Annotated in this window: 51 protein-coding genes, 1 pseudogene and 1 riboswitch (1 of these 53 cut by a window edge); of the genes and pseudogenes, 34 read left to right on the top strand and 18 right to left on the bottom strand. The window is 37.7% G+C overall.

Annotated features, from left to right (window positions below):
- Both ACFQZ1_RS18355 and ACFQZ1_RS18350 read right to left on the bottom strand, forming a co-directional pair.
- Positions 1–245, bottom strand: a pseudogene (locus tag ACFQZ1_RS18355) (RNA-guided endonuclease InsQ/TnpB family protein); the annotation flags it as partial.
- 173 nt (positions 246–418) lie between these two features.
- Positions 419–2,359, bottom strand: a complete 1,941-nt coding sequence (locus ACFQZ1_RS18350; protein ID WP_377883632.1) for an LTA synthase family protein — start codon at positions 2,357–2,359, stop codon at positions 419–421.
- A gap of 586 nt (positions 2,360–2,945) precedes the next feature.
- On the opposite strand from ACFQZ1_RS18350, the gene ACFQZ1_RS18345 reads away from it, so the two are divergent.
- The 3 genes from ACFQZ1_RS18345 to ACFQZ1_RS18335 all read left to right on the top strand — a co-directional run bounded on the left by ACFQZ1_RS18345 (position 2,946) and on the right by ACFQZ1_RS18335 (position 5,468).
- A complete protein-coding gene (locus ACFQZ1_RS18345; RefSeq protein ID WP_377883658.1) occupies positions 2,946–3,308 on the top strand; it encodes a YkvA family protein in 363 nt (120 codons plus the stop codon).
- A gap of 77 nt (positions 3,309–3,385) precedes the next feature.
- On the top strand, positions 3,386–3,877 hold the full coding sequence (locus tag ACFQZ1_RS18340; RefSeq protein ID WP_377883631.1) for a metal-binding protein: 492 nt from the start codon (positions 3,386–3,388) through the stop codon (positions 3,875–3,877).
- Between the two features lie 346 nt (positions 3,878–4,223).
- Positions 4,224–5,468 (top strand): serine hydrolase domain-containing protein, encoded by a 1,245-nt coding sequence (locus ACFQZ1_RS18335; protein ID WP_377883630.1) that lies wholly within the window; start codon positions 4,224–4,226, stop codon positions 5,466–5,468.
- A gap of 830 nt (positions 5,469–6,298) precedes the next feature.
- Here ACFQZ1_RS18335 and ACFQZ1_RS18330 read toward each other — a convergent pair.
- Both ACFQZ1_RS18330 and ACFQZ1_RS18325 read right to left on the bottom strand, forming a co-directional pair.
- Positions 6,299–6,472 (bottom strand): hypothetical protein, encoded by a 174-nt coding sequence (locus ACFQZ1_RS18330; protein WP_377883629.1) that lies wholly within the window; start codon positions 6,470–6,472, stop codon positions 6,299–6,301.
- 445 nt (positions 6,473–6,917) lie between these two features.
- Complete coding sequence (locus tag ACFQZ1_RS18325; RefSeq protein ID WP_377883628.1) at positions 6,918–8,489, bottom strand: alpha-amylase family glycosyl hydrolase; 1,572 nt, start codon at positions 8,487–8,489, stop codon at positions 6,918–6,920.
- 688 nt (positions 8,490–9,177) lie between these two features.
- Between ACFQZ1_RS18325 and ACFQZ1_RS18320 the strand changes: the two genes are divergently transcribed.
- The 8 genes from ACFQZ1_RS18320 (at position 9,178) to ACFQZ1_RS18285 (ending at position 16,305) form a co-directional block, all read left to right on the top strand.
- Complete coding sequence (locus tag ACFQZ1_RS18320) at positions 9,178–9,399, top strand: hypothetical protein (protein ID WP_377883627.1); 222 nt, start codon at positions 9,178–9,180, stop codon at positions 9,397–9,399.
- Positions 9,400–9,624: 225 nt separating this feature from the next.
- Positions 9,625–10,197 carry a stage II sporulation protein M gene (locus ACFQZ1_RS18315; protein ID WP_377883626.1) on the top strand — a complete coding sequence of 191 codons (573 nt, stop codon included), beginning with the start codon at positions 9,625–9,627 and terminating at the stop codon, positions 10,195–10,197.
- Between the two features lie 12 nt (positions 10,198–10,209).
- Entirely contained in the window at positions 10,210–10,707 is a 498-nt protein-coding gene (locus ACFQZ1_RS18310; protein ID WP_377883625.1) for a hypothetical protein, read from the top strand.
- A gap of 245 nt (positions 10,708–10,952) precedes the next feature.
- Positions 10,953–11,693, top strand: a complete 741-nt coding sequence (locus ACFQZ1_RS18305) for an ABC transporter ATP-binding protein (RefSeq protein ID WP_377883624.1) — start codon at positions 10,953–10,955, stop codon at positions 11,691–11,693.
- Positions 11,694–12,567: 874 nt separating this feature from the next.
- The gene (locus ACFQZ1_RS18300) at positions 12,568–13,152 is read left to right on the top strand and encodes a hypothetical protein (RefSeq protein ID WP_377883623.1); all 585 of its coding nucleotides are present in this window, start codon (positions 12,568–12,570) and stop codon (positions 13,150–13,152) included.
- 4 nt (positions 13,153–13,156) lie between these two features.
- Positions 13,157–13,543, top strand: a complete 387-nt coding sequence (locus ACFQZ1_RS18295) for a PH domain-containing protein (protein ID WP_377883622.1) — start codon at positions 13,157–13,159, stop codon at positions 13,541–13,543.
- Positions 13,544–13,688: 145 nt separating this feature from the next.
- Positions 13,689–14,282, top strand: coding sequence for a YIP1 family protein (locus ACFQZ1_RS18290; RefSeq protein WP_377883621.1), 594 nt, complete (start codon positions 13,689–13,691; stop codon positions 14,280–14,282).
- 361 nt (positions 14,283–14,643) lie between these two features.
- Positions 14,644–16,305 (top strand): lactate permease LctP family transporter, encoded by a 1,662-nt coding sequence (locus ACFQZ1_RS18285; RefSeq protein ID WP_377883620.1) that lies wholly within the window; start codon positions 14,644–14,646, stop codon positions 16,303–16,305.
- Positions 16,306–16,358: 53 nt separating this feature from the next.
- On the opposite strand, the gene ACFQZ1_RS18280 is transcribed toward ACFQZ1_RS18285, so the two are convergent.
- Together ACFQZ1_RS18280 and ACFQZ1_RS18275 are read right to left on the bottom strand one after the other, a co-directional pair.
- Entirely contained in the window at positions 16,359–17,045 is a 687-nt protein-coding gene (locus tag ACFQZ1_RS18280) for a DUF2642 domain-containing protein (RefSeq protein ID WP_377883619.1), read from the bottom strand.
- A 65-nt stretch (positions 17,046–17,110) separates the two neighbouring features.
- A complete protein-coding gene (locus ACFQZ1_RS18275) occupies positions 17,111–18,469 on the bottom strand; it encodes an arsenic transporter (protein ID WP_377883657.1) in 1,359 nt (452 codons plus the stop codon).
- A 204-nt stretch (positions 18,470–18,673) separates the two neighbouring features.
- Positions 18,674–18,789: riboswitch (TPP riboswitch) on the top strand.
- A gap of 142 nt (positions 18,790–18,931) precedes the next feature.
- Here ACFQZ1_RS18275 and thiC point away from each other — a divergent pair.
- Both thiC and ACFQZ1_RS18265 read left to right on the top strand, forming a co-directional pair.
- Positions 18,932–20,692 (top strand): phosphomethylpyrimidine synthase ThiC, encoded by a 1,761-nt coding sequence (thiC, locus tag ACFQZ1_RS18270; RefSeq protein ID WP_377883618.1) that lies wholly within the window; start codon positions 18,932–18,934, stop codon positions 20,690–20,692.
- 155 nt (positions 20,693–20,847) lie between these two features.
- Complete coding sequence (locus ACFQZ1_RS18265) at positions 20,848–21,030, top strand: hypothetical protein (RefSeq protein WP_377883617.1); 183 nt, start codon at positions 20,848–20,850, stop codon at positions 21,028–21,030.
- A 174-nt stretch (positions 21,031–21,204) separates the two neighbouring features.
- Here the strand turns inward: ACFQZ1_RS18265 and ACFQZ1_RS18260 are convergent, their stop codons facing one another.
- The 3 genes from ACFQZ1_RS18260 to ACFQZ1_RS18250 all read right to left on the bottom strand — a co-directional run bounded on the left by ACFQZ1_RS18260 (position 21,205) and on the right by ACFQZ1_RS18250 (position 25,351).
- Positions 21,205–22,563, bottom strand: coding sequence for an arsenic transporter (locus ACFQZ1_RS18260; protein ID WP_377883616.1), 1,359 nt, complete (start codon positions 22,561–22,563; stop codon positions 21,205–21,207).
- A gap of 420 nt (positions 22,564–22,983) precedes the next feature.
- Positions 22,984–24,003 carry a cytochrome d ubiquinol oxidase subunit II gene (locus ACFQZ1_RS18255; protein WP_377883615.1) on the bottom strand — a complete coding sequence of 340 codons (1,020 nt, stop codon included), beginning with the start codon at positions 24,001–24,003 and terminating at the stop codon, positions 22,984–22,986.
- Positions 23,996–25,351 carry a cytochrome ubiquinol oxidase subunit I gene (locus tag ACFQZ1_RS18250; RefSeq protein WP_377883614.1) on the bottom strand — a complete coding sequence of 452 codons (1,356 nt, stop codon included), beginning with the start codon at positions 25,349–25,351 and terminating at the stop codon, positions 23,996–23,998. The genes ACFQZ1_RS18255 and ACFQZ1_RS18250 overlap by 8 nt, the downstream gene beginning before the upstream one ends.
- Positions 25,352–25,640: 289 nt before the next feature.
- On the opposite strand from ACFQZ1_RS18250, the gene ACFQZ1_RS18245 reads away from it, so the two are divergent.
- Both ACFQZ1_RS18245 and ACFQZ1_RS18240 read left to right on the top strand, forming a co-directional pair.
- Positions 25,641–25,784, top strand: coding sequence for a hypothetical protein (locus ACFQZ1_RS18245; RefSeq protein ID WP_098310977.1), 144 nt, complete (start codon positions 25,641–25,643; stop codon positions 25,782–25,784).
- Positions 25,785–26,062: 278 nt separating this feature from the next.
- Positions 26,063–27,145 carry a glycosyl hydrolase family 8 gene (locus tag ACFQZ1_RS18240; protein ID WP_377883613.1) on the top strand — a complete coding sequence of 361 codons (1,083 nt, stop codon included), beginning with the start codon at positions 26,063–26,065 and terminating at the stop codon, positions 27,143–27,145.
- Between the two features lie 15 nt (positions 27,146–27,160).
- Here the strand turns inward: ACFQZ1_RS18240 and ACFQZ1_RS18235 are convergent, their stop codons facing one another.
- Positions 27,161–28,303: an acyltransferase gene (locus tag ACFQZ1_RS18235; RefSeq protein ID WP_377883612.1), complete on the bottom strand. Its 1,143-nt coding sequence runs from the start codon at positions 28,301–28,303 to the stop codon at positions 27,161–27,163.
- A 467-nt stretch (positions 28,304–28,770) separates the two neighbouring features.
- Here ACFQZ1_RS18235 and ACFQZ1_RS18230 point away from each other — a divergent pair, with 467 nt between their 5' ends.
- The 5 genes from ACFQZ1_RS18230 (at position 28,771) to ACFQZ1_RS18210 (ending at position 31,711) form a co-directional block, all read left to right on the top strand.
- Complete coding sequence (locus ACFQZ1_RS18230; protein ID WP_377883611.1) at positions 28,771–29,073, top strand: PTS sugar transporter subunit IIB; 303 nt, start codon at positions 28,771–28,773, stop codon at positions 29,071–29,073.
- Between the two features lie 14 nt (positions 29,074–29,087).
- Complete coding sequence (gene celB, locus ACFQZ1_RS18225) at positions 29,088–30,392, top strand: PTS cellobiose transporter subunit IIC (protein ID WP_377883610.1); 1,305 nt, start codon at positions 29,088–29,090, stop codon at positions 30,390–30,392.
- Positions 30,393–30,398: 6 nt separating this feature from the next.
- The gene (locus ACFQZ1_RS18220; RefSeq protein WP_377883609.1) at positions 30,399–30,716 is read left to right on the top strand and encodes a PTS sugar transporter subunit IIA; all 318 of its coding nucleotides are present in this window, start codon (positions 30,399–30,401) and stop codon (positions 30,714–30,716) included.
- Positions 30,717–30,846: 130 nt separating this feature from the next.
- Entirely contained in the window at positions 30,847–31,293 is a 447-nt protein-coding gene (locus ACFQZ1_RS18215) for a LytTR family DNA-binding domain-containing protein (protein WP_377883608.1), read from the top strand.
- 4 nt (positions 31,294–31,297) lie between these two features.
- The gene (locus tag ACFQZ1_RS18210) at positions 31,298–31,711 is read left to right on the top strand and encodes a DUF3021 domain-containing protein (protein WP_377883607.1); all 414 of its coding nucleotides are present in this window, start codon (positions 31,298–31,300) and stop codon (positions 31,709–31,711) included.
- 64 nt (positions 31,712–31,775) lie between these two features.
- On the opposite strand, the gene speD is transcribed toward ACFQZ1_RS18210, so the two are convergent.
- Entirely contained in the window at positions 31,776–32,147 is a 372-nt protein-coding gene (speD, locus tag ACFQZ1_RS18205) for an adenosylmethionine decarboxylase (RefSeq protein ID WP_377883606.1), read from the bottom strand.
- Between the two features lie 24 nt (positions 32,148–32,171).
- Positions 32,172–33,173 (bottom strand): spermine/spermidine synthase domain-containing protein, encoded by a 1,002-nt coding sequence (locus ACFQZ1_RS18200; RefSeq protein WP_377883605.1) that lies wholly within the window; start codon positions 33,171–33,173, stop codon positions 32,172–32,174.
- Between the two features lie 398 nt (positions 33,174–33,571).
- On the opposite strand from ACFQZ1_RS18200, the gene ACFQZ1_RS18195 reads away from it, so the two are divergent.
- The 5 genes from ACFQZ1_RS18195 to chbG are packed head-to-tail and all read left to right on the top strand — an operon-like array spanning position 33,572 to position 37,663.
- Positions 33,572–33,874 carry a PTS sugar transporter subunit IIB gene (locus tag ACFQZ1_RS18195; RefSeq protein ID WP_377883604.1) on the top strand — a complete coding sequence of 101 codons (303 nt, stop codon included), beginning with the start codon at positions 33,572–33,574 and terminating at the stop codon, positions 33,872–33,874.
- 15 nt (positions 33,875–33,889) lie between these two features.
- Positions 33,890–35,197, top strand: coding sequence for a PTS cellobiose transporter subunit IIC (gene celB, locus ACFQZ1_RS18190; protein ID WP_377883603.1), 1,308 nt, complete (start codon positions 33,890–33,892; stop codon positions 35,195–35,197).
- Positions 35,198–35,252: 55 nt separating this feature from the next.
- On the top strand, positions 35,253–35,591 hold the full coding sequence (locus ACFQZ1_RS18185; protein ID WP_377883602.1) for a PTS lactose/cellobiose transporter subunit IIA: 339 nt from the start codon (positions 35,253–35,255) through the stop codon (positions 35,589–35,591).
- Complete coding sequence (locus ACFQZ1_RS18180) at positions 35,579–36,904, top strand: 6-phospho-beta-glucosidase (protein ID WP_377883601.1); 1,326 nt, start codon at positions 35,579–35,581, stop codon at positions 36,902–36,904. The genes ACFQZ1_RS18185 and ACFQZ1_RS18180 overlap by 13 nt, the downstream gene beginning before the upstream one ends.
- 54 nt (positions 36,905–36,958) lie before the next feature.
- Positions 36,959–37,663: a chitin disaccharide deacetylase gene (gene chbG, locus ACFQZ1_RS18175; RefSeq protein WP_377883600.1), complete on the top strand. Its 705-nt coding sequence runs from the start codon at positions 36,959–36,961 to the stop codon at positions 37,661–37,663.
- Positions 37,664–37,704: 41 nt separating this feature from the next.
- Here the strand turns inward: chbG and ACFQZ1_RS18170 are convergent, their stop codons facing one another.
- Positions 37,705–38,895: a chromate transporter gene (locus tag ACFQZ1_RS18170; RefSeq protein WP_377883599.1), complete on the bottom strand. Its 1,191-nt coding sequence runs from the start codon at positions 38,893–38,895 to the stop codon at positions 37,705–37,707.
- Positions 38,896–39,358: 463 nt separating this feature from the next.
- Between ACFQZ1_RS18170 and ACFQZ1_RS18165 the strand changes: the two genes are divergently transcribed.
- The gene (locus tag ACFQZ1_RS18165) at positions 39,359–39,769 is read left to right on the top strand and encodes a CHRD domain-containing protein (protein WP_377883598.1); all 411 of its coding nucleotides are present in this window, start codon (positions 39,359–39,361) and stop codon (positions 39,767–39,769) included.
- Positions 39,770–39,906: 137 nt separating this feature from the next.
- Here ACFQZ1_RS18165 and ACFQZ1_RS18160 read toward each other — a convergent pair whose 3' ends face one another.
- The 3 genes from ACFQZ1_RS18160 to ACFQZ1_RS18150 all read right to left on the bottom strand — a co-directional run bounded on the left by ACFQZ1_RS18160 (position 39,907) and on the right by ACFQZ1_RS18150 (position 44,910).
- Positions 39,907–42,582 (bottom strand): sigma-54-dependent transcriptional regulator, encoded by a 2,676-nt coding sequence (locus tag ACFQZ1_RS18160; protein ID WP_377883597.1) that lies wholly within the window; start codon positions 42,580–42,582, stop codon positions 39,907–39,909.
- A 340-nt stretch (positions 42,583–42,922) separates the two neighbouring features.
- Complete coding sequence (locus ACFQZ1_RS18155) at positions 42,923–43,687, bottom strand: polysaccharide deacetylase family protein (protein ID WP_377883596.1); 765 nt, start codon at positions 43,685–43,687, stop codon at positions 42,923–42,925.
- A gap of 152 nt (positions 43,688–43,839) precedes the next feature.
- Entirely contained in the window at positions 43,840–44,910 is a 1,071-nt protein-coding gene (locus ACFQZ1_RS18150) for a glycosyltransferase family 4 protein (RefSeq protein WP_377883595.1), read from the bottom strand.
- Between the two features lie 486 nt (positions 44,911–45,396).
- Here ACFQZ1_RS18150 and galE point away from each other — a divergent pair, with 486 nt between their 5' ends.
- From galE to wecB, 3 genes are all read left to right on the top strand, one after another.
- Positions 45,397–46,383 (top strand): UDP-glucose 4-epimerase GalE, encoded by a 987-nt coding sequence (gene galE / locus ACFQZ1_RS18145; protein WP_377883594.1) that lies wholly within the window; start codon positions 45,397–45,399, stop codon positions 46,381–46,383.
- A 260-nt stretch (positions 46,384–46,643) separates the two neighbouring features.
- Positions 46,644–47,969, top strand: coding sequence for a UDP-glucose dehydrogenase family protein (locus tag ACFQZ1_RS18140; protein ID WP_377883593.1), 1,326 nt, complete (start codon positions 46,644–46,646; stop codon positions 47,967–47,969).
- A 96-nt stretch (positions 47,970–48,065) separates the two neighbouring features.
- Positions 48,066–49,181 carry a non-hydrolyzing UDP-N-acetylglucosamine 2-epimerase gene (wecB, locus tag ACFQZ1_RS18135; RefSeq protein ID WP_377883592.1) on the top strand — a complete coding sequence of 372 codons (1,116 nt, stop codon included), beginning with the start codon at positions 48,066–48,068 and terminating at the stop codon, positions 49,179–49,181.
- Positions 49,182–49,341: 160 nt separating this feature from the next.
- Here wecB and ACFQZ1_RS18130 read toward each other — a convergent pair whose 3' ends face one another.
- Complete coding sequence (locus ACFQZ1_RS18130) at positions 49,342–50,580, bottom strand: LCP family glycopolymer transferase (RefSeq protein WP_377883591.1); 1,239 nt, start codon at positions 50,578–50,580, stop codon at positions 49,342–49,344.
- A gap of 23 nt (positions 50,581–50,603) precedes the next feature.
- Positions 50,604–51,245 (bottom strand): YigZ family protein, encoded by a 642-nt coding sequence (locus ACFQZ1_RS18125; RefSeq protein ID WP_377883590.1) that lies wholly within the window; start codon positions 51,243–51,245, stop codon positions 50,604–50,606.
- A gap of 491 nt (positions 51,246–51,736) precedes the next feature.
- On the opposite strand from ACFQZ1_RS18125, the gene ACFQZ1_RS18120 reads away from it, so the two are divergent.
- From ACFQZ1_RS18120 to ACFQZ1_RS18100, 5 genes are all read left to right on the top strand, one after another.
- Complete coding sequence (locus ACFQZ1_RS18120; protein WP_377883589.1) at positions 51,737–52,579, top strand: DegV family protein; 843 nt, start codon at positions 51,737–51,739, stop codon at positions 52,577–52,579.
- Between the two features lie 116 nt (positions 52,580–52,695).
- On the top strand, positions 52,696–53,010 hold the full coding sequence (locus tag ACFQZ1_RS18115; protein WP_098308329.1) for a winged helix-turn-helix transcriptional regulator: 315 nt from the start codon (positions 52,696–52,698) through the stop codon (positions 53,008–53,010).
- Between the two features lie 221 nt (positions 53,011–53,231).
- Entirely contained in the window at positions 53,232–54,272 is a 1,041-nt protein-coding gene (locus ACFQZ1_RS18110) for a cell wall-binding repeat-containing protein (RefSeq protein WP_377883588.1), read from the top strand.
- Between the two features lie 307 nt (positions 54,273–54,579).
- Positions 54,580–55,767 carry a C40 family peptidase gene (locus ACFQZ1_RS18105; protein ID WP_377883587.1) on the top strand — a complete coding sequence of 396 codons (1,188 nt, stop codon included), beginning with the start codon at positions 54,580–54,582 and terminating at the stop codon, positions 55,765–55,767.
- Between the two features lie 128 nt (positions 55,768–55,895).
- Positions 55,896–56,739, top strand: the 5' portion of a protein-coding gene (locus tag ACFQZ1_RS18100) for an ATP-dependent helicase ComFA (RefSeq protein WP_377883586.1). The gene runs 503 nt beyond the window's last position; the window shows 844 of its 1,347 coding nt (coding positions 1–844); its start codon is at positions 55,896–55,898; its stop codon lies off the right edge, out of view.

Raw genomic sequence — 56,739 nt, 5'->3', positions numbered from 1 at the left:
CAAAGAAGTTGCGTATCATTCATCTTCCCTATGTTTTTAGAAATCGTATCCAAAACTTCTTTTTGTAAAGGTTGCAACTCCTTATCTTGTGTCAAACCTGTATACACTTGTCGTATATAAAAGTTTGTCGTGTTGTACATATTCTTAGCATTTTGGCAAGATTCTTGAAAATAAGAATACATACGATGCCCTTTTTTAATCCAAATCTGAAGAGTTTTATAATTTGTTTGATTTTTCATTGTCATTTTTCACCTCCTTGTTAAGGATATTACACCAAAACAAGAACGTATGTTTCTGTTATTTTTTGAACATAAAATATTTTTTTCGATTCACCTCACCACCTTCACGTACGTTTAGAGGTGGGAGTCCTCTCGAAAGGTATGATAGAAAAAGACGCTGAGTACTCAGCGTCTTTTTTCTATTTGTTTTCTTTATTAGTTTCTTTGTTGTTTTCTTTAATGGTTGTTTTAATTGTACCTGTTTTTACTTTGTTACCTTCATAGAAACGAAGTAAGTCACCTTGAATGATTTGATCTGACATGCGCAGCTCATTTTGTGCGCGTTCAACCATTGCTTGTGCTTCAGCTTTTGGTACTTCTGCAACTGCACCTGTCTTATTGTCATAGAATGTATTATTTGTATAAGTGTATTGATCTGTAACGAAGCTTCCATCACGTAATGCGACAAATGGTTTGCGCTCTGGTGCGAATAAATCATGACCAAAGTGAATGTCGTTCGTTGTATCAACGCCTAGTAAATGAAGGATTGTTGGTTTCACATCAATTTCTCCAGCAGGTGCTGTAATTGTTTTTCCTTCTTTTTGACCAGGAACGTGAACGAAGAATGGTGTACGTTGTAAGTTCATACGATCAAATTCTGTAATTTGGTCTTTTCCTAAGAATTGTGCCATTGCACGGTTATGGTTGTCAGAAATACCGTAGTGGTCACCATAGAATACAATAACAGAGTTATCGTAAAGTCCCGCTGCTTTTAAATCTTCAACAAAGTGTTTTAACGCTTCATCTAAATAACGAGCTGTTACGACGTAACGGTCAAATACACCGTCACCAGAGTTATATGGCTCAATTAATTTTGTTGATTCATCATAGTCAAATGGATAGTGGTTTGTTAACGTAAGGAAACGCGTATAGAACGGTTGCTTAATATCTTTTAACATATCCACTGATTGATTAAAGTACTCAATATCTTTTAAACCCCAACCTAGTTTTGTTTCAGGGGTGATCTTGTAATCTAATTCATTAAAGTAACGATCGTAGCCAAGTGCTGGGTATACCATGTTACGGTTCCAGAATGTTGCGTTGTTTGCATGGAATACAGCTGTGTAATAGCCTTGTTCATGCAAGATTTCTGGTGTTGCAACAAATTCATTGTTACCATGCGTAAAGAATACGGCACCGCGATCTAATGGATATAAAGAGTTATCTACAAGAAACTCTGCATCAGATGTTTTACCTTGACCTGTTTGGTGATAGAAGTTTTCAAAGTAATAGCTTTCTTTCGCAAACTGATTTAAGAATGGTGTCACTTCTTGTCCGTTTACTTTCGCACCAATTAAGAATTGCTGCATGGACTCAAGAGATACAACAATTACGTTTTTCCCTTTTGCTGCGCCGAACATATTTGGATCCGGCTTTTCTTGCATTGTTTTTACATAGTTCTCTGCTTCTTGCAGTTTACTGCCATCTGCAAATGCTTTTTGTGAACTGGATTTTGCTTGTAAGCCAAGGTCGTACACTTGGTGTGCGTATATACCTAGGTTTTTGACAAGCATTACGCGGTCAAATGAGCGTGTTAATAATTCAGGACGCTCTGCTTCTGCAAGTCCTAAGTTTGCAAAGAAAATAGCAATTGTTGATACGAAATATAGTGATCGCATTGGACGTGAAATACGCTCTGTTTTTGCATATTCTTTCTTTTTCTTTAAAAGGATTGCAAAGAAGATAATATCGGCAAAAGCGACAACAATTTTGTAATTAAGGAGCTCTTTCACACTAGATCCAAGACTACCAAAGTTTGATGTTTGTCCAAGTACGGGTAATGTTACGAAGTCGTTGTAGAAGCCGTAGAACATTACGTTACCAACAAGAACAATGGTAAGAATAAAATCAATTCCAAGTGCAATATAGTTTCGTTTCTTTCCTTTTGCAAATAATGCAAGACCCACTAGAAATAATGATGATGCTAATGGGCTAATAAATAAAATGAATTCTTGCATAAAAGATTCTAGTTTTAAGTCAAAGCTAGTACGTGTGATAATGTACGTTTTTAGCCACACGCTAATGGCAATAAATAACGTAAATCTCACGTTTTGAAATTGTAATTTCAAAGATTCCTTCATCCATTTTCACCCTTTCTCTATCAGGCTTGGTCGATTTTTGAGAGGAACATGCTAAAATAAAAAATACATAGTTTTCTTTGCCATGGATAGAGTTTTTATTTATACATCTATATATGACTTGAACTATGCATACCCTTTTGTTTTCCTGCCATTTTGTATTGTTCCATAAGAACAAAGCCATTTTGTATTATACAACAAAATTTGGTTATTAGGAACACACTAGCAACTTACATATTTTGTATTTTTTCTTCATAGCTGACAGTGAAAACTTTAACATTGGTTTATATGCTCGTCAACCAAAAAATATAACAAACATGTGAAAGGGTACGTAGAAACGAGAGCTTTTTATAGTAAGAAAAATTTAAAAAACGATACCGAACAATTGTTCTTTTTTAGCTTGTTTGTTATAATGAGAGTGCATGATAAGTAACGTTGCCAAGCCAGAACCTACATTATATTGTATGTATGTGAAGTTTGCTTATGTTGTAAATAAATTCGGCATAATAGAAATAAAGTGAAACTTCTATTAGGGGGTCTTACTGCCCGCGAATAGCGGGATAAAAGAATAACGAGGGGAGCTTTCATGATGAAGGAGAAATTTTCAGTCGAAGCGTTTTGGAATAAAGTAAAACATGCAGCGATTAAAGCGGGACATTCAGTCATTTATGCCAGTTTGTTATTGTTTTATGTGTTGCAGAAACCAGATGTTCCAAAACGAGTGAAGCTTACGATTATTGGTGCCCTTGCGTATTTTATTGCACCGATTGATGCAATTCCGGATTTTGTACCTGGGCTCGGTTATACAGATGACTTAGGCGCATTAACAGCTGCGCTCATACAAACTGCTATGTATGTAGATGAAGAAGTGAAAGAACAAGCGCGTACAAAGCTGGGAGAATGGTTTGGTTCTGATGTGGATACGTCACTTATTGATCAAAAATTAGATTAATGTAGTGAGACGTCTATTGGTGTTTTTTCCATTAATGGGCAGTCGAACGAGTTAGGATTGAACGGAAGGAATTACATATGCCATCAGGAAAAACACACACGAAGATAAACTTAGTTTCTCTTCCCATTGTATTATTTATGCTCGGTTCTTACGGGTTAACGAATTTTGATTTTCTTCTTACGTTTACGATTGGATTTATTGTTGGGACGTACTTTTTAACACCGGATCTGGATATCCATAGTTCTGCTTACCGAAAATGGGGGTTATTTCGCATCTTTTGGTATCCATATCAAGTTGTAATGCCGCATCGGTCACCGCTTACGCACACAATTATTATTGGTGATTTAATTCGTCTTCTCTATATGTTGCTCGTTTTCTCACCGTTTTTATATGTTTTAAATAAAACAGTGCTAGAGGGAAAACTCATAGAGATCGCAAAGGCGCATAAAGTGGCAATTATTATGTTTGTAATGGGCGTGATTGCTGCTAGTGCATTACACATTATCGCGGATGTCGTGAATACAAGGCGTAAAAAAATGATGCGTCGCAAACGAAGAAAAAGAAGATGAAAAAAGTACTCGCAGCGTGCGAGTACTTTTTTTGTAGGAGTACTGTCAGCAAAATGCGGATTTACAACGCTAAGCCCATTTCCAAGACGATTCCCCAAATTTTAATAACGCTAAGGTCCTACAAGAAGCTTCAGGTCCTAAGAGGAGTAGATTTCGAGTGTTTTAAAATTTTAAATCTTATTCATCGAACAGTCGTACCTTTATGTATAAAATTCAATGAATAGTTATATTTATATCCAAAAGGATATAGATTAGATAGAGTGACAAAGGGCTTTCAAGCATGAATAGCAAAAGAGAATTTGTAGAACAAATAGAGTTGATAAAAAAGTAAAGGGAGGGAAACCAAATGAAAAAGATTACAACGGGACAAAGCAACAGCGGCTTCTCCGAAACAGGGCTGCACAAAATGCGCGACGTGCTGGCACGACATGTCGATTCCGGGAAGATTCCTGGGGTCGTCGCTTTAGTCAGCCGGAACGGTGAGACGCATGTCGAAGCGATGGGCACGATGCGCCATGATGGTGGAGCGCCGATGCGCCGAAACACGATCTTTCGGATGGCCTCGACGTCCAAGCCGCTTGCGATTGCGGCGGCAATGATCCTGCTCGACGAGTGTAGGCTGCGGCTGGATGACCTGGTAGAGACGTGGTTACCGGAACTCGCCGATCGGCGGGTGCTGAAGCGGATCGACGGCCCGCTGGACGATACCGTGCCAGCGCGGCGTCCGATCACCGTACGGGATCTGCTGACTTCCACGTTCGGGCTTGGCATGGATATTACGTCGCTGGGCACTCCGATCATGAACGCGATCTTCGAGAAGGGGCTCACGCCCGATCTACCGGTGCCGATGCCCGAGCCGGATGAGTGGATGCGCCGCCTTGGCGAGCTTCCACTGATGCACCAGCCCGGAGAGCGATGGCAATACCACATTAGCAACGATTTACTCGGCGTGCTCGTCTCCAGGGTCACGGGCCAGTCGTTTGAGACGTTCCTGCGCGAACGCATCTTCGCCCCCCTAGGCATGAAGGACACCGGTTTCCACGTGCCCGCCAACAAGATCGACCGGTTGCCGACCCTCTACGCCCCCGACTCGCAGACCGGAGAGTTCATTGTGTGGGACGAGGCCAAGGGGGGACGGTGGAGCCAGCCTCCAGCGTTCCAGGGCGGCGGTGGTGGGCTGGTCTCCACCGTCGACGACTACAACGCGTATTTACGGATGCTGCTGAATCACGGGATGCACGAAAGCGAACGGATCCTGTCCCGGCACGCCGTCCAGCTAATGACCACCAACCGCCTCACACCCGAGCAACAAGCAGCCCGAGACGCCTTGGCCAAAAACAACGTCCATGTGTCGTTCGGCCAAGGGCAGCACGGCGGCTGGGGCTTCGGGATGGCGGTGCGCACCTACCGCGGCGACTATGCGTCCATCGGCCAGTTCGGCTGGGACGGTGGAAGCGGCACCACGGCGTACGCCGACCCGGACAACCAACTCACCGGAATCCTACTTACCCAGGTCGGGCTTTCAGTCCCAAATTCGGCACGGCTTATCCACGACTTCTGGACCATGGTCTACCAGGCAATCGAAGACTGACACCGAGCACGCGGTTCGTCGTTCGTTTAAAAAAGGGCCGGTGAATTTCATCGACCTTATTGGGGTAGAACCAGGACGTGACGCGGAGTTGGTTGGACGGAGTGGAAGCGGGCAGGGGCATGGCCGCAAGTCCTTGGAGAGTCTATTCAAAGCTTGCAATCACGGATGCCCAGCAGGGATATAACGAGGTCATCAATAAATAATTCCACATTTAATTACATCTACATTGCGAGTAGTGTCAACTTCGCTGATATTACCCCATGTAGTATGATTTTTGATCGTATTCAATGTAAATAACGATATAAAAACAACCTATATTCTAACTTTGTTTACTTATTGTATTTAGTAAATAATTATAGTTTTCAACGTAAACAACGATAGGACTTAACTTGGAGGGGTGGGTATGATAGGGTGGTTTGCCTACAGAAACAACTGCTTCAGCCTTTTAAGACAATCATGCCCACAGAGGTTCCAAGTCAAATCCTTAAACGCTTATCTATGGTTACATGTAAACATAGATAAAGGATGCACCATATCGGTGTTTTGAAACGGATACTACATATAAGAGCATGTTAGCTTAATAAGCCAAATTAAAAAATCGGTTCCTAAACATAAAAGGAATCGATTTTTTTCTATGCTGTAATTTGCTTAAAGTTGTAAATCCGCATTTTCCTGACGCTACCCTTTATATAAAAGATAGAGATTTTCCTATATCCCGTCAAAACAGTCGGTAAGAAGTTAGGCAAGGAAGAGGGACAAACCGTCTGTAAGGGCCCGATTGTTTCAACTAACCTTCTGGGAAAAAAACGCCCCCAGAAGGAAGTTTCACTTTATCTAGCTGTTACATCTTTAACTGCTTCAGAAACACGATCAACTGTTGCTTTTCCAGCATTTTCAACAGCATCAACTGCATTTTGTACTGCATCGCTTGCCGCTTCAATCCCGCGTTTTGTGTTATTACGCCCTGCATCAATGGCAGATTGAGTTCGATTTTGCTCAGTCATTTGTTATCCCTCCTGAATTTGTTTTTCGACCTTAGTATAAGAAAATGTCATTTTACTATTCATATATTAGAGAAATTTCCAATACTCCGAGTTATATAAGCAAAAAATTATGTCAGAACAAGTTCATCATTTATCCCGCTATTTTTGGGCAGTAAGACCCCCACCTCAAGATTGAGAGGGAGCGAAGAAGATAGGTGGGAGATAACTGCCCGTAAAAGCCCGATTGTTTCAACTAACCTTCTGGGGAAAAACGCTCCCAGAAGGAAGTTTCACTTTATAATAATAATTTTTAACCATTAAAAAACGCCATCCTTTTCATCATTCTACAAAAAGGATAGCGTATTTCTCGTATAGGGATTTACTTTCTTTTAGAAAGACTCAGCCTAAACTTTGATGTTGATGTATATGCCAAAAAGCATGAATAGTATTTCACATTTTTACGCTGTTACTTTACTAGCACTGTCGTATTCGCTGGAATTACTAATGTTGATTTTTCTTTTTTTGCTCCTAATTCACTAGAAAAAATCAGTTTTCCTTTGTTTGAAACAGTTAATGTAACCGGCTTGTCTGAGATATTATGATACACTTGAATTGATTTATTTTTATACGTACGATTATAGGCAATAACCTGTGAGTTATTGACAGAAATAGATTCTAAATTACCTTTGACAAGTTCATCGTGTTGCTCACGAACACGAATCATTTTACGATAATGGTTTAGAAGAGAATCTTTTTGTTTATCTTCTGCCTCAACTGAAACGCCATTATGACCAATGTTATATACTGGAGTCTCCCAGCTCGTTTGCCCTTTTTGATCATCTTCATACCAACGGAATGGCTCACGAACCAACTCATCTGGTTTTTGGCCTGTCATGCCGATTTCTTCACCGTAATAAATGAACGGATTACCAGGGAGTGTTAACAGAATAGATGCTGCTGATTTTGCTTTGTTCACATCACCATTTAATTCACTCATTACACGATTTTGGTCATGATTCGTTAAAAACGTTCCATCAATTTTATTTGGATTATATGTTTTATATAACTCATCCGTTGCAACAGCTGCTGTGGCTACCCCTTGGTCGGTGCCACTTTTAACGGAATTAACGATTTTAGATGCTAAGTCGAAGTTAAATGTAGAATCTAACGACTGATAATACGGAGCGACTACTTCTGGTTGATCCCATACTTCACCAACTAGATACGTATTGGGATTCGTTTCTCTCATCGCGTCGCGGAATTCATTCCACCATTCAATATTTTTCTTTGCTCCTTCAGGTGTTTGCCCTTTAAAGATGTGCATAGCTGCATCTAGACGAAAACCATCAGCTCCTTGTTTGAGCCAAAATTTCCCGATTTTAATCATTTCTTCTCGTACTTTAGGATTGTCATAGTTTAAGTCAGGCATCCCTTCCCAGAACGTTGCGTAGAAATACTCCCCGTTCGACGCTTTGTGCCATACTTGTTGACCCCATGGACCTTTTTCATTTAAGTTTGTATTTTTATCAGCCCAAATATAGTAATCTCGATATTTACTGTTTTTATTTTTTAATGCATCGACAAACCAAGGATGTTCACTGCTTGTATGATTGATAACAAGATCCATTACTACCTTTACATTGCGTTTATGTGCTTCTGTTGTTAGTTCACGGAAATCTTGTAAACTTCCATACTGAGGATCGACATTATAATAATCTGTTACATCATATTTGTGATAACTAGGAGATGTGTTAATAGGCATCATCCAGATACCATTTATTTGAAGATCATTATTTGTTTTTGGATTTCCATCATTTAAATAATCAAGTTTCTTTGTGACGCCTTTTAAATCACCGTGTCCATTGTTATTAGTATCATAAAAAGAATTAACATACAGTTCATAAAAAACACCGTCTTTATTTCCTGTTTGCGCCTTTTGTCCCTTATTATTATGTAATGTTTCTGCCTGTATGTTTGATGATAAACTCATAACTAACGGTAAAGATAGTGCTAACGCAGTCCATTTTTTCCTCTTCATATTTCTATCTCCTTTTTATTTGCAATCGCTTGCATATAATGATTTAAAATAATTTGAACTATTGCATCTAAAATATATTATAAATCTTAATAAATTTAATGGATTTGTATTAAAGCAACCGATTGCATAATTTTTAATAACATGAAAAATATAACATTTATTGAAAGCGATTTCAATAATCTAAAACTTAAAATTATTTGAACGTTTAAGGAATATAGAATTGGGAGAAATTCTACATTCCTTAAAATAAATTGATATAACAAAGGTATTTTATCCTGCAATTCGCGGGTAGTAAGACCCCATCTCAAGAGTAGAGAGAAACGAAGAAGATAGGAGGAGGAAGAAAATCGCCACTGAAGGAAGTTTCACTTTATCCCGCCCAAACAGCCGGTAAGAAGTTAGGCAAGGAAGAGAGACAAACCGTCTGTAAGGGTCCGATTGGTCGGGCTTTCTATTAGTGGGGATGAAGAAACCCCCACTGATAGAAGTTTCACTTTATGTAAAAGGATCATCCAGGAAAAGTGAAAAATTTACAAAAAATCGCAAAAAAACTTGAGAAAACAAAATTTTCTGATTATTTTGTTGATTCATGCTTTAATTGTGATATTGTATTATGCGTGAGTAACAATTAGGAAAAAATACAAAAAAATACAAAAAAATACATTTATATTTTTGGGGAGGAACAATCATGCAATTAGCGAAATGGGTAGCAGGTAAACTTAAAGATAAGTTAAATTCAATGGGGTATAATAAGTTTGTTTCCTGGTTATCAGGTTATGTTGGGGGTAAAGTAGCGGGTAAAATTGCTCAGATCTTAGTTAGTTCTGGAGTTACAGCTTTAGCAACTTACTTAGCATCTGAAGGTTCTATCTTAGGCGCACTTGCTGGCTTCTTAACTGGATGGCTATAATATATTTATAATTTTAAAGTATTGGTAATTTGAGATATACATAAATTTCTCGAATTAATAATTAAAAAATCCTGATTCTTACTTCACCGATTTGTCTATGAATCGTTTATTCATAGACAAATTGTAATATTATGGTTAAAAAATGCACAATTATAAACTAGTATTTGTGCAAGAGAATTACCAGCTAATAGGATTTATATATCATCTTTTCACAAGGAGTTTAATATGAATTTATTTCAAATTGAATATAGTAATCTCTTATACTTTTTAAGAAGAGGGAACAGAAAATATTTGATCACGACTATCATCATTTTTCTTATTGTATTCTATATCAGTTATATTGCTTTCACGGATATATTGAATACTGAGGGGAATGGTGGTGGCGGAGGTTCAGAATATAAGGATTTCACAGTAAATAGTTTTCTGGATTTCTTTATTAACAACGCTAAGGTATTTGTACTTATGTCCGTGGGATTTGGGGTGATAACATTCATATCCTTAGTATATCAGGCGTACAGTCTAGGAATGCTTTATTCTGTTTGGCTTCACGAGGGCTTAAGCTTTAAAACTTTTGCCTTGTTAACGATACCTCATGGTATTTTTGAAATTCCGGCATTATTTATTGCCGGTTCAATAGGATTTAGGAGTCTAACGTTGATTATTCAGTATTTAAAAAGAAAGGAATTGAATTATCAAAAAGAGTTTGAACAAATTGTTTATAATTTAATTTTAGTGATTTTTTTGACGTTTCTAGCAGCAATTGTGGAATTTTATGTAACTCAAGGAATCGCTCAATAAAGAGGTGGATGTATGAACTTTATATATAAACTTAATGAAAGAGATTTAAAGATTAGTAGGGCTGCCACATACTTTTTACTTTTGTCTTTAATTGGAGCGTTTGTTAATTTAAAGGCCTTTTCTGTGGATAAATCCAATAATTTCATAGTCACTTATATAGTATCAGTACTGTTGCTTTTAACAATTTTAGCATCTAAATGGTTTTTAGAAGGTTTGGTTATAAAGGGTGTACTTTGGTTTTCAGGGGGAAAGTTAGAGTATAGACAAATTCTTAATATATTAGTAAATAATCAAATTGTATTAATTATTTGTACACTAATTTTACTCATGATCTCCATGTTTGATAATCAAATAATTTTGGGTCAATCCGGTAAAATTGTGAAAATTATTATGCAGATGGTATATATGCTTTCAATTTTCAAGTCCATTTCACATGTAAATCATAATTTAAATAAATATAAATTATTAATTCCTTTAATGCTAATGGTTTGTCTTAACATCTTTCTCTAATGTAAAAGTAGCATATTTCCAATTTTTTGATTATTATGGAGTTAGTCTGTTAGTTTTAACATTCAGATAACTAAAAGTTCTATTAGATTCTTTGCGGTTTCTATGGGTTCTTAAGTGGATTGTAATTTTCAATTTCGCCGTTTAACTTTGGGTGACTGCTTCATTTTTATCTACGTTATGGCACCTTTAAGTCGTACGAGAAATATTTGTTGCTAATATATTACAGGGAAGGATGCATAAAATAAATGAACCAAGTTATTCTAGAAATTAACAATATATCAAAAAGTTTTGATGATTTTAAAGTCTTACATTCTGTATCTTTTAAAGTGGAAAAAGGAAAATGCTTTGGGGTTTTAGGACCGAACGGTGCCGGTAAAACAACATTATTTTCTATTATTTCTGGTGTAATGGATAAGACTGAAGGAGAGATATATGTAGGAGCGGAAAGGGTATCTCATGAAGCACAATTACAACAAAGTAAGATAGGTATTCTTTTCAATGATATAGGTATATATGAAAAGTTGACGGCCTACGAGTTTTTGAAATTTATAGGAGTTATGTATGATTTGCCTAAAGAAAAGTTAGAAGAACGGATTACATATATATGCAACCCTTTGCAGTTGGATATAACGAATAAGAACTTAATTGAGAAGTACTCTACAGGAATGAAAAAGAAGATTGCTTTTGCAGCAGCAATCCTTAACTCACCTGATTTGTTACTTTTAGATGAGCCATTTGAATCTGTAGATGCAATTGTCACACATAATATTAAAGAACTAATACGAGCGTATTTAGATGAAGGTGGAACAGTAATTATAGCAAGTCATATACTTCAAATTATTGAGGAGATATGTGAGGAGTTTATTATTATAAATAAAGGAAATGTGGTTCTTCAATCTAATATCAATGAACTGAAGGGAAATAATTTAGAACAATATTTTGTAGATATTATTAACAATCAAGAGGATAAACATAATGTTTTATAAATACTACTAATAATCCAGGGGAATAGTAATGAGAAAATTAGTTGAAGTTGCTAAATTATATTATAACGTGAATATAAGGTATGAAATTGAGAACGGTGAAACACTAAAATTAATTATACGTTGCTTGTTCCTTCTATTATTTATAGTAGGACTTGCCATGATATCTTTAATGGCAAACTTATCGTGGATAGATGGAGAACAATTGTATTTTTACATTCTTCTCTTTATTTTCAGTATTTCACAATATATAAGTCATTTAGTGAAGAGTGAGTTCAATTATTTCTATATCAGAAGATTTCCATTTAAATTTTATGAGGCTCTTGCTTCGAGGTTATTATATAGAAATTTGGATTTACTTGTCATAAGTTGCAATTTTATAGGATTAATCATCCTTTGTTTAAAGTTTAAATTGACATTTCCTTTGATATTAAATTATTTCTTGTATGTTGTGATTATTCAGATCTTAACTGAAATATTGAATGTAGTAGGAACTAAGCTATATGTAAACAAACAACTATATTACTTTGTTATAAGCTTTATACTCGTTCTACTCATTGTCTCTACCTACTTCAATTTATTTTTACCTACTTATTTAATATATTCTTTAATTCATCCTAGTTTTATAAACACATTGCTTTTATTTGGAATAGTAATTTTATCTGTCTGTATATACAAAGTGGTATATACGGTAGATTTTCGATTAAAACCGGCTAAAGGAATTACAACAAATATCTCCTTTATTTTTGAATTCTTGGTTAATAAGTTTTCCTTTATTGACCACCAGTTTAGGTACTTAATAGCTAAAGACTTGATTCTTATGTTAAGGACAAAAAAGCATGTTTTTATTTATTGCTTCCTCTTATGTATAACATTTATGTCAAAAGATGTCGGTGTGGAAAGTTCTGTTTTTTACAATCTGCTTATAGCATTTCCTGTTCAAATTTGTATTAATAGCTTTTCGCTTGATAATAAAGGTGTTATCTCTATCTTCCAAACGAATGTTGATAGAAAGAAAGTTATTATGTCAAAAAATGTGGTAAGTGGTTTTTTAATTCTAGTCTTGTATATTCTGTTTTCTGTCATATTTATATTAATGGGGAGAGCAACCATTATTAATACGAGTAAATTATTCTTATTTGTAGTTCCTGCGTTATTAATATTGTTACCTTTATCAAACTATCTTTCTGTTACATTCCCTCTTAAGGAATCTAACGCTGGAGTTACATTTGGGGCATTCAATATAAAAAGTATTCTTATTTACAGTGTAGTATCTATACTCGTTTTAACGGTATTTACTGTGTTAACTTATTTTTATAAGAACAAGATTTTTATATATGTTCTAATAGCATCTACAGGATTTGGATATCTTTTTTATATGTATTCCTTAGAAAAGATAGTTAAAAAATTGAATATAACAGAAAAACAATTCATTACTAAACTATTATTTACAAGGGGATGAGAAAGTGGCAAATTTCGAAAGTGTTATAGCAAAAAATTTATCCAGCGGGGAAGAGTTAATGGGGGTTTTTTCTGGCAAGACAGCTCCAACAAGTGTGTTTTGGAAGATTTTCAATGAGGCTTCTTGGCTTACTTCCTCAAATATGCCAATCGTGTTAGGGGTAACAAATCAGAGATTATTAATATATAAACTTCATCTAAATTCTGATATTGATTTGAAGGAAAAGGTTGATTTAAGGGAGATTACTTCCTGTGTGGAAGATAACGGAATCTTAAATGGAGGTATTCTTGTTCATCTGCGTAATGATAAAAAATACAAATTTGTATTTAAAAAAGAACGCGTAGAACAAGTATGTTCCACTATTAATTCATTGCGTGCAAATAAACTATAGAATGAAGAAGGCCTTGCAGTACTTTACATACAGTAGTAAAGTACTGCAAAAAATTTTGAGGGAGAGTAAAGCTCTTCCTGCTATTAACTCTTTACCTCTAATCAAAAGGGAATTATAACTACGTCTTATCGTTTAGGGTGAAATCATGAAAGAACGAAATTTTTTCTTTAAAGTAGGTTATTTATTCTTTAAACCAATAAAGTTCCTAAAGTTAGACCTTAATCTTCAAATAACAATATCTATTATGGTTTTAGGGATTCTAACCGTATTTAATTCGCTTGCAGCATTTTACTTAGAAAAACCAAGCACCAATGCTAATGATTTTGCTTCCAAACTTGCGGTCAACCCAGTATTCGGAGCAGCTACTGATGTACTATTGGCATTTATCAGCCTTTTGGTCACTTCTTTTATATATTATTTAGCGTTGAAATACATATTTAAGATAGGTATAGAATATAAGCAATCTACATTGTTAATTGCTTTGATTTCCATTCCTTCTATCATAAAAAATATTTGGGATAATATTTATAAAATGTATACAGGAAACTCGATGAATTATAATTATCAAGGTACATTTATTCATCAAGCTTCCGTATATGTGAATATATTTGTTTTATGGGAGGCAATACTGTTTTTTCTCTTCTTAAAATACTACATGCATCAATCCAATAAAAAGTCTGCTATATTAACAATTATATTCGTGACAATTCCAATCATAATACACATAGTAGTGTTATAGGTTCTAGTGCAAAATATAGATTACAAACATATAATGGATCAATTTTATTTTTGGACAGACTGCTTTCCTTGGTAGGTTTGTCCTTTTTCATTGTGTGTATGTGGAGTAACGGGATTAATGATTTGAGTAGAAACTTGTAATCATATCACATTTTGTGAAAGAGTGAACAAATAAAATGTGAAAAAAATTCGAAAATAGGATTGTAAATACAGGAAAATATGATAAAGTAAAACTATCAAATATTTATGAAAACGTTTTCTGCAAACGTTTTATTTTTTAGACCTAAAGGTCTGATGACCTGCTTGTCTAATTATAGGATTATAGGTGTATGAAAAAGGGACATTAGAAGGGAAGGGAAACGATGAGCACATGGACACAAGTTTATGATCCGCTAGGTAACATTTGGCTTTCGGCAGCAGTTGCAATGATTCCAATTATATTTTTCTTCTTAGCACTAACAGTTTTTCGTATGAAAGGCTATGTTGCAGGACTTATTACAGTAGTATTAACAGTTATAATTGCACTTTTTGTTTATAAAATGCCATTTACGATGGCGATGGCAGCAACGGGTTATGGTTTTGCTTATGGATTATGGCCAATTGCATGGATTATCATTATGTCAGTATTTTTGTACAAAATCTCAGTAAAAACAGGACAGTTCGATGTTATTCGTGCATCTGTTCTTTCTATTACAAATGATCATCGTCTACTTGTCATTTTAATTGGCTTCTCATTCGGTGCGTTTTTAGAGGGAGCAGCAGGGTTTGGAGCACCGGTAGCAATTACTGCAGCGCTTCTTGCAGGACTTGGTTTAAACCCATTATACGCAGCGGGACTTTGCTTAATTGCAAACACAGCGCCGGTAGCATTCGGAGCTATGGGTATTCCAATTTTAGTAGCTGGTCAAGTAACAGGTATTGATCCTCATAAAGTAGGACAAATGGCTGGGCATCAATTACCGCTTCTATCGTTATTTGTTCCATTCTTTATTGTATTCTTAATGGATGGATTAAAAGGCATAAAACAAACGTGGCCTGCATTATTCGTAGCAGGTGGTGCATTCGGGATTACGCAGTTTATTACAGCGACATATCTTGGACCTGAACTCCCAGATATTACATCGGCGTTAGTGAGCTTAGTAAGTTTAGCGTTATTCTTAAAAGTATGGCAGCCAAAAGAAATTTATCGTTCTGGAGAAGGACAAGTAGAGGCAGCAGCAACAGCAACGGCTGGTTCTACAACGAATTTAACAGTAGGAAAAGTTTTGAAAGCATGGTCACCTTTTATCATCTTAACGATAATGGTTGTAATTTGGAGCCAAAAATTCTTTAAAGACCTATTTGTTCCAGGCGGTGCGCTTGAAAACTTAGTATTTAAATTTAAAGTTCCAGGTCTGCATAATTTAGTAATGAAGGCAGAGCCAATTGTTAATAAACCAACACCATATGAAGCTATATTAAAGCTTGATATTTTATCGGCAACAGGAACAGCGATTTTGATTGCATGTATCATTACAATGTTTGTTTTGAAAATGAGTCCAAAACAAGCAGCGGTCACATTTAAAGAAACGTTACAAGAGTTGAAAATGCCAATTCTATCAATTGGTTTAGTACTTGGTTTTGCATTTATCGCAAATTACTCAGGACTTTCATCAACATTGGCATTAGCATTAGCAGGGACTGGGAAATTCTTCCCATTCTTCTCACCATTCCTTGGATGGCTCGGGGTATTCTTAACGGGATCAGATACATCTGCAAACGCATTATTCTCAAATCTACAAGCAATTACAGCGCATCAAGTAGGCGTGAAGGAAGTATTGCTTGTTGCGGCGAATACAACGGGCGGTGTAACTGGTAAAATGATTTCGCCGCAGTCCATTGCAATTGCATGTGCGGCAGTTGGACTCTCCGGAAAAGAATCTGACTTATTCCGTTTCACAGTGAAACATAGTTTATTCTTCGTAACAATCGTTGGTATTATCACATATATTCAAGCTTATTATTTAACTTGGATGATTCCTTAATAGAAAAAGGGGTGTCTCTTATGATGAGATACCTCTTTTTGTTATTTTTGATTTTAGGATGGAAGATGTACGGTTTTAACGTGATGCAAATTAAAATGAAAACGCTGATTACGTGCTGTAATGAGTTCAATTTGGTTGTCAGTTACTTCAGCTAATTTGCCAATTTTATAATTCTGTATGCCTAAATCAAGTAAAATGATATGTTGTTTTAGTTTTTTCATTTGTTCAGAAAATGTACGTGCAAGTGTAATCTTTGAAGCTGGCAATAAGAGTCTTTCATTTTCTAGCCCGTAAGGCGTTTCTGCCTCCTTATACGGAACGATATATTTCACGTGATGAAATGGGATGTATAGCATTCGATATACAGGTGAGAGGAAGACAAAATAGTCATTCATAATATGGGTAACATATCCATATAAGAAGTGTTCATGTGATAGCGCAAGTTCAATAAATTGTCCTTTTGCCACTTGCAATGTTTTTCGAAGTGAAATAGTGGATTCACTTGATATGATGTCTTGCGGTAGTAAAGATTCTGGAATTGTTAGGTTATCAAATAATGAGGAATCGATGCTTGGGGTTAAATGTTGAATGTGTAAACTAGAGATATACATGTATTTTTCTCCATCATACAATACAATAATATCTGAGCCTTTATCAATCAAAATTCCTTCAAATGGAATAATTTCCCTAGATAGTGTCACTTCTATGGGCTGATTAATATATTTTTGTAAATGAAGCATAATAATCACCTTTCTCGTAATTACATAATCTCCTCCTTCTAACATAGTGGAAGGAGGGAGATGTTTTAAGGCGCGAAGATTAATTTAACCCAGTAATATAAACATAGTAGTGTAAAAATGACGGTTGGCGGAATGACAAGAAATGTAGTTTTTATATAGGTATCCCAGCCAATATTTACTTTTCCTTTTTTCACAATATACATCCACATTAAGCTTGCTAATGTACCAATCGGGAGTAATAGTGAGCCTATATCACTACCGATGATGTTTGCAAGATAAATGGTTTTCAATGTAATAGGATCTAGTCCCATCTGGGTGAGTTCAATTGTGCCAATCATTAAGGCAGGATGGTTATTAAAAAGATTAGAAAGGATAGAGACTAAGCCGCCCATAACAAAAGTGGCATGAAATAAACTACCAGTGATGAGTGGTTGAAATGTAGCTATGAGTAGTTTGGTTAAACCGATGTTATTAAGTCCATACACAATCACGTACATAGAAAATGCGAAAATTAACACGTACCAAGGGGTTTTTTTAATCATATCATAAGGTGAGATGCGCAGTTTGTACCATCTCCACCCGAGTAAAATAACGGAGCCGGTGACTGCTACAATGGCGATAGAAAACTGAAAGAAAGATGCTATAAATAAGCTGAGGCGAACGCATAAAACAAATAATAGAATGCCAAGCATAAACCTTGTTCGCTTACGATTTTCATCAATTGCGGGACGTGGTTGCAGTGGATGAAAGGGTTTTTTAACGAAATTTTCATCTAAGTATGTCGATAAGACCGGGAGTTTTTGAGGAATTTTCTTTCGAAAAACAATGAGTAATAAAAATGACATAAAGAGGAGGCCTAACGTAGCGGGAACAAACATCATGGCTGTGTGCATGTATAAGTCCATATCAATAATTCTCAAGGCGATTAAATTCACAATATTGCTTACACCAATCGGCGCACTTGATGCAGTAGCGATGAGTGCACCACTTAGTAAGTAAGGTATTTTTTGATCATGTGTGAGTCGTAAATGATGTAACAAAAGCAGTAAAATGGGAGTTGTAATTAAGATGCTACCATCGTTATTGAAGAATAATGTCATGAGAAAACAAAGAAGATTTGTATACCAAAAGAGGCGAATACCAGAGCTTTTTGCTTTTTTAGCAAGTTGAACGGCGCACCAATAAAAAAAGCCGAAACTCTCTAATACGATTGCCATAACAATGGTAGCCATAATTGTTATGGCGGCGCCAATAATTTTTGAGCTAATATCACCCAAGTCGGTAAGAGAAACTGTACCGCTTAAAATGACAATCACTGCACCAACTGTTGCTGGAATTGCTTCATTCATCCCTTTGGGACGCCAAAAGATGATGAGCGTGGTTCCGAGAAAAGCGAGTATGGTTATTGTAGATTGTAGGTTTATCAACTCTTTCACCCCTGTTCTTATAGTGAAAAGTTTGCATAAGACATACGTCCTGCACTGGCTTATATACTATATGTATGAAGTGCGTATTCGGCTTGTACTGAGTGAAATACCCATTTTTTGAATAAGGAAAAGAAATGATATAAATACCTTTGCATTTTTTTAACAATGATGTATGATAAGAACGTAGTAAAAACTTAATCAGTGATAAACTAGGGGTGCCCAAGAGAGTTGGGCTGAGAGAGAAGTACATTGAAACTTCTTAACCCTTTGGACCTGATCTGGTTCGTACCAGCGGAGGGAAGTTAACGGCTTTACATAACAATGCCTTATGTTGCCAGGTCCTATTCTTTATTATGGACCTGGCTTTTTTATTTGAGCATACGTTGGCCGCTAGTTCTCGTCCTGAGCTAAAGAAAAGCGGAGGTTACTTCGCTAAGACACAGGGGAGGAAACACATTTATGAAACAATCTGTTTCAGCTGAGCAAATTGAGTTGAAGTCAAGTTTACCAGGAAGCCAGAAGGTATATGTAGAAGGTACGCGTGAAGATATGAAAGTACCGATGCGCGAGATTGCGCAAAGCGATACAAACGGTGTAGCAAATCCATCTATTCGTGTGTATGATACGAGTGGTCCTTATACGGATCCTGATTACACAGTGGAATTAGAAAAGGGGATTCCAACGCCGCGCCGCTGCTGGATTGTGGAACGCGGAGATGTAGAAGAGTACGAAGGCCGTGAAGTGAAACCGGAAGATGATGGTGTGAAAGTAGCAGCTACACATACGCCTGTATTCCCGCAAATGGGACGTAAGCCGCTTCGCGCAAAAGCTGGGGAAAATGTTACACAAATGCATTATGCGCGTAAAGGAATTATCACAGCAGAGATGGAATATGTGGCGATTCGTGAAGGCGTGGAACCAGAATTTGTACGTAAGGAAATTGCTGAAGGTCGTGCCATTTTACCGGCAAACATTAATCACCCGGAAGCAGAACCAATGATTATCGGACGTAACTTTCATGTGAAAGTAAATGCGAATATCGGGAACTCAGCGGTATCATCGTCGATTGCAGAAGAAGTAGAGAAGATGACATGGGCAACGCGCTGGGGTGCAGATACAATTATGGACCTTTCTACTGGGAAAAACATTCATACGACACGTGAATGGATTATTCGTAATGCGCCTGTACCAGTTGGAACAGTACCGATTTACCAAGCGCTTGAGAAAGTAAACGGGATCGCGGAAGATTTAACGTGGGAAGTATACCGTGATACGCTAATTGAACAAGCGGAGCAAGGAGTAGATTACTTTACAATTCATGCTGGTGTACTGCTTCGTTACATTCCGCTTACAGCAAAGCGTGTAACGGGAATTGTATCACGCGGCGGTTCGATTATGGCTCAGTGGTGTTTATATCACCATCAAGAAAACTTCTTATATACACATTTTGAAGAGATTTGTGAAATTATGAAGAAGTACGATGTTTCCTTCTCCCTTGGAGATGGATTACGCCCTGGCTCAATTGCGGATGCAAACGACGAAGCTCAATTTTCTGAGCTGGAAACATTAGGAGAACTTACGCAAATTGCTTGGAAGCATGATGTGCAAGTGATGATTGAAGGCCCAGGACATGTACCGATGCATTTAATTAAAGAGAATATGGATAAAGAACTCGACATTTGTCATGGTGCACCGTTCTATACGCTCGGACCATTAACGACAGACATTGCACCGGGTTACGACCATATTACTTCTGCGATTGGAGCAGCGATGATTGGCTGGTTCGGTACAGCAATGCTTTGCTATGTAACACCAAAAGAACATCTTGGCTTACCAAACAAAGATGATGTTCGTGAAGGTGTTATTACGTACAAAATTGCCGCGCATGCTGCTGACCTTGCAAAAGGCCATAAAACAGCACATCAGCGTGATGACGCTCTTTCTAAAGCGCGTTTTGAATTCCGCTGGCGTGATCAATTTAATTTATCGTTAGATCCTGAGCGTGCAATGGAATATCACGATGAAACATTACCAGCAGAAGGAGCAAAGACAGCGCATTTCTGCTCAATGTGTGGTCCGAAGTTTTGCAGTATGAGAATTTCGCATGATATTCGTGAGTATGCAAAGGATAATGATTTAGAAACAACAGAAGCAATCTCAAAAGGTATGAAAGAAAAAGCAGAAGAGTTTAAAGAAACAGGCAGTCAATTATATCGATAATTAGAAAGTATCTTTTTGAACACCTCTTAATCTATGATCATGTGTACCCTAACCTAATATAGATAATGGTCCCCCTGCTGCGCGAGAGCAGGGGGATTTTGTTATTCCGTCAAGAATACTCTACATGAAAAGTAAGACGAATCGGAAGGAGAAAAATGAAGCAGAAAATTGTTTCTGCTACTGCATTTATATTACAGATTCTTTTTGTCGTTACATGTATTTTGTTATTGTCACCAAATTATGAGAAACAAATGGATATTATCATAACAGCTGTTGGCACGTTGTTTCTTGTGCTTGGTAGTTTTGGGCTTTCTGTATATTCATTTGCGAAGAAGTGATATTCGAAATTACCGTTTTTCTTTATCATTACATCATATATGTTGCTGGCTTATTTCATATTGGCTTGTATTGAAATTCCACCTTATCTCTATCACCGATTTGTGGAGCGTTAGTATGTATAGAAATAGGAACCTTCCGTATATATTTTGGAGGGTCCCTATCGGCTGTTGGATTTAATGGGCGAAGACGAGTTGCACCCAGTAGTATAGGAGGAAGAGTGTTACGATTGTTGTGAGTGGAATGACAATCAAGGAGACACTCAAGTAATCTTTCCATTTTACTTTGATTTTATTTTGTTTCAAAATATACATCCAAATAAGGGAAGCAAGTGTACCAATTGGTAGTAATAATGATCCCATATCGCTACCAATGATGTTTGCGAGGTAGATCGTTTTGAGGGTAATAGGATCTAATCCCATTTCTGTTAAAGTAATGGTTCCAATCATTAAGGCCGGATGGTTGTTAAAGAAGTTTGATAGAAGTGAAACGAGTCCGCCCATCATAAAGCTTGCATGTAATAAACTTTGATTTACGATTGGCTCACATACTTGTACAAGCCAAGCTGTTAATCCAGCATTATGAAGTCCGTAAATAATGACGTACATGGAAAAAGCAAATATGAGAATGTGCCACGGTGTCTTTTTTAATATATCGACTGGATTTGTTCGTAAATAATACCATCTCCATACGAGTAGAACGAGGGAGCCAATTACGGCAACAATTTCAATTGGAATTGCAAAGAATGAGGCAACGAAAAGAAGACAACGCATAAGGAAGACAAACAGTAACACTTTTAACATAAATTTTGTGCGTTTGCTTTTCGTATCAACGGAATCTTTCCCTTTTAATGGGTGAAAGTGTTTTGTGAAAAAGACTTCTTCAATGTCATAAGCGGATGATGGTAGTTTTTCCGGTAATTTCTTTTTCACAACTAGATACATGAGCCATGACATAAAGAGAAGTCCTAACGTTGCAGGTACGAACATCATTGCTGTATGCATATAGAGTGTCATATGAACGATATTTAATGCGATTAAATTTACAATATTACTAACACCAATTGGAGCACTAGAAGCAGTTGCAATTAATGCACCGCTTAATAAATATGGAATTTGTTGCTGCGGTTTTAATTGAAGGTTTTTCAAAAGTAAAATCAAAATAGGTGTGGTAATTAAAATGCTACCGTCGTTATTAAATAATAGCGTCATGAGAAAGCAGAGTAATTGAATGTACCAATATAGACGGTGCCCGGAGCCTTTTGCTAAGTTCGCAAGCCGAGCTGCTGCCCAGTGGAAGAAACCGAAACTCTCTAATACAATTGCCATAACGATTGTCGCAATGATGGTGATAGAGGCGCCGCCAATTTTACTGATAATATCGGCAATGTTGCCGCGTGATACCAGCCCGGTAAAAATGATAATACTGGCTCCGATTGCAGCTGGCCATGCCTCGTTTATTCCTCTTGGCCGCCAAAATATAACAATCATGGTGATGAAAAAAACTAAAAGTGTAATCCAAATTTGAATACCCATAGATAGCCTGCCCTTCTTGATTCTTGAGTTTGAACAAGAATATTTCGACTTGTCCAAGACCTTATATGTAATCATATTCATATTCTTAAAAGAAGGTATGGGGTATTACACTAACTATTGTAAATATGTGCTTTTGGTGTTTTGAGGAAAAGGCATAGTATATAGGGGATTCTAAACGAAAATAGGCACATATCCAGCATGTGCCTACTAGGTATTTATAATAGAAAAGTCTTTATATACATCTACCTAGCTTTCTTTTTATAGATAGATGCGGATAAAAATATGCGGTTTATTTCGTAGTAGATGATGTTTGACTAATAATTTTTTTATCGGTATGGATATTTGTCATGCTATCTGTAAGAGTCCGATTGGTTCAACTCATCCTCAACGAAAAACCCGTTCGTTGAGGGAAGTTTCACTTTACTTCAAAAAACTTCTATCTTTCAAGAATAAGTTCCAGAAGAAGATGAATCCTGGTAATAGTATTGCGATACCGATTGCATAGAGAATGAGCAGTGCATAAAACGTTTCTTTCGTTGTAAAACTTGTGAACACAGTCACTTCTGGATAAATAATGTATGGAAGGTGTGCAACGCCGTAAGCGTAGCTTGCAAACCCATATTGGGCAACGACAGAAAGAACAGCAATGCGCGGCCAACCGAGTGTTTCATATTTTTGGTTTGTCCACCAAAGGGAGGAATAGCCAATGATAAAAAAGATAATCGAGACTGTAAACCATTTAAACTGTTTAATTAATCCTTCCATGAGCCAATGTGTTTCAGGTTCCATTACTACAAGTGCGATGATGGCGGTGACAAGCGTTGCAGGACCGAGCACGATGGCGTTTCTCCGGTAGACACGATATGTATCTTCGGAGCCCTGTTCTCTAGCAAAGTCAGCGAGAAAGAGTGCTGATAAAAAGAGCTCGGATGTTAAACCAAAGAGCATGTACCAGTATACGACTGGACTTGATAATAATTTTCCATATAATAATGTTTCTTTGCCGCCAGCAGTGGTAATGAAGGCTCCTTCTGTTACAGGAAGTACTGTAATTAAGAGAGCTGGAATCAATAGGCCCGTAATGCCTGAAATAACGCGCATTATATACTGGTACTTTGGCAAGGAATAAGCAAACACCATAAAAGTACTACGAATTGTAACGAGTATGAGAATTAAGGTAACGGGTAAAAACATTGCGGTTGCGAGTGTAAATGCAGCTTTTGGAAAGAAGCCGAGAAACGCGACAACGACAAAAACTAGAAATGTATTCGTAACTTCCCATGTTGGGGACAAATAGCGATTCGCAAGTTTTCCGGCAAGTGTTGGATGCTTTGCATACATCATCCCCCAAAAGCCGGCTCCAAAATCAATTGAGCCTAAAATACTATATACAAAGACGACAGCCCAGAGAATGATAATAGCAATGCTTGCTTCAGGCATGTGAGTCCCCCCCGTTCGGTTGTAAGTCTTGCTTCAATGGATGGCGCCTAAAGAATGTTCGTAATACGAAGACGGTTAAGATGCCAAGTGCAATGTAAAGTACGACAAATACGACAAATAATGGCCCAACAAAGTCGGCGCGCGTTGCAGCCTCAGTTGTGCGTTGAAAACCGTAAATCGTCCAAGGTTGCCGTCCGCTGCAGCTGAAAATCCAGCCGCATTCAATGCCAAGAAGCATAATCGGACCGCCCGCAGCGATTGCCCCCAGCATCCATTTTGGCAATTTCCCGCCTTTTTTTCGGTAAATGAAGTACCAATATCCAAGTGAAATTGCAGCGACGGCGAATGAAAATGTAGCTGCCCCAACCATTAAGTCAAAGAATAAATGGGTGTAAAAAGGAGGCCATGTTTCTGGTGGAAATTCATTTAATCCTTTTACAACCGTATTTGGAGAAAACCCAACTAACATACTTAACATGTTTGGAAATTCAATGGCGTATTTTAATTCGTTTGTTGCTGGGTCGAGAACGCCTCCAACGGCTAGTGGTGCATGTGACTGTGTATGAAACAATGCTTCGGCTGCTGCCAATTTCTCTGGTGAGTGCTCATGAAGTCCAATCGCAGATTCATGTCCAGAGACCCACATAATCGCGCCTGTAATGAATGTGACCATAAGACCTAAGTATAATCCTTTTTTATGATAAGCAATCTCCCGTGCACTTTTATTTCGTTTTAACAATTTAAAGCCAGCGATAGAAGCAATGACAGCAGCTCCTGTTGCATAAGCGGTAATGACAACATGAACGGAGCTCGTGAAAAAGCTTGGATTAAAAAAGGCTTTCCAAGGATTGACGTTATAGACAGAGCCGTCCGGTGCCATTGAAAATCCGGCAGGTGTATTCATCCACGTATTTGCTGATGTAATAAGTACAGCGGATGCAGTTGCGCCGAGCATAACAAAAAAAAGCGATATCAACCGCATGAATGGTGGCAGCTTGTCTGCAGCATAGACGTAAATGGACATGAACAATGCTTCTAGGAAGAAGGCGAAAATTTCAATTTGAAATGGGACGGAAATGACTTGTCCAACAATTTTCGCAAAGCCAGGCCAAAGTAAGGAAATTTGGACGCCCACAATTGTTCCTGTTGGAATGGCGACACCAAGAAGAATCGCAAATGCTTTCGTCCATCTTTTTGCCATCACAGAGTAATCGGCATCCTTCTTCCAGTTATATAACACTTCACTTATAAAAATCATTAAGGAAAGTCCGATTCCCAGGGTCGCAAAAATAATATGGAAGGCTAACGATGATCCAAAGAAAGCGCGTGATAGTGTAACAGTATCCATGTTTCGACTCCTCTTCTTTTTTGCCATTATTTTCTTACTGATATGGAAATTTTATTCAATAAAATGCCAAAAAATATATATGTATTTTAAGAGAGATTATGATATTATAATGTTGAAATCTTCGGAAAATAAAAAACTTTATTTTAGAATTGTACTTTGAGGAAAAATATCTTATAATGCTTTATGCGAACGCAGGTTCTGTTTTGCGAGATTGCTCTACAAACTGTAAGGCAAAAATGCGGATGTGCACTGGATTTAGTCGTATTCATGAAACGGAGGGGAAGTTTTCATGTATCCAGAAGTCATTAAAAAAATGGCATTTTCGAAAGAGCATAAAGATTTATTGTTAAAGCTATACAATAAGGAAATTACAAGACGTGAATATGATCGTCTCGTACAAGCGCTATATCGGCCAGCAAAAGAAAGTGTGTAAATATCCATTCATAGTGACTGGATAAAGTGAAACTTTAATCAGTGGGGGTTTTCTTCATCCCCCACTGATTATTAGTTGAACCAATCGGGCTTTTACGGGCAGTTTATCTCCCACCTAACTTCTTTGCTTTCACTGAATTTTGAGGTGGGAGTATTACTGCCCGTTAATGCGGGATAAACGAATCTCATATTAGTGGGATAAAAGAGGTAATCTGAAAAAGGTTGCCTTTTTTGTATGTTTTTTTCTTATATCGGTTAGCATCTTAACGAGGTGATATTGTGCGGAAGCGTTTTTATCTATTTATTGTAATGGCAGCTTTGATTGTTTTATGTGGAGTGGTGATATGGAAGGCACTACAAGGGAACGGCACAGAGCAATTTATTATACATCATATGACAAATGAAAATGGCACGTTAGCAACATATCGGCTGAAAAGTGGCAAACAAGGAACAGATGTTGCAACCGGACGTGAAGCATTGTCTGAGTCGTCAGGATTATGGCTTCGATATGCGCTAGATATTGATAATCAAGAAATGTTTGATGCGCATATGAAAGTTATACAAAATTATTTTTTAGACCCATCTCATATTGTATTATGGAAAATTACTGAATCGGGAAAAAGACAAGCTAGAACGAATGCACTTATTGATGACTTGCGAATTGTACAGCAATTGTACCGGGCATATGAGAAATATGGGGAAGAGCGATATAAGCATCTTGCAGATCAAATTAGCGATGCCATATTACATTATAATAAGAAAGGATCTTTTTACGTTGATTATTACGATGCGAATGCACATGTATCAAATGATACACTAACAACATCTTATGTGAATCCGAAAGCATTTTCTTATATGAAAAAGTATGGGAAAATTACCGATGCAGAGTATCAAAAAGTTGTTCAATTTTTAGCGGATTATCCACGAAATGGATGGGCTTTTCCGAAAACATATGAGAAAGATGGTACCTTTACATATGATAAAGAAGTAAATATTATTGATCAGTCATATGTTGCGTATTACCGAAGTTTAGTAGGTCTTTCTTCTGAAGCGTACTTAGATTTCCTTAAGAAAACATTTCAGAAAGATGGTAAGCTATATGGAAGATATGATTTAGAATCTGGAAAACCAGCTGTTGCTTTTGAATCACCAGCTGCATATGGCATAACGATTTTATATGTATTAGAGGCTGGAGAGAGGAAGTTAGCGGAAGAGATGTATGAGGAAGCAGCGACGTTCCGGAATAAAAATCCGTTTAGTCGTTATTACGGCGGCTATGTAACAGGAGCAGATAAGAATACACATATTTTCGACAATCTACTGCCGCTTTTAGCAGAAACAGCATTAAAAAACAGCAAGTAATTATTACTTGCTGTTTTACTTTTTCACTTTTAATAAAGAAAGTGCAGGATAAGTCCATTTTATTGATAGTGAAGGAGTTGGGCCTGTGATCCACTTGTGAAATGGTATATAGCTAAACAAAATGATTGTTCCTAAAGATAAAATTGCTGTGCAGCTAAACAAGCACATGCCATAAAGAATAGAGTCAGCTGGCAATGAAAAGAAAGATAACAGTTTCACGCTTATATTTAAAAAGAAAAAGTGGGCTAAATAAGCTCCGTATGTAAAGTTCCCGATAAATCGAAGCCCTTTATATAAGGGAGTGCGATGCTGTGCAATTGTTACAGATAACGCATATAAAATTATAATTTCACAGACGATGTATATAAACATAGATGGTTTTAAGTATGTTACAACTGTAAGGCGAATCGTATTTGCACCGTAGAAACTAAAGAGTTGATAATTAATGAATAGAAATAAAGCGAAAAATAAAGCTGTAAAAAATGGTATATGTTTAAATGCAAATATACGCCAAGCACTGAGAGCAACTGCTGCAATTCCTCCCATAACAAAGTAGAAGGAATAGAATAAGAAAGAGCGATCAGTATAATGCAACGCAGTAAATTTTGTTAATTGTTCTCCGTTAAAAATATAGTGAGAGGAGAACCACATTAATAGAAAATAAATAAGAGCAAAGGAAAATGTGTATCGATATACATCCTGCTTGTTATGAATGCGTCTATGAAACCAATGGAAGACGAAACAAAGAAGCGGGAACAATAAATGAATTTGAAACATCATAACAACATACCAAAGGTGAGGTGCTGCTGTTCCAAGCAGAAGGCTGCGAACAATCTCCCATAGGGATGGAATATGCTTTGTCATAAATAAGTAGACAATGGACCAAAAGAAATATGGCGTAAGCAAGCTCGTTGTTTTTTCATAAATGTACTGTGTATATAACATTTGCTTTGTATATTGATTAATAAGGTGAAAGCCGACAATAAAAATAAATGCTGGAGCAGAAAATTTTGCTAGATTAAATAACATGCCGATAATAATAGATTGCTCAATTGCTAGATTTCCTTGATTCATTGTATATAGTAATGAGCTTTGCAAAACAACAGCTAGAAAGGCGATGCTTTGCAGTACTTTAAACTCAGGGGCATTCTGTGTCATTGTTATCATCTCCTATCCCATACATGATTATAGTACAAGAGAGAGGAGTGTAATATGATCACTTTGTGAAAAATGTAACAATTTAGTGACAGCGCATACAACATACATATAATAGGAAAAATCCTTCTAGTGAAAGGCAGGTTTGAATGAATACCCATTTTAAAGTTTAGTAGAAAGCAAAGAAGCTTGAAGACCTTCCGGTTGATTGAAGTTTCATCTATTAGATTGTTTTGCTCGTTGTTTTTTAGAATCACGTTGATGAAGAGAATAGGGATTTTGTTGGTAGGCTCGTCATATGAAAATTACCCTAGACATATACATAAGTTAATTTAAACTTACTCCGCTACTCGTAAGTGATAACAGTCCTGTCTTCAAATTGTGAGAAGTTAAAAAATGGGCGGGGGATAACTGTTGGTATATCCAAATGATTATGGGTGGGTAGTTAAGAAAGGGAAAGGAGGCATTGTATGAATATTTTACTTTGCTGTGCTGCTGGAATGTCAACGAGTTTGCTCGTTACGAAGATGGAGAAAGCAGCGCAGGCACAAGGTATAGAGGCGAAAATTTGGGCTGTTTCTGGATCGGAAGTGCGTAATCATATCGATGAAGCGGATGTATTACTACTCGGTCCACAAGTGCGCTATTTGCTGCCGAAAATGAAAGAACTATGTAAAGAGAAAGGAACACCTGTTGATGTCATTCAATCTGTACACTACGGACTTTGTAATGGGGAAGCAGTGTTACAAGCAGCATTGTCAATGAAGTCATAAGGAGAGTGGAGAAGATGACAGGGTTTTTAGAGAGATACGTTATGCCTGTAGCGGGAAGAATTGCAGAGCAGCGCCACTTACAAGCTATTCGAGATGGAATTATTTTAACGATGCCTTTCTTAATTATCGGATCATTCTTCTTAATTATTAGTGCTTTACCGATCCCTGGATATCATGAACTCATGGCTAATCTGTTTGGTGATGGTTGGCAAAAAGCGTTAGGGTATCCAGTTAGCGCAACATTTAGTATCATGTCTTTAATCGCTACATTTGGAATCGCTTACAAATTAGCGGAACAATATAAAGTAGATGCATTAGCTGCAGGGGCATTATCACTTGTGTCTTTCTTGCTCGTAACGCCCTTTCAAGTTTCTCATATTGTAGAAGGAACGAAGGAAAGTATTATAATAGAAGGTGTTATTCCAGCTGTATTTATGGGGAGTCAAGGTTTGTTTGTAGCGATGATTTTAGCACTTATATCTACAGAAATATACCGCGTCATAATACAGAAGAATATTGTTATTAAAATGCCAGAAACAGTACCGCCAGCTGTGTCTCGTTCGTTTACTGCACTTATTCCTGGTTTTATTGTCGTAACAGTTGTTTGGATTTTGCGATTAATGATGGAACATACTTCGTTCGGCAGTATCCATAATATTGTTGGGCAATTATTACAAGCGCCGCTTAGTACGCTTGGTGCTAGTTTGTTTGGAGCTGTAGTCGCTGTTCTTCTTGTTCACATATTATGGGCATGTGGAATTCACGGAGCGGCAATTATTGGCGGGGTTATGAATCCAATTTGGTTATTACTAATGGACCAAAACCGCATTGCATTTCAAGCTGGGGAGCACGTGCCAAATACGATAACAACACAATTTTTTGATCTATGGGTGTATATGGGTGGTTCTGGTGCAACACTAGCACTCGTTGTCGCGATGTTATTATTTGCACGAAGTCAGCAATTAAAAAGTTTAGGAAGATTATCAATCGCACCAGGTATTTTTAATATTAATGAAATGGTGACATTCGGGATGCCAATTGTATTAAATCCGCTTCTTCTCATTCCATTTATTCTAGTTCCTGTTGTCTTAACGATTGTGACGTACTTTGCGATGGAATGGGGTCTTGTCGCGCGGCCAAGCGGAGCAGCTGTACCATGGACAACACCGATTATTTTTAGCGGTTATTTAGCAACAGGCGGCAAGATTTCAGGTGTTGTTATGCAATTAGTGAACTTCTGCTTAGCGTTTCTCATCTACTTCCCATTCCTAAAAATGTGGGATAAGCAAAAGCTAGCAGAAGAAAAGGGGGAGCAGTAAAGAAACATGGATACATTAGAGACAACGGCTTTTCATTTAATTTTACACGGGGGAAATGCCAGAAGCTCAGCGATGGAGGCAATTCAATTTGCGAAACAAGGAAAGTTTCTCGAAGCGGACGAAAAGCTACAAGAAGCAGAGAGCGAATTAAAGGAAGCACATCGCTTGCAAACAACATTGATTCAACAAGAAGCAGGAGGCGAAAAGGTCGAACTCAGCTTACTGTTTGTTCACGCCCAGGATCATCTGATGAATGCTATAACAATAAAAGAACTAGCGAGTGAGTTTGTTGATTTATATAGAAAGATGCTAGATCGGGAATAGGCCTTGCGTGTGCAAGGTCTTTTTTGTGCATAGAAAACGGCAAGTTAAACAAATAACGCGACTACTTATGTACATATCCATTTTATTTTTCCACATTTATGTAAAAATGAAATAGTAAAGGGGGGATGTCATGAAGATTCAGATTGATTTAGACCCAACACATGAAGAACTAGAAATTATTATAAGAACGAAAGAAATGACAGAAGATGTTCAGCACATTTTGAAAATATTAGAAGGAGAATCGATAAAACAAATTGTTGGGATAGCAGATCAGCAGTTTCACTTATTAGAGTTTAAGGAAATATATTGGTTTTATTCGGAAGGGAGAAAGGTATTTGCTCAAACTGCAAAAGGGAACATTGAGGTGAAATACCGGTTGTATGAGTTAGAGACTTCCTCACGGCGAGAAGGATTTGTTAGGTTTTCAAAATCGATACTTGCAAATATAAAGCATGTGAAAAGTTTTGAAATGTCGTTTAGTGGCAGCATGTGTGCCCATTTTTCGAATGGAATGAAGGAGTATGTTTCTAGAAAATATGTTCCACTTATTAAAGAAGCTTTAAATATAGGAGGTTAGTGAGATGAGTACACAATTTGATAGAATCGGTGCAAAGTTGATAACTGGTATGGGAATGGCGATGTTTTATAGTTTATTATTTTTAGGAATTGGTTATGCAAATGGGGTGGAAGTATTAGAAACACGGACATTGTTAATCAATCTTGTTGTAGCGAATGTGATGGGGATTATCTTTTCAGTTGCTTCCTTTGTGTTTGAGAGGGAAGAATGGAGCCTTTTAAAGCAAACGATTATTCATTTCATTATTTTATTAGGAACATTTTTACCGGTGGCAGTATGGATTGGGTGGGTTCCTAATTATGCAGGTTCAATTTTCATATGTGTAGGAAGCTTTGTGATTATTTACTTCATTATTTGGTTTGCGATGACAATGTACTGGAAGAAAAAAATTGAAGGGTTAAATAACCAGATTAAATAAGAAGGAGAATATAAAACACGCCAGGTGTGAAGAGCACTTGGCGTGTTTCGTATAAATTGGATTGTTAGTTAATAACGGTGATTTCGCCTAAGCCACGAGTCAATCGTTTTATATACAATTGTTTCGGATTGAGTAGAGGCAATATATAATCGATGGCTTGTTGCGGGTCTACCTTTGTTCCACATGTATAGCAGTCAATGGCTGCAAACTGTTTTTCTGGATACGTGTGGATAGAGATATGGCTTTCCGATAGTAAAACTAATATTGTAACTCCAGATGGTTCGAATGTTTTGGATTCTACTGATAATACAGTTGCACCGCACATATTGGCTGCTGTGACTAAATGTTGTTGTAAGAATTCACAATCATTTAATAAGGCAGTGTCTACCTCCCACATATCTACTAGTATATGTCTTCCAAATGTTGAATACTCCATGATACCTCCTATTTATATATAAAACTAATATTCCATATCTTCTTGATAGCAACGGTGTAGAATAAGTTGGTCCTGTGTGTTGATTACTGCGTTTTGTCGTTCCTCTAAGAGATCTTCTCTAAAGCGAAATAATAGAGCAAGGTTTTTTGGAAGTGTTCGATGAGGAACGGTTACGGGTAATGGGTTTCTATTACGCATAATGGAGGAAGAATTGGTCGCGATATGAAAGCCCCAATCGTTTCCGAAAGAAGGAACAATTGTATGATAGCTTGCAACTGTTAATCCAGTGCTGCGAATTGTTCGGCCGATGCTCCAATAGGTAAGCGGTGCATCTTCTGGTGAGTTGGATTGACAGACGAACGCTCCTCCTTTTGTAAGGAAGCTAGATACAACAGAAAATAATTCTTTTGTATATAGCTGACTTAATGTCTCGGTTGCTGGATCTGGAAAGTCGATAATAATCACGTCATATTTACGAGATTTCGTACGTAAAAATTTTCGAGCATCGTATGCATGGATATTTACACGCTTATCGAAAAAAGCGCCTTCGTTTAACGCGATAATTTCAGGTACATGAGTTGCAATTTTGATAATTTCTTCATCCAAATCGACAAGATCGACGTGGCGAACCGTTTTATATTTTAAAACTTCTCTTAATGCAAGACCATCCCCGCCTCCTAAAATAAGAACAGATTTTGGAGAATCTACTAGTGCCATTGCAGGGTGAACAAGTGCTTCATGATACAGTCGCTCGTCTACAGAGCTAAATTGTAATTGTTCATCAAGGTACATTCTGACATCGTTCACTTTTAGTACATCGATCTTTTGATATTGGCTCTGTCCTCGAAATAGAGCAGTATGCTTATCCGCTAATATTTCTTGTAAACTCAGTTTGTCCCATATATCCCCGTGGCCTTGAGATGATGTTGAGTTTGACTTGCTGCTGTTTGATTTTTTATTATATTGTTTTTTACAATCTGAAGCAGATTCTTTCTTTTGGTCATCTTTCCGACAGTTTTTTGACATGTTGAGCTCCTTTCTCTTTATATGAAATAGATTTCGAAGGTTCATGTTAGTATATGTAAATTACTAGAGAAGGCTTGGACAATTTTTTATATTGGGGTAAAGGTTTTTTAGATAGATTCATATAGAAATTTGTTGGAATCCCCCTTTTTTCTACACATATACGACTAGACAACGAATCACTGTGTACATTTCATGTAAATGTGTGTTTATATTGTGTTATTTTGTGCAACACACAGTCGGATTTCTATTAACACACTAATGGGAAACGATAACACACAAGAAAAACGCGAAAAGAACCATTGATATGAAGCGGTTTCAAAAGTTGGCACGCGATTTGCATTAATAAAAGGCGTAAAGAAAAAACAAACAAATTGATTGCATAAAGGGAGGAATTATATATGAATATTTTACTTTGTTGTTCAGCGGGGATGTCTACAAGCATGTTAGTTACAAAAATGGAGGCGGCTGCAAAAGCGCGCGGACTAGAAGGGAAGATTTGGGCTGTATCTGGAGATGCGGTAAAAACAAATATTGATCAAGCGGATGTATTATTACTAGGCCCACAAGTACGTTACATGCTTTCAAATTTGAAAGCGCTTGCGGACGAAAGGAATGTCGGCATTGATGTCATTAATCCAATGCATTACGGCATGATGAATGGCGAAGCTGTTTTAGATCATGCACTTACTTTAAAAAAATAATAAGGGGGAGATACAATGCAAAAAATGATTGCGTTTATGGAAAAGTACTTACTTCCAGTCGCAGGAAAAATGGGATCACAGCGTCATTTAGTTGCGATTCGTGATGGTTTTGCTGCAGTTATGCCGCTTATTTTAGTGGGGTCTTTAGCGGTACTGATTAATGGGCTACCAATTGAAGCATTCCAAGATTTTATGAAGAGCATGTTCGGTGAAACATGGAAAATGCTTGGCGGTAATGTTTGGACAGGATCGTTTGCAATTCTATCGCTTTTAGTTGCAGTTTCAACGAGTTATAACTTAGCAAAGTCATATAATGTCGATGCGTTGTCAGCAGCACTTATTACATTTGGTTCTTTGATTATCATTACTCCGACAACGCCAAAAGAAGGTGGACTTAGTTTTGATTGGACAGCTGCACCAGGACTGTTCGTCGCGTTACTTACTGCAATTTTTGTTACAGAGGTTTTCCGTTTCTTTATTCAAAGAGACATTACAATTAAACTGCCAGACGGTGTTCCACCGGCAGTAATGAGATCGTTTGCTGCATTAATTCCAGCGTTTGTTGTATTATTCGCAGTTGGAGCAATTCAAATGATCGTGAAATTAGCTGGGACAAGCGTTCACGAAGTTGTATTTAAAACAATTCAAGGGCCATTGCAAGGTTTAGCTGGAACATTGCCAAGTGCAATTGTGGTTGCACTAATCATTCACGTTCTTTGGTTCTTTGGCTTACATGGTGATAACATCGTTGGCGGTATTATTGAGCCATTGTATTTACCAGGATTACAAGAGAATGTAAAGATGTTCCATAACGGAATGTCAGCGTACGACGTACCAAATATCATTACTAAGCCATTTTTTGATATATTCGTTTTCATGGGTGGTTCCGGTACAACATTAGCGTTTCTTGTTGCGGTATTACTTGTTGCAAAAAGCGCACAACTGCGCGGAGTTAGCCGCGTGGCAATTACGCCAGGGTTGTTCAACATTAACGAACCAGTTCTATTTGGTACACCAATCGTATTAAATCCAATTTTGCTTGTTCCATTTATCATGACACCTATTGTATTAACAATTACAGCTTATACTGCAATTTCAACTGGTCTTGTTCCAAAGATAGTTGCAATTCTTCCTTGGACAATGCCACCAATTTTTAATAGCTATTTAGCAACAGGCGGAAGTGTTGCGGGGGTTATATTACAACTTGTTAACTTCACGATTGCCGTTGCAATTTATTATCCATTTGTATTAATGTGCGACCGTTCTTACATTCGTGCTGAAAAAAGTGCACCAACAAGCAATGATCAATCTGTAGTTATGTAGGAGAAGAGAGAGGTTTCCTTTTCTCCTAAGCCATTTTTGAAAGGCGGTAAATAGAATGACAACAGCGGAACATATCCCATTCCAAATTATTTTACACAGCGGCAATGCAAGAAGTTATGCAATGGAAGCACTTCAATATGCAAAGCAAGGGAAGATAGAAGAAGCAGAAGAAGCGATGACAAAAGCGAAAGAAGCAATTAATGAAGCGCATCATTTTCAAACCGAGCTCATACAATCAGAAGCAAGAGGGGAAAAAACAGAGATTACAGTACTGTTAATTCATGCGCAAGATCATTTAATGAATTCTATTACAGTAAAAGATTTAGCATCAGAATTCATCGATTTGTATAGAAAAATCAATGCGAAAGGGGAACAAGTAGCATGCGTGGAATAAAAATTACAACAATTGGCGGTGGCTCTAGTTATACACCAGAATTAATTGAAGGCTTTATTAAGCGCTATCATGAACTTCCTGTTCGTGAAATTTGGTTAGTTGACGTGGAAGAAGGAAAAGAAAAGTTAGAGATCGTTGGTAGCTTAGCAAAGCGGATGGTGAAAAAAGCAGGAGTTCCAATTGATATTCATCTTACACTAGATCGCCGCGAAGCGTTAAAAGATGCGGACTTTGTTACAACGCAATTTCGCGTTGGGTTATTAGCAGCGCGCGGAAAAGATGAAGCTATCCCATTAAAATACGATGTGATTGGCCAGGAGACAAATGGTCCAGGTGGTTTATTTAAAGCTTTAAGAACGATTCCTGTTATTTTAGATATTTGTAAAGATATAGAGGAGCTTTGTCCAAACGCATGGTTAATCAACTTTACAAATCCAGCAGGTATGGTAACTGAAGCTGTTCTTCGCTATACAAACATTCAAAAGGTTGTTGGGTTATGCAACGTTCCGATTGGGATTCGTATGGGATTAGCAAAGATTCTCGATGTAGATCCAAGCCGTGTACATGTTGATTTTGCAGGTTTAAACCATATGGTGTACGGATTGGATGTGTATTTAGATGGTGTGAGCGTCATGGACCGTGTGCTGGAATTAGTGACAGATCCAGAAAAACAAATTACGATGCAAAATATTGCAGGGCTTGATTGGGAGCCGGACTTTATTCGAGCACTTCGTGTGATTCCATGTCCATATCATCGCTACTACTACAAAACACGCGAAATGTTAGAAGAAGAAAAACAAGCATCCATGGAAAACGGTACACGTGCAGAAGTCGTGAAAAAGCTAGAGGATGATCTATTTGAACTTTATAAAGATCCAAATCTAGACATTAAGCCGCCCCAATTAGAAAAGCGCGGCGGAGCATATTATAGCGATGCTGCATGTAGCTTAATTACGTCTATTTATAACAATAAAGGTGACATCCAGCCTGTAAATACAAGAAATAATGGTACAATTGCAAGTCTGCCGGCTGATTCTGCTGTTGAAGTGAACTGCGTTATTACAAAGGATGGTCCAAAACCGATTGTAGTCGGGGACTTACCAGTAGCTGTGCGCGGTTTAGTACAGCAAATTAAATCGTTTGAACGTGTAACAATTGAAGCTGCTATAACAGGTGATTATCATAAGGCGCTGCTTGCGATGACGATTAACCCACTTGTACCATCCGATAAAGTGGCAAAACAAATTTTAGATGAAATGCTGGAAGCTCATAAAGAGTATCTTCCGCAATTCTTCAAAAAAGTGGAGAACTAAAAGCGGCGCTATATAAGCCCGCTTTTTTCTTGTTAAGTAACAGGAGGGGATAGAATGATTCAATTAATTGTAAACGCAGATGACTTTGGTTTAACGCGAGGTGTAAACTACGGTATTATTGACGCGCATATTAACGGACTTGTTAATTCTACAACGATGATGATGAATATGCCGGGAGTAGAACATGCAGTGCAATTAGCGAAGGAATATAAGACGTTAGGAGTTGGGGTGCATCTCGTATTAACCGCAGGAAAACCACTTCTTTCTGATGTCCCTTCTCTTGTAAAAGAAGATGGTTCGTTTCATTCGCAAAGTACGATTCGGGAAGGAAGGATAAATCCAGACGAAGTTTGGCGAGAATGGACTGCACAAATTGAAAAATTCCTATCTTATGGTTTAATACCGACGCATCTTGATAGTCATCATCATGTACATGCATTGCCAATTTTACATGATGTATTAGAGCGATTAGCAGAGAAGTATCATATTCCAGTACGCCGCTTTGAACAAGATCGTGCAGTGCGTCCGTTTTCTGATGTGTTTTTCCACGATTTTTACGCAGATGGTGTAACGGACGATTATTTCACAAATTTACAAGAGCGTGTACAGGACGGGGCGACAGTTGAAATTATGGTGCATCCAGCTTATGTCGATGCGGAACTGTTGAAGTGTTCGTCTTATGTGATGAAGCGCGTTGAAGAATTACGTATTTTAACGGAAAGTAAGCTTCCAAGTGGGGTGGAGCTTGTGAAGTTTTAATATATAAGAAAGACGGCTATTTCTCGGAATAGCCGTCTTTTTTATTGTACTGATAAAATCATTCCGCTTATCGCACCGACTACAACAATTACCCACGGTGGCAGCCTCCAAAAGGCAAGCATTGTAAATAAGAGTAATGCCACAACGAAATCAGCAGGCTTCCCAACTGAACTTGTCCAAATTGGATGATAGAAAGCGGCAAGTAAAATGCCGACAACAGCTGTATTTATACCAAACATAGCCCCTTGTACGTACGGCTTGCGGCGCAGCATATCCCAAAAAGGCAGTACGCCTACAATGAGTAAGAAGGCGGGAAGAAAAATGGCAATCGTCGCAATTGCCGCCCCGGCAGTTCCGTTCATAATTGCACCGATATAAGCGGCAAACGTAAATAATGGTCCAGGAACAGCTTGCGTCATTCCATAGCCAGCGAGAAATTGTTCTTTCGTTATACTGCCGTTTGACACAAACTCATTTTCTAGGAGCGGAAGAACGACATGACCGCCGCCAAAGACGAGAGAGCCTGATCGATAGAAACTATCAAACATGGCAATCCAGTGCGAAAGAGGGCGTAATATTGGTAATAGTACCAATAAGATAAAGAACAGAGATAAGCATAGCGCTGCGACTTTGCGTGAGACTGGAATGGATATTTTTGATTCAGTTGTTATTGCGTGCTCTCTGTATAAGAACCATCCCATTATACCAGCGAATAGAATAACGATAATTTGTATCCAAGCTGTTTGGAATAATAGAACGGCAGTCGCTGCAATGACTGCGATCGTTGCGCGGCCTCTGTCTGGTGTTAGTTTCTGCGCCATTCCCCATAATGCATGCGCGACAATCGCTACGGCTACGAGCTTTAAGCCATGAATCCATCCAGCCTGAGCGATGTCTATTTGTTGTAATACTGAAGCGAACAATACGAGCGCAAGAACAGAAGGTAACGTAAAACCAAGCCAAGAAACAATCGCGCCAAGTATGCCGCCCCGAGATAATCCAATCCCCATGCCAACTTGGCTACTAGCAGGGCCAGGAAGAAATTGACAAAGTGCTACTAAATCAGCATAGCTTCTTTCATCCATCCACTTTCGCTTTTGGACGTACTCGTAGTGAAAATAGCCAAGGTGTGCAACAGGCCCCCCGAAGGAAGTGAGGCCAAGTTTCGTGGAAACGAGAAAGAGTTCTATTAATACTTGTAAGTAATTTGTAATGGTTTGTTTCGTTTTCAAAATGAAATGAATTCCTTTCTTTTTTGATGAACGTTTTCTTCTATCATATCGAATATATGTAAGTAAGGACATCGATAGAATGTAATAAATATGTAAATTTCCATGTAATACGAGTGTCATTTTATTGGAATTTTGAGTGAGATAGTCAAAGAAACAAGCATATTTAGAATGGAATGAGTATAGTATCGTATCAGCTTTATCCCGCATGAACGGGCAGTAAGATCCCCCACCTCAAGATTGAGAGAGAAGCGTTGTCCAGCTCTAGCGGCTAGAATCTCCGGTCGTTTCGCCCCCTCGGACGAGGAAAAAAGTGGGCGCGGGCGTCCTGCTTCCGCTTTTCTACAGAAGATAGGTGGGGGATAATTGCTGGCATGTGCCGGATTGGTGAGAGCTTTCCATCAGTGAGGGATGAAACCTTCCCACTGATGGAAGTTTCACTTTATATGAGGAGGTGGTTAGAAGAGTGATAAAACATTTTTTTGCGAGATTAAAAGGGCGTAACCAAGTCCCACCTGTAAAAACCGATGCTTGTGGTAAAGTGAAATTCATGTTTAATGAAGACTTTACAAAGTTGTATTATAAATTAACGGTGAAGCATATACAGGAGATGACTGCCGCTCACATTCATTTAGGGAAGGAAGGACAAAATGGACCAGTGGTTGCATTTTTGTTCGGTCCGGTGAATCCTGGGATTAGTGTTGATAAAGCCGTTGTAAAGGGTGTATTGACAAAAGATAATCTTGTTGGGCCACTCCAAGGAATGACTTTAGCAGATCTTATGAAAGAAATGCAGGAAGGAAATGCGTATGTCAATGTGCATACAGAGCAACATCCTCAAGGTGAAAATCGTGGACAAGCTCAAGAGATACGCTAACAAGAAAAAGGAGCTGACTTAAATTGGTCAACTCCTTTTTGGAGGGGATTACATATGTTACAATGTGTCGAAATGCCGATAAGTTAGGGTGTTTGATAAATAAAGTGAATAAGTCGGAGCAGCTGCTCTCATCTGTATTATGAATACGTTTCTTGTTGGTTTTTAACAAAGAAATCCATTATATAAAACACTTCATCATCTGGAATTTGAATCTCAAATGTTTTTTCAATTGGTTGAAGTGCTTTTTTTATTTTCATATACATCCAATATTCATCTTGTCTGCGTGTTTCCTTTTCTGGGTATGGAAGTAGTTCTTCTCCTTTTTGTAAACGATCGACCATACAGCTCATATGCAAAATAACGCCCATTAAGCTATCGGGATTTAATTGAAGATCGATGAGTTCTTGAATCGTGTTTAAGGAATAACGAATTGTCTTAATGATAAGAGAACCGTCGTTTCGATTCATTTGCTTTCCGAGAATATCCGCCATTTTTGCATATGTTTCTTCGTACGTAATGAATTCTTGAATGGGCTGAATAGCTTTGTGATTAACGATATCTTGGAAGTGATACGTTAAGCAAGGTACTTGCACTTCGAAATTTGTGACAATACAAATTATGTTGCGCTCTTTCTTAATGTTTTCAATCATTTTCGTTAAGTCTTTTTGATGAACAATACTAATTGGAATGATTTCAATCATTTCTTTATCAAAGCGTAAATAGTTTTCTAGCATCTTCTGAATGGCGAGAGCACTGCCTTCTCCTGTTAAACATGCTGTTAAAATGACCGACTTCATTTGTGAAGTGGGCGTTTTCTTTTCTTCTTGTATGTTGAGATAAAATGGTGTTAAGTTCCTAACTGTTTCATATAGGGCATCTAGTGAATAACCTAGTTGTGCTTTTCGTGCTGCTTCTAGTACGTGCGGTGTACTTGTCATGGAGAGCGCACGCACAGGGATTTGAAATTCAGTTTCTAGTACATCGCCAATATAAGCGAGTGAGCCCATATCTACGAGTAGAAGAAGACCGCTTATATCCTTTAGCGTTTTCATATACACTTTCACGCGTTCTAAGAAGTCTTTTGGCGACTCGTGCAGCGGCATATCAATTCCTATTATGTCTTCGGTACCAAGCAGTTCGTTTGCAACGTTTGCCATTTCAGCAGCAATACCATTTCCGTGCGCTAAGATTAATACTTTTACTTGTGTTTGTGAAGATGGAATAGGATCAACGACGAAAAACATCGTTAAAAAGCCAGCTTCATCAATAGGCATCGTTACTAGCAATTCCTCTTCTAAAAGCTGAATACTTTGCATCGCTACCGAAAAAGCGTCCTTATATTTTGTACGAATTTGGTTTAATTGCGGATGATGAATTTGCTTACCGCTTTGCAAACGTTGTAAGGTTGTCTGTACATGTAAACTTAAAGCGAGAAAGACTTTTTCATCAAATGTCTTGGAAAGACGTGTTTCTGCAAGGTTTGCAATCTTTTCACACACCTCTACAATTTTTGGGTCCACTATTTTAAAAACATTCTCATGGTTTGTTCTTTTTGACATCTGGTTAAAGTAATGCATAAAAAAGCTTTGGATGTCATTTTCAATTAATAATTCCAGTTCTTCTTCTTTCATACCGCGTGCTTGCAGTTCTTCATATTTATGATCAATATGATCATAAATGGAAGATTGAGTTGTTTCTGCACGATGACGGCTCCATCCTTCAGTACCGTTAAATATAAATGCTTCGTTTGGTACTTGAAACAGATGGCGGCTTTTTCGCTCGATAAATAAACCTTCTTTCATGTACCATGGTAAGTCAGTGCTAGAGACACGTACGTATTCTCGTTTTTTTGTGACAAAGTCAGAATATGCTTTTGCACAAGCAATTTGTACATCTGTTTTTAATTGCCCGATGTTGTTAGGACATTGGTAAAAAACAAAGGCACGCATAGCGTTTGGACTTACGTAAATTTCTTTTCCTAAGCGAATGGCTTCATTTGTGAAAAAGAGCTGTAATAAAGAAAAGCGTTCTTCGTACGTACGCTCACGGAGCGGCGGCAATGTGACTGTCATTGGAATACGCCGCGTAAATGTTTTTAATAAAAATGAGTTCGGCTCTTCTGTTGTGGCAGCGATAATTAATACTTGCGCACGCCGTTCGTTTTCAGTTTCTCCTAACCGGCGATAGATACCGCGGTCAATAAAGGTAAAAAGCATTTCTTGTCCTTCTGGAGGAAGGCGATGTACTTCATCGAGAAATAAGATGCCTTCGTGTGCTTTTTCGATTAATCCTTTTTGTTCATTAGCACCTGTATACGCTCCTTTTTTAATCCCAAATAATTGTCCAAGTAGGAGTTGTGGATTATTTGCGTAATCTGCACAGTTAAATACGATAAATGGTGCACCTTTCTCTAGTTGGTTCACTTCAATTGCATATGTGTGCATGAATGAAGCAAACATGGACTTTCCGACACCAGTTTCTCCAAGCAGCAGTGTATGCATCCCATTTGGCGGGTAAAGGACAGCTGCTTTTGCTTTTTCAATTGCTATTTTTAAGCTTTGGTTTTCCAGAGCAAACTTATCTAGTGATGTTATGTTTTCTGAATGCGTTTCCACCTTTATGTTTACCGGTAAGAAGAAACGAACAGGTCGTGTTCCTGATTTAAATAAACGTCCCTCTTTCACAAGCTTGTTTAAATCACTACTGACATTTGCACGGTCTAGGCTTAGTTCACTAGCAAGATCTGAAGCTGTTATACCCTCTGTATATGTTCCTTTTTGTATCGTTTCATAAATGAGGTCGATTCTTTTCATTTGCATTCACCTCGGCTATTTATCCCGCTATTTTTGGGTAGTAAGTCCCCAACTCAAAATTGAGAGAGAAGCGTTGTCCAGCTCTAGCGGCTAGAATCTACGGTCGTTTCGCCCCCTCGGACGAGGCAAAAAGCGCCTCTCTGCCCCTGGGCGCGGGCGTCCTGCGATTCTGGGCGAGCCGCTTCCGCCTTTCTACAGAAGATAGGTGGGGGGCCCGATTTGTTTAACTAACCATCAGTGGGCCTCCACTGATGGAAGTTTCACTTTATTACTATTTCAAAGTTTACACAAAAATAGGAATTGAGGAAAGAGAAAACAGCTTTAGCAGAAGCTAAAGCTGTTACAATCTCGTATCCTTCCAAAAATTTACTTCTACATGAGAAGAAGGATTGTAAGGAAGGAGCGTGTATCCCTTTGAACGAAGGTAGTCAATTATTTTTGGCAAAACTTGCACGGTGACACTTGAGTCATGCATTAAAATGACTTCAACGGGTTTATCACTTTGGTTCATTACCCGTTCCAAGACAGCAGAGGGATTATTCTCACTTTTCCAATCATATGTATCGACTGTCCAATCCCACATTTTATAGTGAGCTGCAACAAGAGCATCGCGATAGTTTTTCTTTAAATAGGGCATGCTTCCATAGGGAACGCGAACGAGATGCGTGTTAAGTCCGGTGATGAGCTGAACAATTGTCCGAGCTTGTTCCATTTCAGAAACTAAAATAGAGGGGTCACCATTATAAAGGTATTTTGCATTATGAGACATACTATGTAATCCTAGATAATGACCTTCTTGAATCAATCGCTTCGTTGTTTGAGGATAACGAGAGACACGTCCGCCAATAACGAAGAAGGTTGCTTTTTCATTTTTCTGCTTTAAGATATTTAAAATTTGTGATGTATATTTGTTTGGTCCATCATCGAATGTTAAATAAGCCACTTTTTCTTGCTGAGTAGCTGTAGGTTGATGAGGCAGTTGTGTTTCAAGATGAGCGATAGAGCGGTTCTCATGTGAAGATACAACTGCAGCCTGCTTAGGTGATAGAAAACATGAGATGATAGTATAAAACAAACAGATCAGTAGAAGCGTTCGCTTAATCATGATGCTCACCCTAATTTGAAGATTGTACATTTATCTTGCTCCAATAGTGGTATTCTCAAACGAACTATATTTTGGAAAACAAAAAACAGGATAATTTCTTTAAAGAAACCATCCTGTTTGTATATTTTTATATTGTATTGGTTATACTAGTGTTATTCTTCACGTTTTTTTACTTTTTTAAAGACTGAAATAATTGGTTTATAGCGATCGTGTACAAGACCGATAATCTCTGCGACAATTTCAGTAACTAAAATAAGAACAAATAGAAGCACAATGGATAACCATAATGTTGCGCTTGAGAAAATAATCGCGTTGACACTAAAGAAAATCCCGAACGCATAAATGATAAGCACCGTTGTTCGATGAGAGAATCCCAGTGCAAGTAAACGGTGATGTAAATGCGATTTATCTGGCGCTGAAATTGGTTTTTTATTTACAATCCGACGAATGATTGCAAATGTTGTATCGAATATTGGTACCCCTAAAATAATGATTGGAACGATAAAGCTAAACAGTGTTACGCTTTTGTACAGTCCAAGTAGCGATAGTACAGAAATACAGTATCCTAAGAATAGTGCCCCTGTATCCCCCATAAAAATTTTCGCTGGATGGAAGTTATAGAACAGAAATCCAATTGTACTTGCCAGTGCGATTAGCGCAAGTGGTAAAATGAGAGCACTCCCAGCACCAGTAACGCTAGTAGCAGCCATGTAAGCTAACGTTGCAAGAACAATAGATGAAATTCCAGCTGATAATCCGTCAAGTCCATCAATTAAATTAATGGCATTTGTAATACCGACAATCCAAAATACTGTAATTGGATAAGAGAACCATCCAAGATCGATATCTCCCAAAAATGGAATATAAAGAACCGGTATTTGTAAGTTTTTCACAATTAATAATGCGACTACAAGTTGTCCACCAAATTTTATTTTCGCAGATAATTCATATACATCATCTAATATACCGATGATGATGATGATGACAGCACCCACACTAATTGATATGATACGCTGTTCATACAAGCCGCTAATAAGGCACCCTACCACAACTCCGATAAAAATTGCCAGTCCGCCAAGACGAGGCATAATTCGTTGGTGTACTTTACGAGCATTTGGCTTGTCTGTTGCCCCGATCTTAAAGGCTAATTTAATCACGAAAGGGGTAGCAATCAGTACGGTAATGAAAGATGCCAAAACTGCATAAATAATTCGTGAGTCCATTAATACCCCACCTTTTATATTTTAACGTAAACAAATCTTTCTTCTACTTGAAATTCCAATATGTGTTTTTTGACTCATAACATATGGTATCATAAAAAGAGTAGAATTCAATCTTTTTTTCTTTTCACTTTGGTTGGTGATAACTGAAATATATGACAACTCTGCAACGAATTATAGATGCAAATTAGTTTTAATATGGGTGTTTTTCAGTAAAATATGTATGCATCCTATTGCGAACTATGGTAAATGTTAGAGGAAAGCAATAATAGAGTTCTGCCTTTTAAAAAACATTCGTTGAAACATGGATTTTGATTGTGTGTTGTCAAATAGAAGAGTTGAGAAAAAGTTACAATAACTAGCCATTCGTGTCACTGGTGAGAAGTTCTCACCAATCGAGCTGTTATGGGCAGTTTGATTTTGCAACATTGAACTACTTTTATAAAGAGTGAAATTATATGATGATAAATTTTGGTAGGGGGAGAAAGAATGATTTTAGTAGTTGGCGGAGCCGGATATATTGGAAGTCATACAGTAAAACAATTGTTAGACCAAAATTTTGAAGTGGTCGTATTAGATAATTTATCAACAGGTCATCGTGAGAGCGTTGATGAAAGAGCACTTCTAGAAATAGGAGATTTAAGTAATGCAGCGGATTTAGATCGTGTATTTGGCAACTATTCTATTGATGCTGTTATGCATTTTGCGGCAAATAGCCTTGTTGGTGAATCTGTTTCGAATCCATTGAAATATTATAAAAATAACGTAACGGCAACGATTACCTTGCTTGAGAAAATGATGGAGCATGGCGTAACATCATTTATTTTCTCTTCAACAGCAGCAACGTATGGAATTCCAGATACGGATATCATTACAGAAAAGAATGCAACAAACCCAATCAATCCATACGGACGTTCTAAATTAATGATTGAACATATTTTACAAGATTTTCATGCAGCTTATGGAATGAAATATGTTGCACTGCGTTATTTCAACGCAGCAGGTGCTCATGTATCAGGAACAATTGGAGAAGATCATACACCAGAGACACATTTAATTCCGCTTGTGCTTCAGCACTTATTAGGAAAACGTGAATCAATTTCTGTATTTGGTACAGATTATGAGACAAATGATGGCACTTGTATTCGTGATTATATTCATGTAACAGACTTAGCGGAGGCGCATATTTTAGCACTGCAAAGTTTACAAAATGAACAAAAAACAAATGAAGTGTATAACTTAGGAAATGGAAAAGGTTTTTCCGTAAAAGAAGTGATTGAAACATGTGAGCGTGTAACTGGGAAGATGGCCAATGTTATTCACACGGAACGCCGCGCTGGAGACCCAGCTCAACTGATCGCCTCTTCCGCAAAGATCTATGAAGAATTAGGCTGGAAGGCAAAATATTCACTTGAGAAAATGATTCAAACGGCTTGGGAATGGCATACAGCTCATCCAAACGGATATAGTAAGTAAAAACAAGTCAGCTGCTGATAAAGCAGCTGACTTGTTTTTTTACAAAATAAAAATTTATCCCGCTATTTTTGGGCGGTAAGCCCCCACTGATGGAAGTGTCACTTTATAAGAGTCGAAGAGTTTTGGCTCCGAAGCGCCTTTATTTTGGAGGCTGAGTAGAGGTCTTGCGCTTTTCTTTACAAAAGCTTAAAAAATGAAGCTAAAGATGTCTCATATAATAAGATTAAAGTGCAACGAACCATAAGTAGGGGGTGTTGTTTATGAAAATTACCGTAGTAGGTACTGGATATGTCGGATTAGTGACAGGTGTTGGATTAGCCACGATCGGGCACTCTGTGACTTGTTTTGATATTGATGAACAAAAAATACGTTTGTTAGAGAAAAACGAACTGCCGATTTATGAACCAGGCTTACAAAAACTATTGGAAGAAGCTGTTTGGAAGCGGAGATTATCATTTACTTCGAAGCAAGAGGAAGCTTACAGGGCAGCTGATTTTATTTTTGTTGCGGTTGGTACACCTTCCTACTCAGATGGATCTGCAAATTTAACACACATTGTAAATGTATGCCGCGACATTGGTATGTACGCAGAACGAGATGTTATTGTTGTAACGAAAAGTACGGTTCCAGTTGGTACAAATGATGCGATGAAAGAATGGATTCGAGGGTCATTGCAAACAGATATACGTATACATCTTGTATCAAATCCGGAGTTTTTGCGAGAAGGGTCTGGCGTGCATGATTTCTTTCATGGTGATCGAATTATAATTGGAGCAGAAACAGCAGCGATTGCAAAGAAAGTTGCTGCGCTGTACGAGTTGCTCTCAATTGAAATATTTACAACGGATGTGCGCAGTGCAGAGATGATTAAGTATGCATCGAATGCTTTTTTAGCGACGAAAATTAGCTTTATCAATGAAATTTCAAATATATGTGAAAAAGTACAGGCTGATGTGACAGAAGTGGCAGTTGGTATGGGAATCGATAAACGAATTGGTCCACATTTTTTGCAAGCAGGTATTGGATACGGAGGCTCATGTTTTCCGAAAGATACAAACGCACTTGTGCAAATTGCGGGGAATGTGGCGCATGATTTTAGATTGTTAAAAGCAGTCATTGAAGTGAATAATAAGCAACAAGCTTCACTCGTGGAGAAGGCAGAAAAGGTGACGGAGCTGCGAGGAAAACGAGTTGCGGTTCTTGGTCTTTCATTTAAGCCCAATACAGATGATATAAGGGAAGCACCGTCTCTTATGATTATTGAACAGTTACTGACATTGGGAGCTAATATTATTGTTTACGACCCGAAGGCAATTCCACATGCGCAGCGCATATTTGCAAATCGAGTGCAATATACGACACATATAGATACTGCTCTTATGAAAGCAGATGCTGCCTTTATTGTAACGGAGTGGGAAAGTATTCGAGCGTACCCTATTGCGAAGTATGTACAGCTTATGAATGAACCCATTTTATTTGATGGAAGAAATTGTTATGATTTAGAAGAGGTGGAGCAAAATGCTATTGATTACTATTCTATTGGTAGAAGAGCAGTTCAAAAGCGTGATGTTTCACATGTCTTTTAGGAAATATTTCCTTTTGACATTTAGAATTCTCATATATAATAACAAGTGTTATCTCGTATGATGAATTGAAACACTGAAAGAAAAGAGGAACTGAATATGACAGAACGCATTAAAGTAATGACGATTTTTGGAACGCGTCCCGAAGCTATTAAAATGGCCCCTCTTGTGTTAGAGTTACAAAAACATCCAGAACAAATTGAGTCCATTGTGACAGTAACGGCACAACACCGTCAAATGCTAGATCAAGTGTTAGATATTTTTGGTATTACACCAAATTATGATTTAAATATCATGAAAGACCGTCAAACGTTAATTGATATTACAACGCGCGGCCTAGAAGGTTTAGATAAAGTCATGAAAGAAGCAAAACCGGATATTGTTCTTGTACATGGTGATACAACGACGACATTTATCGCAAGCCTTGCTGCATTTTATAATCAAATTCCAATCGGTCATGTAGAAGCCGGTCTTCGTACGTGGGATAAATATTCTCCATACCCAGAAGAAATGAACCGTCAATTAACAGGTGTTATGGCAGATCTTCATTTCGCACCGACAGCAAAATCTGCAACAAACCTGCAACAAGAGAACAAAAAAGAAGCAAACATTTTTATTACAGGAAATACAGCAATCGACGCGTTAAAAACGACAGTAAAAGAATCATATGCGCATCCTGTTTTAGAAAAGGTTGGAGATGACCGTCTGATTCTTATGACAGCACATCGCCGTGAAAATTTAGGTGAACCGATGCGCAATATGTTCCGTGCAATTAAACGTCTTGTAGAAACACATGAAGATGTGCAAGTTGTATATCCAGTACATATGAATCCTGTTGTTCGTGAAATTGCAGGAGAAATTTTAGGAGATCATAACCGTATTCATTTAATTGAGCCGCTTGATGTAATTGATTTCCATAACTTTGCATCACGTTCATACTTAATGTTAACGGATTCTGGCGGGGTACAAGAAGAAGCGCCATCACTTGGTGTGCCAGTTCTTGTTCTTCGTGATACAACAGAGCGTCCAGAAGGTATCGAAGCGGGTACATTAAAGCTTGCTGGTACAGATGAAGAAACAATCTTCACTTTAGCGAATGAGTTATTATCAGATAAAGAAGCACACAGTACAATGGCAAAAGCATCGAATCCATATGGTGACGGGCATGCGTCAGAACGTATCGTGAAAGCAATTGTGGAGCATTTTAATAAGTAATGAAGTGAAACTTCCAGCAGTGAGTGATTTTTTCACTGCTGGAAAGCTCCCACCAATCGGGCTCATACGGGCAGTTTGGCTTTTCAACAATGAATAACATGCTACTGCCCGTTAGAGCGGGATAAAAAAACAGCTATCTCCACTACGGAGATAGCTGTTTTTAATGTGCAGACATTTGCCATTCTTTATCTGATTGATGATTGGTTGAATTTGTTTTGTGTTCATTCGATTTAGATGATGGTGTAGATTGTTCTTGTTTCTCTGTATGATGTTGTATATTTGAGTTATGAGATGGCTTAGTCGGCTCTTGCTTTTCAGGCTCATGTTGTATATTCGAGCTAGATGGTTTAACCGGTTCTTGTGTTTCAGACTGCTGTTGTGTATCTGGTTCTTGTGTTCCAGATTGCTGTTGTGTATCCGACGCAGGAGCTGAATCTTCAAGTTGTAAGTTTTGCATAAAGGTATGGTGAATTTGTTGGACATTGGATTCGTCTGGAATGAAATAGTAAATTCCGTCTATTTTTGCATCCTTGCCTTCCATTTTAACTGTTTGAATGCTAGATGTATCAAAGCCAGAGAATTCTTTATAGAGTGCCAGACCATCTGATACAGGTATATCTGTTTTGATATACGTTCCGATTGCCTTCGCAATGTCATTAATTTTAAATACAGTAGAAGGTGAGTTTAGTTCCTTTAACACCGCTTCAAGTACTTGACGTTGACGCGCAGCACGGCCAAAGTCCCCATTCGGATCTTGCTTTCTCATCCGAACATAAGCTAAAGCTTCTTCCCCATTTAAATGCTGTGGTCCTTTTTTAAACTCAATCTTTTTGTAATAGTTAACATCAGAGCGTTCCCAGAAATCGAATGGAACATCCACTGTAACGCCGCCAACTGCATCGACTATGCCTTTAAATCCTTTAAAATCTAATTTAATATAATGATCGACAGGTACTTTTAAAAAGTTTTCCACTGTATCCATTGTCATTTTTTCTCCGCCATAGGCATGAGCTGCATTTATCTTATCTTTTCTGTCACGTCCAGCGATTGTCACGCGTGAATCACGTGGGATACTCATTAAAGATACTTTTTTGGATTTTGGATCAATAGTTGCAAACATTAAGGAATCCGTTCGTCCGTTTTGGCCGTCTGTGGCATAATCTTCAATTCCCATAATTAAAAGACTAAATGGCTTTTTCGTAATTTCTACGTCCTCTGTGCGGAGTTTAGATTTATCATGCTTCAAGCCGCTGTAAACTCCCATTAAAGAAGAGTAAGAAGTATACGCATAAACTGCTCCGCCTCCGATGAGGAGAGCAAAAATAAGGAATATAAGTGATTTGCGTCTTCTTTTCTTTTTCGTTCTTCTATTTTGGAGATGATGATAACGATCTTCCATAAATAATCTCCTTTAAGTATAAATTAGTGTTGGACTATATCTTGTTCTAGATATAGCATCTCATCTTCATTAATTGTACATTTCCCATTTGTGATTTCAATCATCCATTCTGTGAATGATTGTTTTTGATTTTCCTCTACATATGTGTCAAACGTGACATGATCTAAGTAGTGTATATCCTTAATCGTATATATGGAATTGCGCAGTTCATTTTCAACTTTTCCGAGTAATGTATAATCAATTTCAGTTTTCATGATGCGCATCAGCTTTCTTTCAACGATGCCAACATGATTTAGGCCTTCACTTGTACATTTCCCGTATGCGCGAATTAAACCGCCTGCTCCTAGTTTAATGCCACCGAAATAACGTGTGACAACAACGACAGTATCTTTTAAGTGACGCTTTTTTAATACTTCTAGGATCGGGACACCAGCTGTACCGCTAGGTTCTCCGTCGTCGTTTGCTTTTTGAATTTGGTCATGTTCGCCAATTAAGTAGGCAGAGCAGTTATGAGTTGCATTCCAATGTTGCTTTTTAATCTTTTGAATAAATTCCTGAGCTTCTTTCTCTGTTGTTACACGACTTACATGACAAATAAAGCGAGATTTTTGAATCACTATTTCATGTTCGCCGTATCCTTTTACGGTAAAATATTGTAGTAGCACTAACTTTTACGCCCCTATCTTTGTAAAGTGAACCTTCCATCAGTGAGCGACTTTTTCACTGATGGTTAGTTGAACCAATCGGGCTCATACGGGCAGTTTGATTTTACAGCGATGTATTACATGCTACTGCCCGTTAGAGCGGGGTAAAGTGAACCTTCCATCAGTGGACAGCTCCATCCCAGGCTGATGGTTAGCTTTATGAAATCGAGTTCTTCTTTACCTTCATTTTCTTTTTTTCTTAGAAGATGAAGAACATATTACCCGTTAGATATATAAATTATCAATACTTTTTATTCTAAAAGGGCTAGGGTGGAGTTTCAAATATTTTTTTGCAGAAATTTAACATTTCTTATTATAATTTGAATTTTTTTGTTGTAAATTGTTGAAATAGTGTTTATAATTTTAACCTCCCGTTTTCTCATCAGTTAATGCACCTTTTTCCATTTTCATGTACAATTAATAATAAATTTGTTTATAAGGTAGGTACGAAAATGAAAACAGCTATTGTAACTGATAGTACGGCATATTTACCAAAACATGTTCGTGAAGAGTTAAATATACATATGATTTCTTTGAATGTTATTTTTGGAAATGAGTCTTATCAAGAAGAAGTTGAAATTACAGCTGAAGATTTTTATGTGAAAGTTCGTGAACAGGGAGAACTGCCAAAGACATCTCAACCAGCTATCGGTAAGTTTGTTGAGTTATTTGAAGAGTTAGGGAAAGAATATGATGCAGTGATTAGCATTCATCTTTCTAGTGGTATTAGTGGAACATACCAGACGGCAACGACAGCTGGTCAAATGGTAGACGGAGTAAAGGTATATACATATGACTCAGAAATTAGCTGCGAGGTACAAGGATTTTATGCACGTGAAGGTGCAAAAATGGCAAGTGAAGGGAAAACGCCGGAAGAGATTATCGCTCGTTTTGATGAAATGAAGAAAACAGTGGATGCGTATTTTGTTGTGGATGATTTACATCATTTGCAGCGTGGAGGTCGGTTAAATAGCGCTCAAGCATTCATTGGGAGTTTATTACAAGTGAAACCAGTACTATATTTCCGTGATAAAGTGATTATTCCGTTTGAAAAAATTCGTACGCGTAAAAAAGCATTAAAGCGTATCGTTGAAATTTTTGATGAACAAGCAAGTAAAGGTATGCCAATGGAAGCAGTTATCATTCATGCCAATCGGGAAGAAGAAGCAAAAGAATGGAAACAAGAATTGGAAGAAAAATACCCGCATGTGGAAATTCGAATTGGTTATTTTGGAGCGGTAATTGGTACACACTTAGGAGAAGGTGCTCTTGGGTTCGGGTGGTATACAAAGTAATAAAAAAGCTCTCTTTCATGTAGAGAGCTTTTTTGGTAAAAATATAAAGAATAAAATCAGCTTTATCACTTACTTTTTATAAGAAACTATTTTATAATAGAGGAGAGGTGAAACATATGGAACATAATCCGTGTTTATGTCCGAAGTTCGAGTCTGCTTTTACGCTTTTGAGTAAAAAGTGGACAGGATTAATTATTAAATCACTGTTAGAAGAACCGAAACGATTTCGAGAAATTGCTGATATTATTCCGAATATGAGCGACCGTATGCTATCAGAGCGCTTAAAGGAATTAGAAAGTGAAGGAATTGTTGTGCGTGCCGTTTATCCGGAAGTGCCAGTTCGTATCGAATATGGTTTGACAGATAAAGGAAAAGCGTTAGAGAGTGTAATGGATGAAGTACAAAAATGGGCAGAGAAATGGGTTCACTAATCGAGCTTTTACTGCTTGGAAATAGTGGAATGAAAAAGTACAGGAAGATATTCCTGTGCTTTTTTATTTTACAAAGAAGGAAAAATGAGGTAAAAATATTTCTTTTTTATAAAAAATATTACATGAATGTTACAAAAAGTATTGTACATGCATTTTGAGTGTAATATAATTGCTCTTGTGGAAAAAAACCAAAATTAATCATTATTTGGGAGATATGTAAAATGAAGAAAGTTATTTTACCAGTTTTAATGTCTGCAATGTTCATAGTTCCTGCAATTTCTCATGCGGAAGAAACCGTAGTTCCAAAAAAGGATACGAATATTGCAGAGCAGGTTATGCAACAAACGGGGTGGGTAAAAGAAGGAAGTACATGGTATTACTATGACCAACATGGCGTGAAGAAGACAGGTTGGTTATATGATAGGGGAAAATGGTATTACTTGAACGCAGCTGGAAAAATGCAAACGGGTTATATTGAAGATAAAAATGCAGGTTACTTATTAGGAAAAGACGGTGCAATGTATAGCAATGAAGGTTGGGTTCAGTACGATAACAGCTGGTATTATATTCATACGGGTGGAAAGGTACACTATGATGGACTCGAATATAAGGGTAAAAAGTATTGGTTCGGACCGGACGGGAAAATGATAACAGGCTGGATAGGTGAAGATACGCGAGGCTTTTATTATTACCCAGATGGATCAATGGCGACAGGTTGGAATTTCATTGATAATGTGTGGTGCTATTTTAATGCTGATGGCAGTGCATATAATGGCTGGTTAAACTATAAAGGAACTTGGTACTACTTTGTAGGTGGTAAAGCACAAACAGATTGGGTTACTGTTAATGGAAAGAACTACTATTTTGGAAATGATGGTGTAATGCGAACAGGTTGGGAGCAGGATACAGATGATAAGAGACGTTGGTATTACTTAAATGAAGATGGAACAATATATACAGGTTGGTTACAGTATAACAATAAATGGTATTACATCCATAGAGGATTAATGTTAAGTTCTACGCAACATGGTGAGTATTATCTTGGTGCAGATGGAACGATGCAAGTAGGCTGGGTACAAGATGGAGGGGAATGGTATTATTTCAATCCAGATGGTAAAGCAAGAGTCGGTTGGCTGCAATATAAAAATCAATGGTATTACCTTGCTGAGAAGGGCGAAATGGTAAGCGGGGATTATCAAATCAATGGTAAATGGCATAAGTTCAATGAAAATGGTGTTTGGTTAGGGGAAGTAAAAGCTTAATAGATTAGTAAACTCTCTTGTGTAATAGCAAGAGAGTTTTGTTGTATTACAATAGATGAAACAGATAGTTTTTGTTATACATCACATAACTGTAAAGTGAATGAAAGCGTACGACAAAAGAGAAAAAAGTATCGTTCTCATCCCCTATATTTCTACAAAAAAGTATAATAATTGTCAGGGAATTACAAGCGCAATATTACATTTATTTTACAAAAGCGTAACATTGCTAAAAAACATTGGTAATTATGGTATAAATTTTATTAGATAAATTCGGAAAACCAAGAAAAAGAAAGCGGTGTAAAACATAATGAAAAAATTAAAAATCGCATCTTGCGCATTAGCAGCAGGATTTATGATGTTTTCAGTAGTAACACCAAGCGCATTTGCTGAAGATGTAAACACACAAATTCAACAACAAAAAGACACTTTACATAAACAACAACAAGAACGTGATGCAATCCAACAACAAATGGATGAATTAAAGAAGACAGTTCAAGAATTGGACAAGTCTGTTCAAGAGAACGAAGCAAAACTTACTGAAACAACAAAGCAAGTAGAAGATACACAAAAGTTAATTGAACAAAAAAATAACGAGATCGCAGATTTACAAACGAAAATCGCACAGCGTGAAGAACTGTTGAAGAAGCGTTTAGTTGCTCTTCAAGAGAAACCAAACACGAATGTTGTAACGGAAGTGGTTGTAAATTCTAAGAGCCTTGCTGATTTAATCGATCGTTTAACTTCTGTTTCACAAATTCTTGATTCTGACCAAGATATTATGAAAACGCAACAAGCGGACCAAGATAAAGTGAAAAAAGATGTGGAAACTGTAAAAGCAAAACAAAAAGAATTAAAAGATACACAAGCGAAAATTGAAACTGCGAAACAAGAACTTGATGCTGAAAAAGCGAAAAAGCAAGCAGCGGTAGATGAGTTAAGTGCGAAAATGCAAACAGTTGTAAACGGAATGACTAGCACAGAAAGTCAATTAAAAGATCTAGAAAAACAAGCTCTATACTTACAAAGCTTAGCTGAGCAAGCGGCACAACCAAAACCGCAACCAGCAAATAATGGTGGTGGACAAGCTTCAGGTTCTAACTCGAAACCTGCACCAGCACCTGCAAAAGGTGGCGGAGATAGTTCAGTTCCTGCCACAGGTGTAATTGGAAAGGCACAACAATACCTTGGTAAACCATACGTTTGGGGTAGTGCAGACCCATCTAACGGCGGATTTGACTGCAGTGGTTTCATTTCTTACATTTACGGCGTAGGTCGTCAAGATGTAGCTGGATACTGGAATTCTGTTCAGCATATTAGTGACCCACAACCTGGTGATTTAGTATTCTTCCAAGGTACGTATAAACCAGGTCCATCTCATATCGGTATTTATGTTGGTAACGGACAAATGATTCATGCTGGTGATAAAGGAATTGGATATTCTGACCTTAGCAGCAGTTACAACCAAGCGCACTTCTTAGGTTACGGTAGATTCTAGAATTTAAATTATATAAAATACGTGAATAAGGTCGATAGCTTACTATTTTAAGAGTAGGTTATCGGCTTTTTTGATTTTTTACAAACTCTTTCAAAATTTTTATAGTAAAAAGAGAAGGGGGGAGTAGAATGCTAGAAGGTCGGCAGTTACTGCTAGAGGAAGTATTACTATCAAAGGAAGAACTTCATCGCTTGGAACGAGACGGTTGCATTCGTTATGAACATGGTGTTGTAAAGAAAAACTCTCGTTATATGTGTCAGCACTGCGGGAATGAAAAGCAGAGGTTATTCTTTTCGTTTTTATGCCATCGTTGCAATCGGATGTGTACGTATTGCCGCAAGTGTATCATGATGGGAAGGGTGAGTGAATGTACGTTGCTTGTTCGTTGGATTGGTCCTATACAAAATGAGATCATGACTGATTGTCTAGAGTGGAAAGGTCAGTTATCACAAGGACAACAAACGGCCGCGAACGGAATTATAGGTGCAGTGCAAAGGAAAGAAACCTTTTTTATATGGGCAGTGTGCGGTGCAGGAAAAACAGAAATGTTATTTCATGGTATACAAGAAGCCCTAAGTAACGGAGAACGCGTTTGTATTGCGACGCCGCGAACGGATGTTGTCCTCGAACTTTATCCCCGTTTACAGGAAGTGTTCCCATCTGTTTCAATTTGCGCCTTATATGGTGGCAGTGACGACTTATATAAAGAGGGACAGCTCGTTATTTCAACAACTCATCAACTTCTTCGTTATTACAGAGCATTTGATGTCATGATTGTTGATGAGATTGATGCTTTTCCTTATTCACTGGATGAAACGCTGCAATACGCAGTCATCTCTGCTAGTAAAGAAAATGCTGCGTTTATTTATTTAACAGCGACTCCATCTAAAGACTGGCAGCGAAAGCTTCGTAATGGAAAACAAAACGGCGTGATTATTCCTGCACGCTACCATCGTTATCCCCTGCCTGTCC

This window comes from Bacillus sp. CGMCC 1.60114 (genome assembly GCF_042676365.1).
Lineage (GTDB): Bacteria > Bacillota > Bacilli > Bacillales > Bacillaceae_G > Bacillus_A > Bacillus_A rhizoplanae_A.
The sequence above is the reverse complement of the archived record's forward strand: the minus strand, read 5'-3'. Positions and strand labels throughout refer to the sequence as shown.

Bases quoted from the DNA above. Each gene is read 5' to 3' on its own strand.
- ACFQZ1_RS18200 (WP_377883605.1), bottom strand. From the start codon at position 33,173: ATGTCAAAAAACTGTCGGAAAGATGACCAAAAGAAAGAATCTGCTTCA.
- ACFQZ1_RS18180 (WP_377883601.1), top strand. From the start codon at position 35,579: ATGCGTGGAATAAAAATTACAACAATTGGCGGTGGCTCTAGTTATACA.
- celB (WP_377883610.1), top strand. From the start codon at position 29,088: ATGACAGGGTTTTTAGAGAGATACGTTATGCCTGTAGCGGGAAGAATT.
- ACFQZ1_RS18285 (WP_377883620.1), top strand. From the start codon at position 14,644: ATGAGCACATGGACACAAGTTTATGATCCGCTAGGTAACATTTGGCTT.
- ACFQZ1_RS18215 (WP_377883608.1), top strand. From the start codon at position 30,847: ATGAAGATTCAGATTGATTTAGACCCAACACATGAAGAACTAGAAATT.
- ACFQZ1_RS18160 (WP_377883597.1), bottom strand. From the start codon at position 42,582: ATGAAAAGAATCGACCTCATTTATGAAACGATACAAAAAGGAACATAT.
- ACFQZ1_RS18185 (WP_377883602.1), top strand. From the start codon at position 35,253: ATGACAACAGCGGAACATATCCCATTCCAAATTATTTTACACAGCGGC.
- ACFQZ1_RS18110 (WP_377883588.1), top strand. From the start codon at position 53,232: ATGAAGAAAGTTATTTTACCAGTTTTAATGTCTGCAATGTTCATAGTT.
- ACFQZ1_RS18115 (WP_098308329.1), top strand. From the start codon at position 52,696: ATGGAACATAATCCGTGTTTATGTCCGAAGTTCGAGTCTGCTTTTACG.
- speD (WP_377883606.1), bottom strand. From the start codon at position 32,147: ATGGAGTATTCAACATTTGGAAGACATATACTAGTAGATATGTGGGAG.
- ACFQZ1_RS18245 (WP_098310977.1), top strand. From the start codon at position 25,641: ATGTATCCAGAAGTCATTAAAAAAATGGCATTTTCGAAAGAGCATAAA.
- celB (WP_377883603.1), top strand. From the start codon at position 33,890: ATGCAAAAAATGATTGCGTTTATGGAAAAGTACTTACTTCCAGTCGCA.
- wecB (WP_377883592.1), top strand. From the start codon at position 48,066: ATGACAGAACGCATTAAAGTAATGACGATTTTTGGAACGCGTCCCGAA.
- ACFQZ1_RS18255 (WP_377883615.1), bottom strand. From the start codon at position 24,003: ATGCCTGAAGCAAGCATTGCTATTATCATTCTCTGGGCTGTCGTCTTT.
- ACFQZ1_RS18325 (WP_377883628.1), bottom strand. From the start codon at position 8,489: ATGAAGAGGAAAAAATGGACTGCGTTAGCACTATCTTTACCGTTAGTT.
- ACFQZ1_RS18310 (WP_377883625.1), top strand. From the start codon at position 10,210: ATGAACTTTATATATAAACTTAATGAAAGAGATTTAAAGATTAGTAGG.
- ACFQZ1_RS18260 (WP_377883616.1), bottom strand. From the start codon at position 22,563: ATGGGTATTCAAATTTGGATTACACTTTTAGTTTTTTTCATCACCATG.
- ACFQZ1_RS18300 (WP_377883623.1), top strand. From the start codon at position 12,568: ATGTCAAAAGATGTCGGTGTGGAAAGTTCTGTTTTTTACAATCTGCTT.
- ACFQZ1_RS18210 (WP_377883607.1), top strand. From the start codon at position 31,298: ATGAGTACACAATTTGATAGAATCGGTGCAAAGTTGATAACTGGTATG.
- ACFQZ1_RS18120 (WP_377883589.1), top strand. From the start codon at position 51,737: ATGAAAACAGCTATTGTAACTGATAGTACGGCATATTTACCAAAACAT.
- ACFQZ1_RS18230 (WP_377883611.1), top strand. From the start codon at position 28,771: ATGAATATTTTACTTTGCTGTGCTGCTGGAATGTCAACGAGTTTGCTC.
- ACFQZ1_RS18320 (WP_377883627.1), top strand. From the start codon at position 9,178: ATGCAATTAGCGAAATGGGTAGCAGGTAAACTTAAAGATAAGTTAAAT.
- galE (WP_377883594.1), top strand. From the start codon at position 45,397: ATGATTTTAGTAGTTGGCGGAGCCGGATATATTGGAAGTCATACAGTA.
- ACFQZ1_RS18105 (WP_377883587.1), top strand. From the start codon at position 54,580: ATGAAAAAATTAAAAATCGCATCTTGCGCATTAGCAGCAGGATTTATG.
- ACFQZ1_RS18195 (WP_377883604.1), top strand. From the start codon at position 33,572: ATGAATATTTTACTTTGTTGTTCAGCGGGGATGTCTACAAGCATGTTA.
- ACFQZ1_RS18235 (WP_377883612.1), bottom strand. From the start codon at position 28,303: ATGACACAGAATGCCCCTGAGTTTAAAGTACTGCAAAGCATCGCCTTT.
- ACFQZ1_RS18305 (WP_377883624.1), top strand. From the start codon at position 10,953: ATGAACCAAGTTATTCTAGAAATTAACAATATATCAAAAAGTTTTGAT.
- ACFQZ1_RS18155 (WP_377883596.1), bottom strand. From the start codon at position 43,687: ATGATTAAGCGAACGCTTCTACTGATCTGTTTGTTTTATACTATCATC.
- ACFQZ1_RS18335 (WP_377883630.1), top strand. From the start codon at position 4,224: ATGAAAAAGATTACAACGGGACAAAGCAACAGCGGCTTCTCCGAAACA.
- ACFQZ1_RS18315 (WP_377883626.1), top strand. From the start codon at position 9,625: ATGAATTTATTTCAAATTGAATATAGTAATCTCTTATACTTTTTAAGA.
- ACFQZ1_RS18340 (WP_377883631.1), top strand. From the start codon at position 3,386: ATGCCATCAGGAAAAACACACACGAAGATAAACTTAGTTTCTCTTCCC.
- ACFQZ1_RS18280 (WP_377883619.1), bottom strand. From the start codon at position 17,045: ATGCTTCATTTACAAAAATATATTAATCAGCCCATAGAAGTGACACTA.
- ACFQZ1_RS18250 (WP_377883614.1), bottom strand. From the start codon at position 25,351: ATGGATACTGTTACACTATCACGCGCTTTCTTTGGATCATCGTTAGCC.
- thiC (WP_377883618.1), top strand. From the start codon at position 18,932: ATGAAACAATCTGTTTCAGCTGAGCAAATTGAGTTGAAGTCAAGTTTA.
- ACFQZ1_RS18330 (WP_377883629.1), bottom strand. From the start codon at position 6,472: ATGACTGAGCAAAATCGAACTCAATCTGCCATTGATGCAGGGCGTAAT.
- ACFQZ1_RS18265 (WP_377883617.1), top strand. From the start codon at position 20,848: ATGAAGCAGAAAATTGTTTCTGCTACTGCATTTATATTACAGATTCTT.
- ACFQZ1_RS18350 (WP_377883632.1), bottom strand. From the start codon at position 2,359: ATGAAGGAATCTTTGAAATTACAATTTCAAAACGTGAGATTTACGTTA.
- ACFQZ1_RS18140 (WP_377883593.1), top strand. From the start codon at position 46,644: ATGAAAATTACCGTAGTAGGTACTGGATATGTCGGATTAGTGACAGGT.
- ACFQZ1_RS18220 (WP_377883609.1), top strand. From the start codon at position 30,399: ATGGATACATTAGAGACAACGGCTTTTCATTTAATTTTACACGGGGGA.
- ACFQZ1_RS18130 (WP_377883591.1), bottom strand. From the start codon at position 50,580: ATGGAAGATCGTTATCATCATCTCCAAAATAGAAGAACGAAAAAGAAA.
- ACFQZ1_RS18345 (WP_377883658.1), top strand. From the start codon at position 2,946: ATGAAGGAGAAATTTTCAGTCGAAGCGTTTTGGAATAAAGTAAAACAT.
- ACFQZ1_RS18150 (WP_377883595.1), bottom strand. From the start codon at position 44,910: ATGGACTCACGAATTATTTATGCAGTTTTGGCATCTTTCATTACCGTA.
- chbG (WP_377883600.1), top strand. From the start codon at position 36,959: ATGATTCAATTAATTGTAAACGCAGATGACTTTGGTTTAACGCGAGGT.
- ACFQZ1_RS18290 (WP_377883621.1), top strand. From the start codon at position 13,689: ATGAAAGAACGAAATTTTTTCTTTAAAGTAGGTTATTTATTCTTTAAA.